Raw genomic sequence first — 48,298 nt, 5'->3', positions numbered from 1 at the left:
ACTCCAATGGGACACCCCAACTGAAAGACTGACCAAACTAATCGATGGTGTTGCACTAGCAAGCTGAAACCGCCGCATCAACATTGGCATTAAGTGTCACTTCGGTGCACAGAAAAACCCCCGCCACCGGAATCCGGTAGCGGGGGCCTTCCTTGCAGTCAGAGACTACTTGCTTGCAACGACCTCGAGGTCGATGACAGCGGAAACGTCCTCGTGCAGGCGAACGTTGGCCTGGTACGAACCGACAGACTTGATGTGGTTCGGCAGTTCAACGTTGCGCTTGTCGATGGCGCCGAGGCCAGCGGCCTCAACAGCAGCAGCGACGTCGGCCGGCTTGACGGTACCGAAGAGACGACCGGACTCGCCGGCCTTCACCTCGAGCTTGACCTTCTTGGAGGACAGAGCCTGGGCCTGTGCCTGTGCAGCTTCAACGGAAGCGTGGGCACGAGCAGCGCGGGCAGCCTTGATGGACTCAACCTGCTTCTCGCCACCCTTCGACCAGGTCAGGGCGAAACCGCGGGGCAGCAGGAAGTTACGTGCGTAACCGTCCTTGACCTCGACAACGTCGCCAGCAGCACCGAGACCGGTTACTTCGTGGGTCAGAATGAGCTTTGCCATGTTAGTTAATCCCTTCCCTTAGCCGCGGCCAGCGCCGGAGTAAGGCAGCAGAGCAACTTCGCGGGCGTTCTTGATTGCCTGGGCGATCTTGCGCTGTTCCTGAACGGTAACGCCAGTAACGCGACGAGCGCGGATCTTTCCGCGGTCGGAGATGAACTTGCGCAGCAGTGCTACGTCCTTGTAGTCGATGACAGTGATGTCAGCGGCCTTCAAGGGGTTGGACTTTGGTTTGGGCTTACGGAGTTCAGCCTTAGCCATCGTGGAGCTCCTTTTCTATGGAGCCCGTGGATATTGATCCACGGGATGGTGGTGTTCGACGGCGGTGATCGCCAAGGTGCCTAGCGGCAGTCCCGGCGGGTGTCCGGCGTCGGACTTTTATTTGGTGTTTAGAAGGGAGGTTCGGAATCCGGGCCGTTGCCCCAGCCGCCAGCGTTGCTGACACCGGGCGTAGCCCAAGGGTCATCCTGCTGTTGTGCGGGCTGGTTGCCGCCCCAGCTTCCACCGGAGTTGCCGCCGCCCTGGTTTCCACCAGGAGCGCCACCTCCAAAGCCACCGGAGTTACCGCCGCCGAAGCCACCCTGTCCACCGCCGGAGCGCTGGGTACGGTTGACCTTGGCATTTGCGTAACGCAGGCTGGGGCCGATTTCGTCGACCTCAAGCTCGATAACGGTGCGCTTTTCGCCTTCTTTTGTTTCGTAGGAACGGCTCTTCAAGCGGCCGGAAACGATCACGCGCATGCCCTTGGTGAGGGACTCGGCTACGTTCTCGGCTGCTTCGCGCCATACCGATGCACGGAGGAACAGGGTTTCCCCGTCCTTCCATTCATTGGACTGGCGGTCAAAGGTCCGGGGAGTAGAAGCGATGGTGAAGTTCGCTACTGCTGAGCCAGACGGGGTGAACCGCAGCTCCGGGTCATTGGTGAGATTACCAATGACCGTAATAGTGGTTTCGCCTGCCATCTACTGCCTCCTTGTTCGTTCCTGCGGTGTAAAGATTTTGAAGGGGCTGATTACTCAGCAACGACCTTCTGGTCTTCGGGGCGGATGATCTTGGTGCGCATGATCGTCTCGTTGAGAGACAGCTGGCGATCAAGTTCCTTGGCGGTAGCCGGTGCAGCGGTGAAGTTCACCACGGCGTAGATACCTTCGGACTTCTTCTTGATGTCGTATGCCAGACGGCGACGGCCCCAGATGTCAACCTTTTCGATGGTTCCACCATCGGTGGTGATGACATTAAGGAACTTCTGAAGCGACGACTCTACGGTACGCTCTTCGACCTCGGGGTCGATGATTACCATCAATTCGTAAGGACGCATATGTGAACCCACCTCCTTTGGGCTAAGCGGTTACGGTATTTCCGTAACAGGAGGTTCATTTGCGATGCTGTGCACCGCTCCCCCGCCGAAGATTCGGAAGGAGGGCGTAACACAGACTTCAATATCTTAGTGCATCTCCTGCACTCAAAGCTATTCGGGCGGATCCCGGCCCGGAACGGGGCACTTGGCGTATGTGGATAAATCCGCCTGGGTCGGCGTCATGCCGCATGGCCCAACGACAAAACCCCTGGAAGATCGTGGATCTTCCAGGGGTTTCTCTGTGCGCGGAGGGGGACTTGAACCCCCACCCCCTTTCGAGGACTAGCACCTCAAGCTAGCGCGTCTGCCATTCCGCCACCCGCGCAAGGTGATCAGGAGAAAGCAACTTTCGTTTTTCTCCTTGACAGCGACAAAGACAGTAACACGAACATGTCCGATTCGTGGATTCCTGGCACCTTGAGGACGTCCCGTTAGAGTGGCGCCATGGATGCCACACCGTTGAACAACCTGGTCCTGACCGTTGTTTTTGCCGCGATAGCCCTCTACGCCCTGTACTTCGTGGTCCGCGCTGGAGTGAGGGACGGCATCCTCCAGGCGAAGAAGATCTCCCAGGACTCCACCTCACGGGAACAACCGTGACCAGCGGCGGGCAAGTGAAAAGCGTCAGGGTCCGACGCAGCAGATTGCGCTTCGTCGCCATGATGGTTGCCGGCGCGTCGACGTTCCTCGCAACGGGGCTGGCAGGGAGCTGGGTGGACGCGCCCGCCGTGGGCTGGGCGACGGCAGCACTGGTCTATGTAGCGTGGGTCTGGCTGGTGATCGCCCGGATGGACCCCGGTCAAACACAGCAGCACGCAACGTCCGAGGACCCCTCGCGCGGAGTCACCGATCTCCTGATCCTCATCGCGAACCTTGCCAGTATTGCCGCGGCCGTGGCGGTGATCGTCAACTCCCACACGGAAGGCACCGGATCACGCCTGTCTTCGGGGGCGCTGGCGCTTGCCTGCGTCGCGCTGTCCTGGATGCTGGTTCAAACCCTCTTCACGCTTCGCTACGCGGAGCTCTATTACAGCCCTGCAGAAGATGCCGGCGGTGAGGTGGGCGGAATCAGCTTCAACCAGGAACGGCCACCCCAGTACACGGACTTTGCTTACCTGGCCACGAGCCTGGGCATGACCTACCAGGTGTCCGACACCAACCTCGGCAACCACCGGATCCGGGCGGAAGCCTTGAAACACAGCCTGCTCTCCTACCTGTTTGGCACGGTGATCCTTGCAGTCACCATCAACCTGGTGATCGGCCTGGCCCAGTAGCCCACGCAGCCGCGTAGCCCAAGCAGCCGCTCATCATGCCGGGCCAAAACGAAACGGGGCAGCCGCCGTCGAACACCGACGGCAACTGCCCCACATCAGAAAGAAACTTACGACGCCGGTCCGGAACCGACCGCGGAAGGTTCGGCTGAAGCGGCATCCTGGTCCGGGCTGCCACCGTTCCTGCGGTAGCGGAACACTCCGATGCCCACCACCACAGCGGCGAGGCCCAGCGACAGGAACAGCGACTCGCGGGTGGACTCGAGGATGACCATGCCGATGATGAGCGCAACGATGCTGCCGATGGCGATCCAGGTGAGGTACGGGAAGAACCACATTTTGAGCTCGAGCTGCTTCGCTGCAGCACCCATGCGCCTGCGCAGGATGAGCTGGGAAGTCGCAATGACCAGCCACACGAACAGGGCGATCGCGCCCGAGGTGTTCACCAGGAAAAGGAACACCGTGTCCGGCGCGATGTAGTTCAAGCCAACCGTGATGAAACCAACCACCGTGGAAGCAAGGACGGCTGCTGCGGGGACACCGCGCTTGGAAATCTTCATCCACGACTTGGGAGCATCGCCGCGCCGGGAGAGCGAGAAGAGCATGCGGCTGGCGGTGTAGAGCCCTGAATTCAGGCAGGACAGCACCGAGGTGAGCACCACGATGTCCATGATGGTGCCGGCGCCCGGGATGCCATAAAGCTCGATGACGGCGACGTAGGGGCTTTTGGCGACGGATGCGTCGTTCCACGGCAGGAGCGTGACAACAATGGCGATGGAGCCGATGTAGAAGATCAGGATGCGCCACACTGTGGACTTCACGGCCTTCTTGACGGCGTCTACGGGGTTCTCGGATTCACCCGCAGCGATGGTCGCGATTTCGGCACCGAAGAAGGAGAAGACCACGACGAGGATGCCCGCCAGCACTGCGCCGGGACCGTTGGGCATGAAGCCGCCCTGGTCCAGCAGGTTGGTGACACCCGGGGCGGATACACCGGGCATGAGACCGAGAATTGCTGCGATGCCTGCAAGGAGGAAGATCACGATCGCCGCAACCTTGATCGAAGCGAACCAGAATTCGAACTCGCCGTAGGACTTGACTGATCCGAGGTTGGTCAGCGTCAGGAGAACCATGAGAACCAACGCCCAGATCCACTGATCGACGCCGGGAACCCAGCGGTGCATGATGGCGGCACCCGCCGTTGCCTCGATGCCGAGGACGATGATCCAAAACCAGGCATAAAGCCAGCCAATACTGAACCCTGCCCAGCGGCCAAGGGCCTTGTCTGCGTATGTGGAAAACGAACCCGTCTCCGGGTTGGCGGCCGCCATCTCACCAAGCATGCGCATGACGAGGATGACAACCAGGCCGGCGGCCAGATAGGCCACCAGGATGCCGGGTCCGGCCTGCTGGATAGCAGCACCGGAGCCAACAAACAGACCTGCTCCGATGACGCCCGCAATGGCGATCATGGAGAGGTGGCGGGGTTTCAGTGACTTTGAAAGCTGTTGGTCAGCGTGCATGGATCGGCGCCGTCCTTTGGGTTTGAGTTGGGCCATGAGTGGTGTGCCACGGGCCACACGACTTTCCCACACTAGCCAGCACCAGAGGGCGGATTGCTGTGCAATTGGACATTTTGACACCTCCAAAAAAGGGAGACTGCACAAAATGTATTTTCAAAGGCAACATAAGTTTCCTTATGAAAACATTCGAAATATGCGCGAAACGAGTGTTTGAGGCTTTCGGCTAGACCGACGTCCGGAAGAACAGTTCCGTCACCGCCGCAAGATGATGCGGATCCTGCACGCCGCACAGCTCACGCGCCGAGTGCATCGACAGCAGCGGGATACCGACGTCCACGGTGCGGATCCCCAGGCGCGTGGCAGTCAACGGGCCGATGGTCGATCCGCAGGGAAGATCGTTGTTGGAGACGTACTCCTGGTAGGGCACGTTCGCCTCGGCGCACATCCTGGCCCACAGCGCAGCTCCCGCGGCATCGGTGGCGTAGCGCTGGTTGGCATTGATCTTCAGGAGGGGACCACCGTTAAGAACCGGCTTGTTCGCCGGGTCATGCTTCTCGGCGTAGTTCGGATGGACAGCGTGGCCGGCGTCCGCGGAAACACAGAACGACGCCGCCACGGCCTGCCGCCGCTGGGTCACCGAGGCTCCCAATCCGTCAGAGATGCGCACCAGCATGTCCTCAAGGATGGGACCGCAAGCGCCCGAGCGCGAATTGGAGCCGATCTCCTCGTGATCGAACGCTGCAAGAACAGCGATCGGGCCGCCCTCCGGGGACGAGGAAGCATGGGCAATCAAAGCCACCAACCCCGCGTGAGTGGAGGAAAGGTTGTCCATGCGGCCGGAGGCGAAGAACTCGCCCTTGGCGCCGAAAACCGCAGGAGCCTGCGTGTCCGCCACGACGACGTCGTATCCGCCGATTTCGGAGGCATCCACCGAGGCGCCCTCGACGCCGGCGGCCAGCAGTCCCAGAAGGTCCTCGCCCACGGGATCGCCCTGGCCAAAGATCGGGTTCATGTGCTGCTGCTTTGACAGGTGCAGACCGTTGTCATTGACGCCCCGGTCAAGGTGGATGGCCAACTGGGGAAAACGCAGCAGCGGCCCTGTTGAGGTGAGGTGCTCGGTGCCGTCGCGCATGACCAGCCGGCCGGCGAGCTGCAGTTCGCGATCCAGCCACGAGTTGAGGAGCGGGCCACCGTAGACCTCGACTCCCGCCTGGAGCCAGCCGAACTTGCCGGTGGTGGGTTTGGGCTTCAATTTGAAGGACGGTGAATCTGTGTGAGCACCCAGGATGTTGAAGCCGGTGGTGGGTCCGGCATTGGTGGGGGTAACCCAGGCGATCAACGCGCCGTCACGAATGACATAGAACTTTCCCGCTCCACCGTCCCACGGCTGCCGCTCGTCCAATCCAGTGAAACCGGCCTCGTCAAGGCGGCGCGCGGCCTCGTGCACTGCGTGGAAACTCGACGGCGACGCCGAGACGTACGCGCCGAGATCCTGGATATGGTCAACTGCTGCGGAAGCGTTTGAAGGCATGCTCCCGAGTCTAGCCGCATGGATTCAACCGCCTGTCCGGACCGCCTTGCACCCTGCCCCGGACAGCTACGGGGTCAGATGGTGACGTTCAGGGCGGCCGTATAGCCGCCGGCAACCGAGCCGGAAATAGTCGCCAACTGGTATATGCCCCCCATCGTCACCAAAGACGTTGTCAGAGGACAGGGTGGTTTTCGGGAAGCTTCGGGCACTGTTTTCGTAACCGGTGGTTGCATACACGGTCTTGCAGGCGCTCTCAGTCAAGGCTATCTGCGACACCGCCAACACCTGGCCCGCGTTGGTGGCGTTGCTCATCGACTCAAATACCTCAAAGTGAATATGAGGCCAGCGGCCCATGTAGGCGCCGGGAAAGACCGTACTGAAAGTGAGTTGGCCATTTTCATCCGATTCCTGGACGCCCCGCAGGTAGTTCTCGTCTTCCAGGCCGGAATCGTAGAGCGAATACTTGCCGTTTTGGTCGCAATGCCAAACATACACAGCCGCGCCCGCCAGGGGAGAGCACCCGTTGGAGTTATCCAGAAGCGTCAAGGTGACAGTGAGCGGCACTCCTGCGGCCTTCGTGCTGGACGCTCCGAAACTGGATCTGATGTCGCGTCGAACAACTCCCGAAGCCTCGAGGACGTTGGGTCCGTTTGAGCCGTCGCCCGGGTAGGGTCCCAGCGTTTCCTCCGGGATTTCCGCTCCGCATTCGGCCAAGGCGCGGGTCACCGTACTGGTGGCCTCCGCCGACGGTGGGGTGGCCGCCGTCGTGCCTTGCGATGGGGTGACGGTACCGGTGGAGGTTCCCGACGGCGTCGCACCGCCGCCTTGCGTCCCCGGCGTGCAGGCGGCGAGGGCGGCAACGGTTCCCGTCCCGAGAAGAACGCCCAAGGTCCTCCGCCGGCTCAGGAGCGTGGAGAGGTCGAACTCCAGTCCCTTGTCGTGGTTCGGGTGCGGCTGTTGAGGAGATGTCATGCCTCCATCAAAGCTGCGATCACTGTGAGTTGTACATGGGGAATCTGTGGCAGGACTGTGACCGGTGAAGACTCCGAAATAGTGACATGCGTGCATAATAAGCATTTCGATATGCTTGTAATGCTCGTCACGTCGTGGCACGATGGCTTGCAACAGCAACTGACGGAAGGTCCACTGCCATGAACATCGAACTGAAACCGGTGCGGAAGCTTCGCATCCACTGGCCCATTTCGGTAGAGACGATGACCCAGCTCGCCGACGGTCAGCTTCAGGCCCTTGAGTCCGACGCCGGTATCGCCTCGTTGCTGGACGCGCTGACATCAACCCCGGAGCTGGGCGGGTTCGGGAACTACCACCATGTCTTCGAATCCTCGGCCGGCTTTGAGGGATTCACAGTGGCAGAAGGAGCCAATCCCACCCTGGGCAGGGTAGGCCAGCGGACCATCTCACCCACTTTTGTCTTCACGACGTACTTTGACGACTCCCTGGACGAGGCCGCCGTCCAACAGCTCGTCCAGACGATCGTCGACATTCACCCATGGGAGGTTCCCGTGATCGAGGTTTCGGGACCCCTCAGCGTCTCAAGCAGTGTTATGGACTCCCGCACCGAAATGCGGGTGGCATCATGAGCGCCTCAGTCTGGGAAGAGGTTGCACCACTCCTCCGCAACAGGACCTTCACGGATCTCACCCACGCCTTCCACCCCGGCCAACCGCACTTTTCGGCCTTTCCCGACGAGACACGGGAAGCCCTTTTCGATATGGAAAAGGGCGACGGATTCACCGCCCACAGGTATTCGATTGTGGGCCAGTGGGGCACGCACGTGGATCCGCCGTCGCATTTTGTCCGGGGAGGCCGGACGCTGGACCAGATACCTGTGGAGGACATGATGCTTCCCCTGGTTGTCCTGGACATCAGCCACCGTGTCCGAACCGATGCGGACGCAACCCCCACCCTTGACGATGTCCGGCAATGGGAAGCACGCAACGGGGCCGTCCCAAACGGGGCGTTCGTTGCCCTTCGGACCGGCTGGAGCAAACACTGGCCGGACGCATCGGCAATGGCCAACAGGGATGACGACGGCATCAGCCACACACCCGGGTGGTCCCAGGAGGTGCTTCGGTATCTGGTCGAGGAGCGCTCCGTTGCTGCCGTAGGCCACGAGCAGACCGACACGGATCCCGGCATGGCTACCTCACGGCAGGACTTCAGCCTGGAAACGTACGTCCTGGCCCAGGACCGCTGGCAGATCGAGCTGCTGGCCAACCTGGATGAACTACCGGAATCCGGCGCCATGCTGATCGCCACGTGGGCAAAGCCCTTGGAGGGCAGCGGTTTTCCGGCACGGGTGTTCGCCATCCACTGACGCCGTACCGGTCCGGCCCCCGGGGCTGACTAGAATCAATCCATGTCAAAGACCTCCAGCATGGGCCGCGGCATGATGGCCTTACTCACCGTTGGGGCGCGTCACGCGGAAGGATTCGACGGCGGTACGGTGGCTGACATTGCAGCCCGCCTGGACAAGGACCGCAGCCAGGTCTCTCGCAGCCTCAAAGGTGCACAACTGGAAGGTTTCCTCACAAGGACCGAGCAGCGCGAGTATTGCCTGGACTGGTCCTTCCTGACGGACGCGCAGCTGGTCACCGAACAGCGGCTCAAGACTGACGGCTTGACCGCATTGGAGGGTCTGGCATCCGAAACCAACGAAGCCTGCTTCCTGGGTGTACTGAGCGGAAACAGTACTGTCACCATCGGCGAGCAGGTGCCTGAAAGCGCCAATCTGGTGGGTTCGTGGCTCGGCCGGCCCTACCCCGCCTACTGCAGCGACGCCGGCCAGGCGCTCTTGTGGGATGCGCCGGACTCAGACGTCCGGAAGATCTTTGACGGAGTCGAGTTCGTGAAGCACGGGCCCAATACGCCTGTGTCCGTTGACGACTTCCTGGAGCGGTTGGCCAAGGCAAGGGAACGCGGCTACTCGATCGTGGACGAGGAAGCCGAACCGGGCCTCTACTCCCTGTCCGCGCCCGTCCGGGACTTCAAAGGCGAAGTCGCCGCTGCATTGCAGATTGTCGGCCCGAAATCACGTCTGGAACCCCAGCGCGAAGCCTTCGCCACGGCTCTTGGTTCGTGGCGGGACTGGCTTGAGTCTTCAGTTGGAGGACAGTCAGGTCAATCCTGAGGTTGGGCCGCGCTGCCGAGCCGGTTGGAAGCGGACTGAAGCGCCGCTGCAATGTGTGGAGCCGCTTTCTCCAGATCAGCGCGGCTTCCCAGGACGCTGAGTGCGGCAACAATGCGGGCTCCGCCTGCCCGGACCGGTACTGCCAGCTCCCAGACGCCGTGCTCGAATTCCTCCGCAGCCAGGACATACCCCTGTGGCTTGTCCTTGTCCATCAGGGTGGCCACCTCCGCTGCGGAATGCGCCGCGGCGGGGCCGCCAACGCCAATGAAGTTGGCCTCGCGGAGCAGACCCTCAAGCTCCTTTGCTGAATGGTCCCACAGCAAGGCCCGGCCGGCGCCCGTGCACCACACAGGGGTCACCATGCCGGGCTTGGCGAAGCCGCCAAGGACAGAGTTGTTGGCGGAAGAACGCAGCAGGAGCACCCGGACCCCGTCGCGCACTGAGAGCCTGGAGCGCAATCCATAAGAGGACACCAACTCCTCAAGCTCGGGTCCGGATTGCTGGACCCAGCCTCCGTTCAGGGAGGCTGCCAGGGTGAAGAACCGCGGCCCTGTGCGGAAAGGACCCCGATCCACGCGTTCCAGCAGCCCAAGATCGCACAGTTCCTGCGCCAATCGTGAGACCCGGCTTTGTTCCATATCCAGCTCCGCAGCCAACTGCGAGACTCCCAGAAGTTGGCGTCCCTGCTTTTCGCGGTCCGTGACCAGCCGGATCAGGCGAAGGCCCTGCGCCAACGACGAAGCCTCTGTTGACACATCCACGAATCAGGCTCCTTCCACCAAGCGCTCACGCCATTCTCACACGTTGGCGCAGACCCTGAGGATCCTGGCATCCTTGGCCCACACCGTGTACAAATCTGCGAGAATTCCGGCGTTGGCTGCTTCAAGCTCTCCCGAAGTGATTTCGGACCGGTCCTGGCGCCCGAACAGGACCACTTCGTCCCCGGGCAGGACCTCCGGAACGGATGTCACATCAACCACCATGGAGTTCATGGAAATCACGTCGACGATGGGCACGCGTCGGCCGCGGACCAGGACATCGCCGCGATGGTCGGCGCTTCGACGGCCAAGTGCCCGTCGGTACCCATCGCCATAGCCCACAGTGACTGTTGCCAAACGGGACTCTGTCGCCAGGGTATGGGTCAGCCCATAGCCCACCTTGCTTCCCGCGGGATAGGTGTTCACCGAGCCGATGCGTGCCTTGAAGGTCAGGCAGCGGCTGAATCCGGGCTGCGCGGGTTCCGTGTCACCGTAGAGGACGGCCCCGGTCCGTACCATGTCCATCCACGACGCCCGGACGTTCAGGGTTGAAAATGAGTTCGCCGCGTGGAGGAGCACTTCACTGCGGGGCACTTGCGCGGCTTGGAGGATAGCTTCGGACTCGGCCCTGAAACGCCGCAGCGATTCTTCTATGTTCTTCACGTCATCGCAGGGAAAATGCGTCATGATGCCGGCGGGTTGAAGCCAAGGCTGGCTCAGTATCCCAACTGCGCAGGCCCTGCCGCGGGAGGAAGACACGTCAAGGCTGTGGCGGCTGATACCCGACGAGTTAATGTCCAGGTGCACCCGTAATTTCCGGCCCGTTTCCTCGGCGATCCGGCTCATCGCCAAGGCACTCTGCGGATCAGAGACGAGTTCTTCGATGGAGTAGTCCATGCCCGCCCTGACTTCCTGCGGGGCCGCTGCTCGAACGCGGAGCAGTTTTCCCTGAAAACCATGTCCCCGCGCCAGCTCTGCTTCGTGATTCGACCCCACCCCTATGTAGGGAACGTCCTGACGAACCAGGAACGGCAGCAACATGTCAGCCCCGTGGCCGTAGGCGTCGGATTTGATCACGGCACACAGCAAGGCCCGGCCCTCCAGGAGTTGCATCATGGATCGGACGTTGCCATCAAAAGCGTCACCGTCAACTTCCAACCAACTGGAAAACTTCCCGGCCGGTTCCGTGGACTGGGTTGTTTGGGCCATCCTGCCCTCCCCCTTTCAAGACAGTCAGGCGGCGGGGCAATATTGCCCTGCCGCCTGACGTGGCAACCTGGATCAGACCGACTGCTTTACTTTCACAGTCCGGCCGTATCGGAAGTGGAAATACAGGTAGCAGGCAGCCACAAAGGGGATACCGAAGTAGAGGGCAGCGACCTGCGCGGGATCTGAAGCAATGCCCACCAGTGAGAGCAGGCACAGTCCGAAGGCCAGGATCGGAACCACAGGGAAGAACGGTGCCTTGTAGGCAAGGTCAGCCACCCGTCCCCCGTTGCGGACAAAGGCCCGGCGATGGAAGAAATGCGAGGCGGTGATCGACATCCATACCCCGACGACGGCGAAGCCGGCTACGGAGACGAGGGCCAGGTACACGGTCTCCGGAGCAGCCACGCTGCTGATCAGGGACGCCAGCCCTCCCACCATGCTGACGGACAGGGCAAGGAGTGGGATGCCCCGGCGGGTGAGGCGCTTGAGCGCCTTGGGAGCGTGCCCCTCGTCTGCAAGGGAGTAGAGCATGCGGGCACAGGAGAACAGGCCGCTGTTTCCGGCGGACAGGAGGGCGGTGATGATGACGAAGTTCATGATGTCCGCCGCGAAGGGAATGCCTACGGACGAGAAAACAGTGACGAACGGGCTCTCATCCAGTCCCACCTGGTCATAAGGAACGGTTGCGGCGATGACGGCGATTGCCCCCACGAAGAAGATCAGGAGGCGGATGACCGTGCTGCGCATGGCCTTGGGGATGTTCCGTGCCGGATCCTTGGTTTCGCCTGCCGCCACGCCAATCAATTCCGAGCCGGAGAAGGCGTAGAAGACGGCCAGGGCTGTCACCAGGACGCCGGAGAAGCCGTTGGGAAACAGGCCGCCTGAGGTATTGAAGTTCTCGAACAGGAACGGGTGGTGGTCGTTGTCCGAGAGTGGATGGAATCCGAAGAGGGCCGCCCCGCCGAACACGATCAGTGCGATGATCGCTCCGACTTTGATGATGGAGAACCAGAATTCAGATTCGCCAAAGAACTTGGACGAGAGCGCATTGAAGCCGAAGAGCATGGCAGCGAACACCAGGCACCACACCCATACCTCGACACCCGGGAACCACCGCTGCATGAGCAGGCCCGAGGCCGTGAACTCCGAACCGATCGCCACCGCCCAGCACAGCCAGTAGAGCCAGGCGGTGGTGAAGCCGGTAGCCGGACCAATTGAACGGGAAGCGTAGATGTGGAAGGCACCCGAGACCGGGTAGGCAATGGCGAGCTCGCCAAGGCAGGCCATCACCAGGTAGACCACGAAGGCTCCCACCAGGTAGGCGATGACTGCGCCCAGGGGGCCTGCCTGGGAGATGGTGTAGCCCGAGCTGAGGAACAAGCCTGAGCCGATGACACCTCCCATGGCAATCATGATGAGGTGACGCGGACCCATGGAACGGCGAAGGCCTGTTTCCAAAGGCGCCGGAGGGGCGTCAGCCGGGTGGTCCAGTTTCAGGGGGGTTGATGATTCCATGACTCGTCTCCGATAAGTGAAAGATGCGATCGGGACGCCTGGGACTTCCTGCGCGGGGGAGCCGGAGGCGCGCTTGTAGTGACGAAGGTAACACAGAATCGGCTCAAATAGTCATTAAAAACATTTATGAATGTCTATAACGCACATCTTGTGAAGAAAGTGGGCCCGGGCCGGGCCCACCGCATCAATAGTCCGGGTTGCTCGGCACCACCAGTCCGGTCTCGTAGGCGTAGACAACCACCTGCACGCGATCCCGCAGCTGCAGCTTGCTCAGGATCCGGCGGACGTGCGTCTTCACAGTGGCCTCGGAGAGGAAGAACTTATGGGCGATCTCCGCATTGGACAGACCCTCGGCGATGGTCGTGAGGATTTCGGTTTCGCGCGGCGTGAGTTCGCCAAGCAAGGGATCCCGGTGGGGTGCGGGCGAATGGCCCGGCACTGCACCGCCCCGGACATACGTCTCCAGGAGCCGCTGCGTTACACGCGGGGCGACGACGGCGTCGCCGCTCGCCACGAGCCGCACCGCATGGACGAGCTCCACGGGCGCAACATCCTTGAGGAGGAAGGCAGAGGCTCCGGCCTGCAAACCGGTGAAGGCGTACTCATCGAGGTCGAACGTGGTCAGGATGATGACCCGCGCTTCCGAACCTGAATCGGAGATACGCCGCGTTGCCTCGATCCCGTCCATGGTGGGCATTCGGACGTCCATCAGCACCACATCAGGTTGCAAGGCTTCGACCTGGCGGACGGCTTCAGCGCCATCGGACGCCTCGCCCACTACATGGAAGTCTTCTTCGCCTTCCAGAATGAGTCGGAAGCCCATCCTGAGCAGCGGCTGGTCGTCCACGAGCAGCACTTTGATGTCATTGGTCATGATTCCCCCTTGTCGCCGTTCCAGTGGAGGTCGGCGTGGACCGCCCAACCGCCTCTTTTGCCTGGACCGGCAGTAACGATTCCAGCATAGATTCCAGCGCGTTCATTCATCCCGGCAATGCCCAGCCCTGTGCCCAGGCTGCCAATCGATTCGCTGCCACCGTCCCTGGTTCCTCGTCCGTCGTCGAGGACATCAATGGTGACCACATCGCCGTCGCGGGCCACCTGGACGTCCACCCGGCTCAACGAGCGTCCGTAACGCAACACATTGGTCAGGGATTCCTGCACGATCCTGTAGACGGTGAGCTCGAACGCCGGGTCGGCCGGCAATGCCGGCCCGGTGTGCGCATAGTGCAGTGGCAGGCCGGCCGTGCGGAAGCCCTCCAGGAGCTTGGCCAGGTTGTACCCGGACTCAAGCGGCGTGAGCGGGGCCGGCCGGCCTGAATCATCACGTAGAACCCCCAGAACACGCCGCATATCCGCCAGGGCGGTGCGTCCGGTCCGCGATAGTTCGCCAAGCACCTCGCCGGCACGTTCCGGATCCTTCTTGACCACAACTGCCGCACCATCCGAAAGACTGATCATGACCGTCAAAGAGTGGGCGACGACGTCGTGCATTTCGCGGGCGATGCGGTTGCGTTCGGTGACCTTGCCCAGCCGCGTGGTCCGGGCGGCCCAGGCAGCGATCTCCGCTTCGTGTTCCCGTCGCTGGCGAACCGAAATGCCAATGCCCGTGGCCAGCAGGTTCGACAACATGATGGTGACCGCCGTGGCGATGTTGTTGATGAGGTGGAAATTCTCCGGGACGTCCTGAAGCGTGTCCATCTGGGCCGGGCTAGTCCACATGAACAGGTAAAGCAGGCTCAGGGGCAGGCTTGCGGCGATAAAGACCGCAAACGTGATCCCGCGCTTCCGGAGGGAAGCCACCGCATAAAGGGCGAACCACAGGCCTGCCGAAACGTTGGAGCCCCAAGGGTTCAGGATGGTCGCCGAGATTTCCAGCAGGGCCACGGCCAGGACCACCTGGAGCGGGAACTGCCTCCTGAAGGCCAATGCCAAGGCAATAAGGAGCAGTATGGCCACCACGAGCCATTTGCCCTCACCGATCGAGGCGACGATGGTGGGCAACGCCAACAACACGTAGCAAAGCACCACCACGGCGTCCATGGCACGGGGACGCGTGAAGAAGTACCGCCGGATCCTGCCCCGGCGGCGTTGGGCAATTTCAGCGAAGGACGCGTCGGCCACGGCGGCCGGCGCGTCCTTCATCTGTGGAGCTTCAGTCATGAATTGAGCCTAGAGGGCACGTCGGCCTAGACGTCGCGCTTCTTGATCACGATCATGGCCGGAATCAGGAAGACCAGCACGTAGCCCAGGAAGATCAACCCACCCTGCCACGGGTCGATGACGCCGTCGGTGTGACCGATGGAAAGGAACCTGCCACCAGCCTCGCTGGGAATGTACTGCGGCACGTACTTCCAGAAGTCGCCCGGCACCAGTGAAAGGAAGCCGGACGCGATCGACAGTACGAAGAACAATGCGACAAGTACGGTCACGCCACCGGCCGAGTTGCGCAGGAGGGTTCCCAACGAAAGACCGATCAAAGCTACGCCGGCAACATACAGGCCACCGGTGAAGATGCTGTACAGGACACCGTCAGTGGACCACGTCAGATCAATATCCAGGCCCTGGAAGACGGGCATGGCGATGAGGAATGTCAATACGGCGGCAATGGTGGTGATGACGTAGGAGAGGACCGCCAGAAGCAGCGCCTTGGCCGCGAAGGCCGGAATGCGCTTGGGAACTGCGTTCATGGTTGAACGGATCATGCCGGTGGCGTACTCGGACGAAATGAAGAGCACGGCCAGCGATCCAAGGACCAAGGTGCCGATCTGGATGCCGGCATTGGGCAGGTTGTAGAGGTCGAATCCGGACCCCGGCGGGAAGGATTTCGTCAGCATCTCGCCGGTGACGGGCTGGCCGGCATCCTTGGCCTGCTTGATCATCTGGTCAAGGAAGGTGAAGCGGATCAAAACGGCAAGGGCACCCACGCCCACTGTGGCAATAAGAGTCACAGCGAGCAGGATCACGGTGGACGTCAGTGAGCGGAGCTTGATCCACTCCGACTTGACTACTCCCCCAAAAGTAACGCCGCGGACCCCGGCCGATGCGTGGGCCGGTGCTTTGGTGCGGTTTTCAGTCATGGTGCTCATTGTCCTTACTTTCCTTCCGGGGCGGCAGAGACAGGCTCACCGGACATATGGGATTGGTACTCCACTTCGTCCTTGGTGAGATTGAAGTAGGCATCTTCCAGCGAGGAAACCTGCGGCGTCAGTTCGTAGACCAGCACGTTGTTGTCCAGGGCAACCTGGGCGATCTCACGCGGTTGCAGACCCACCACTTCCAGGGTCTCCGTCTGGCTCTGGTCCACCCGGACACCGTCTCCCACAAGCAAGGCCGACAGCTGGCTGGCAGCTGAGGTACGAACCAACGTTTTGGCCTGCTGGGCTCCGGCGATGATGTCCTGCACAGGAGCATCCGCGATGATCCTGCCCCGGCCGATCACAATCAGGTGGTCGGCGGTCTGCGCCATTTCGCTCATCAAGTGCGACGAAAGGAAAACGGTCTTGCCCTGGCTGGCCAGGTACTTGACCAGATTGCGCACCCACAGCACGCCTTCAGGATCGAGTCCGTTGACGGGCTCGTCGAGGATGAGGGTCTGAGGGTCACCGAGGAGTGCGGCCGCAATGCCGAGGCGCTGGCCCATACCCAGCGAGAACCCCCCGGCCTTCTTCTTCGCCACGGCGCCGAGCCCGGTCATCTCAATGACCTCGTGAACGCGGGCGGTAGGAATGCTGTGCGTTGCAGCCATGGCCAGCAGGTGGTTGTAGGCACTGCGGCTGGTGTGGACAGCCTTGGCATCCAGCAAGGCACCTACCTGGTGCAGGGGAGCCTTGTGCTGCGCATAATGCAGGCCGTTGACCGTGACGTCGCCCGATGTGGGAGAGTCAAGCCCCATGATCATGCGCATCGTGGTGGACTTGCCGGCACCGTTCGGGCCCAGGAAGCCCGTCACCCGTCCAGCCTGGACAGTGAAGCTGACACCGCCGACGGCAGTTTTCTGGCCGTAGACCTTAGTCAGGCCCTTTGCTTCGATCATGGAAGCGTTCCCCTCCTCGGAGCACATAAATGTGCAGGTGAGTTTTGAATGTACTCACCACGCTACTCAGGGAGGCCGCCCAAATCGCCTGTCTCAGGGATGATTCAGGGTTCAGTCAGGGTAGTCCTACCGGATGACCCCGGTCAGTCCGCTTCAGTCAGCCACCGGAAGCGACGAGTACACGCGCAGGACGCGAGGCTTCACCGTGAAGGTAGCCGAGCGGACTCCAGGCGTAGGTTCACCGTCGACGGCCAGCACCAACGGCTGCCCAATGGCTTCGACGATAATCTCTGTAGCCTCGGTAAGGTGGGTGACCTTCGAGGCCGACACGGTGCCGGTAACGACGGCCCACAGCAAACGCGCACGTGCGAATGGTTCGTCCGCCGTGATCATGCGGAGGTCGAACACACCATCATCCAGCACAGGACGGCGGATGGGTGCATGGTCGCTGGGATAGAACCTTCCCCTGCCCATGTAGAGAATCCAGAGCTTGTGCTTTTGTCCGTTCACCGTGAGCGTGGTGGGGGAATTCACGCCGAAGGTCCGGAGCGATGCCACCACACTGGCGAGCGGCTTGCCCATGGCCGGCTGAAGGCGCTCACGCCGCCTGACCAGATTGGGGTACACGCCCACACTCGCCGTATTCAGCATGGCCAGCTCCGAGGTCTCCGGCTTCTCAACGAGGCCGCGTTGGACAACAACATGCCCCAGGTCCACGGACGCTGCGAAACCATTGGTCAAGGCGTCCAGGACGTCCTCGATCGAGCGGGCGCCGAGATCGCGCGCGAAGTGATTCAGCGTCCCTCCCGGCAGAACCGCCAGAGGCAGTGAATGTTCGACGGCGGCAGCAGCAGCCGCCCCCACGGTTCCGTCGCCGCCCCACACACCCAGCGCTACGGTTCCGGGCCGGGTTGCTGCGGCCTTGACCTCTTCGACGACATCCTCCCCTTCGGAAATCTCACGTATATAAGCCTTGGGGAATATACGACGCAGCAGTTCTCCGGTTTCGGGGGAGTACGACCCGCCCAGGACGTTGACCGCGATACTCAGCCCCTCGCCGTCGTGAATTGCCGGAACCTCAGCGGGGGTGCGGCGGGGAGTCGGCTCCGCCGGGCGGCCAGGCCACCACTTACGCGTGAGAAATGCGGCGCCGGCACCCAAAGCCGAGCCAAAGACGACGTCGGATGGCCAGTGGGCACCCGTGTGCACCCGCGAGTAGGCCACCCCCACGGCGATGGGCGCCAATGCAACCCCTATCGCAGGCGAGACGATTCCTGCGCCCACCGCGAAGGCCACAGCGGACGCAGAGTGGCCGGATGGCATCGAAGAGCTTGTGGGCTGCGGATTCACGAACCGGAACAACGGCAGATGTTCAGGAAGCGGCCGCCTGCGGGGCAAAGCCCGCTTGAAAATGACGTTGGTAACGCCGGAAGCAACACCCAGTGCGAGCAAGCCATGGAGCGCCGCCCTGCGGGGTTTCCCTGGAACCGTCGCCATGATCCCGGCAATGCCGAACCACAGCTTGCCTTTGGTCGCCGCGGACGAAAGCCGCCGGAAGAAGACGTCATGGTCGCCCTGCGGTTGCCGGGAAACAGCCCGCACCAGGAAGTGGTCGAGTTTGACAACACGTTTGGGACCTTTGCCCACGAAGCCTCGCATCCCTTCACAGTATCGCCTGCCGGTACTGCAGGGCCGCCATAGCTACGATGAGTTGATGATTCGCGTCCTGACTCCCCGAAGGCAACCGGACTGGAAGCTGCTTGCCCCTGGAATATTGCTGCTGTGTGCGTTTGTGGTTCCGGGAGTCATGATCCTGGCAGGACAGGGCCAACCTGCCTTCAACAGCGTAGACACCTGGTGGCAGGCCTTCTCCTTTACGTTGCACTCTCCCTTCTGGGATGGCGTCAACGGGATTCTCAACTGGGTGGGCTACGTGGGGATGCTGTCGGCCCAGGGAGTGCTGGCCCTCGCCTTGGTGGCTTGGAAACGTCCGGTGACGGCGTTATTCGTTGCGGGCTCCGGAATAGCCACACTGGCGCTCACCCAGCTGGCCAAAGTCGTAGTAGGCCGGGAAAGGCCTGTGGGGGCCAAGGTCCTCACGGATACCGGTTCATACCCTTCCGGGCATGTATCCGCCACCACCGCCTTCCTGGTGGTTCTGGCTGTCCTCGCCGGCCGTTGGTGGATGACGACATTGGCCGCGTTGGGCATCATCGCCATGATGATCAGCCGGACGTACCTCTCCGCGCACTGGCTGAGCGATGTCCTGGGCGGTGCCTGCCTGGCCGCCGGCTTGGTGCTCTTGGCATGGTGGCGACTCCGGGACGTATGCATTCGGGAGAATGCTTTGACGGATGGCAGGACTATTTGGGCGGCAAGGGCTTCGCGACACCGGCGAGCAGGAGAGCCAGCAGAATAGGCGCCCCAATGGCCAGCAAGGCCAGGTGGATTCCTGTTTGGTCTCCCAAGTAGCCCAGCAGCGGCGGTCCTGCCAGGAAGGCAATGTAGCCGATGGTGGAAACTACGGAGACCCTGGCAGCGGCGTGTTTGGGATCATCGGCAGCCGCAGACATACCCATGGGGAAGGCCAGCGCCGCCCCAATGCCCCAGAGAGCCGCGCCGACTCCGGCCAAAACCACGTTGCCCGCGAATACGAACAGGGCCAGGCCCAAGGCGGCTGCGGCCATGCTGGCGCGGAGAACGGCTACCCGGCCAAACTTGTCGATCGCCTTACCGCCAAGGAACCGCATGATGGTCATGGCCAGTACAAACAGGGCGAACAGCAAAGCGCCGGTGGACTCTGAAGCACCCAGCCCGTCCACCGCTGCCTTGGCGATCCAGTCATTGCCCGCACCCTCGGTGAGCGTGGCACCCAGGACCACGACGCCGATCAGCAGCGTCCTGCCATCCCGCCAAGCCGCGGGACCCTTGGCGGCCGACCCGCCGCCGTCGTGAATTTCCACCGCTTCATGCGGCAAAAAGTACTTGGGGACGGTCACGGCCAACGCGACAGCGACGGCGGCGATGACCAGCAAGTGCTCGGGCAGGCCGACTCCCAGCTGGGACAACCCCGCACCGATCAGCGCGCCGAGGAAGGCCCCGCCGCTGAATGCCGCGTGGAACTGCGGCATGATGGTCCGCTCGAGCCGGTGTTCGACGTCGGCGCCTTCAATGTTCTGGGCTACGTCCCACAGGCCAATGCCGATGCCGAAGAAGAAGAGCGCTATGGCTGTGGCCGGCACGGACGCGGCCATCAGGGAGAACGCAATTGCCGCACCCGCGGCTCCTGCCACGATGCCGGCCAACCGAACCGTGTTCGCCGTGCCGATCCGGCCCACCACCCAACCCGCAGAAGGCAACGCCAGCAACGAGCCAACCGCGGTGCAGAGCAATAGCGTGCCCATCTGGCCGGACGTGAGGCTGAGCGCTTCGGTCACTGCCGGAATGCGGGCTGCCCAACTGGCGAAGACCAGACCGTTCATGCCGAAGATCAGGAACGTCGCCACTGCGGCGGCCCTGACGTTGGTGGTGCTTCTGGTGTTGGTGGTCATGCAATCACAACTTCCACGGAGAGTTTGTTGAGCTGGGCAAGGTCTTCGGGGGATGGTTCCAGGTCCGTCACGATGACGTCCACGCTGTCCATCGCGGCAACCAGGGCCCTGGCGCCGGCATTCCATTTGCTTCCCGCGGCCGCGACGATCACGCGCGACGCCGACTCCAGACCGGCACGCTTCACGGCGGCGTCATCGAGGTCGTGAGCCAGCAGGCCGTCTTTGAGGTTGAGCGCGCAAGGGGTTACGACGGCGGTGTCGAACCTAAGCGAGCGGACGTTGGCTTCCGCCATGGGTCCCCTGAAAGACTGCTCACCCGGGGTGAACCGGCCACCTGGGAGGATGAGTTCAGGAGCCCGGCCCTCCGAGGATTGCGTGAGGGCTTGGACGCCGTGCAAGGACATCGGCATGACCGTGAGCTCTCGTGTGCTGAGCCGGCGTGCGATTTCCGTGGCAGTGGATCCGCTGTCCAGCCACACGTGTTCGCGATCCCTGATGAGTCCATCCACGGCTTTGGCTATGCGGGCTTTGGCCTCGTGGTCCTCGAGTTCGCGCTGCCCGTAGCCGGGGTTCTCTCCACGGGCCAGGAGGCTGCGGGCACCCCCGTGCACTCGCTTGAGCACACCGTTGGCTGCCAGGATCTCGAGGTCGCGGCGGATGGTCGCCCCGGAAGCTCCGGTGGTTGAGACCAGTTCGTCGACGGTTACTTCTTCTTGTCCGCGCAGCAGTTCGGCGATGAGCCTGTGGCGGTCAGTGGTTCCCATGCCTCCACGGTAGCAGGGGTGTGCTCACTTAATCATGTGATGTGATCATTTGCGCACAAACCTTCGCTCACATCCCACACCCTTCAACCCAACCCTCGCTCACACCCCGAGCCCTTCAACCCAACCCTCGCTCACACCCCGAGCCCTTCAACCCAACCCTCGCTCAGTGACCACCCGTTGGTGATCGGGTAGCGGCCAACTAGGAAGCCAGCTCAAGCTCTCGCGCCGGGACCTGAGCGAGCGTCCGCCCGAAAGGCGCGGAACGTGAGCAAGCGTCCCCCCGAAACGCTCGGAACGTGAGCAAGCGTCCACCCGAAAGGCCTGTTACGTGAGCAAGCGTCCACCCGAAAGGCGCGGAACGCGAGCAAGCGTCCACCCGAAGGGCCTGTTACGTGAACAAGCGTCCACCCGAAAGGCGCGGGACGTGAGCAAGCGTCCGGTGTCAGCGGGCGCGCTCTACCCGCTTTTCGTCCCACACGGGCTCTTCGGATTCGTACACCTTGCCGTCGGACCCGAAGATCAGGAAGCGGTCAAACGACTTGGCAAACCAGCGGTCGTGCGTGACGGCCAGGACGGTTCCCTCGAACGCGTCGATGGCACGCTCCAGGGCTTCGCCTGAGTGGAGGTCCAGGTTGTCCGTGGGCTCATCCAGCAGAAGGAGCGTGGCACCGGACAGCTGGAGCAGCAGGATCTGGAAACGTGCCTGCTGGCCACCGGACAAGGACTCGTATTTCTGCTCCGACTGACCCGCCAGGCCATAGGAATCCAAGGCTCCTGCCGCAGCTTCACGCGGAAGGCCCGAACGGTGTTCATCGCCACGGTGCAGAATTTCCAGCAACGTCCGGCCCAGCAGATCCGGACGGACATGCGTCTGGGCGAAGAACCCGGGCCGGATGCGTGCCCCCAGTTTCACCGACCCTTCGTGCGGGACTTCCGCGATGACGACGTCGGACACCGGCAGGTGCTCGCGCTCCGGGTCGGTACCGCCGGTCGCGAGAAGACGCAGGAAGTGGCTCTTGCCCGAACCGTTGGAGCCCAGGACGCCCACCCGGTCCCCGAACCAGATCTCCGTGGAGAACGGCTTCATGAGCCCGGTCAGTTCCAGCTTCTCTGCAACGACGGCCCGCTTGGCGGTGCGGCCACCCTTGAGCCGCATCTTCACGTTCTGCTCGATGGGCAGGGCCTCCGGCGGCCCGGCCTCCAGGAACTTCGCAAGGCGGGTCTGCGCTGCCTGGTACCTGTTGGCCATGTCGGAGCGGAAAGCCGCCTTGTTCTTGTACATGTTGACGAGTTCCTTGAGCTTGATGTGCTCCTCGTCCCAGCGTTTGCGGAGTTCCTCGAACCGGGCGTTACGGTCTGCGCGCGCTTCGACGTAGGAGCCGAAACCTCCACCGTGGATCCAAGCGCCGGCACCGTTGATGCCCGGCTCCAGTGTCACGATACGGCCGGCGGCGTTGTTGAGAAGCTCGCGGTCGTGGCTGATGAAGAGCACAGTCTTCTTGGACTCGTTGAGCTTGCCTTCCAGCCATCGCTTGCCGGGCACGTCAAGGTAGTTGTCCGGTTCGTCCAGGAGCAGGAGCTCGTCCGGCCCGGCGAAGAGCGCTTCCAACACCAGGCGCTTCTGCTCGCCGCCCGACAGCGTGGAAGCACGGCGGAACTGGGCTTTGTCGAAGGAAATCCCCAAAGCGGCCATGCACACTTCGTCCCAGACGGTCTCGACGTCGTATCCGCCGGCATCGCCCCAGTCCACGATCGCCTGCGCGTACTTCATCTGCGTGGGTTCGTCGTCGTGCTCCATCATGGCCAACTCGGCTTCTTCCACCGCCTTGGCTGCTGCTGCGAGCCCGGCCTGCGCAGTGGAAACCAGGAGGTCGCGGACGGTGGATTCGTCGCGGACCTGGCCCACGAACTGCCGCATGATGCCCATGTTGCCCGAGCGGCCCACGGCACCTTCATCAGGAGTGAGGTCTCCGGCGATGATCTTGAACAGTGTGGTCTTGCCTGTTCCGTTGGGTCCGATCAGCGCCGTTTTGGTGCCGTCGGGGACCTTGAAGGTCACACCGTTAAGCAGCTGGGTGCCGTCGGAGAGGAAGTAGTCGATGCCGGAAACGTCAATATGGGCCACGTTTCAATCCTCCCACGCCGGGGTATTAACGCCCGACGGCGGCAATTGGCTTGGGCGTCGACGCAGCGCTACGGCTTTCGCCTGGCAAAGTCCGGAGCATGCTCGGGGCGCGGTCCAAAGGCGATCATGCGGGCGGGAAGCTTGGGAAAACCGCGCAGGTGCCGGGCCATCAGGACCAGGATCCTGGGTGGCTTGGGCTGTTTGCCGGCCATCACCCGGGCAAAGATGGCGCGATGCAGCACCCGCTGGAACGTCTGGACAATCACGGTGGGCAGCCAACGCCGCTTCTGGACGGCGGCGAGGTGGCCGTCGTCGAGTGTTCCACTGAGCAGCGGTGACGCAATAGAGCGCGCTGCCGCCACGGCGTCCTGCACCGCGAGGTTGATTCCCACGCCTCCGGCCGGGGACATGGCATGCGCGGCGTCGCCAATCAAGAGCAGGCCCGGCTGATGCCAGCGGGCCAAGCGGTTGAGCTTCACATCCAGCAGGTGAAGCTCGTCGACAGACCTGATGGTGTCTACGCGGTCGGCGAGATCCGGCCGCAGCCGCGCAACCCTGGCCCGGAAGGCTTCCACGCCCTCAGCCCGGAGCTGGGGATCCAAGCCCTTCGCGGCCAGATAGGCGATCTGGTGGTAGTCCTTGCGGGTGAGGCTCAGCAGGACGTCGGAGCTGCCGAAACGCGGCGCTATGGATGCCACTGGCTCATCCTCGTCGGCCGTGCGGGGGAGCCGGAACCACCAGGTGTCGAACGGCACCGGGTATTCGTGGGGAGCCAGTCCGGCCCGCTGCCGCAGCACCGAACCCCGGCCATCGCACGCCACAGTCAGGGTGGCCATCAGTTCGCCGCTGTCCAGCGGGGAGCCGGTCAGCGGGTCCCTGGTCCGGTACGCCACACCCGTCACTGCCCCCGAAGAGTCCCGCAGCAGGTCCGTGACCTCGGTATTCATCCGCAGCGTAAAGGTGGGTTCCTGCCCGGCAGCTGCCACCAGGAAATTAAGCAGGTCCCACTGGGGAACCATCGCCACATAGTTGTAGGGCTCTTTAAGGAGTCCGAAATCGGCCAGCACCACCGAGCGACCCCCGGCAACAGGCAACCGGAAGTTCTCCAGCCGGCTCTGCGGCAGGGCCCTGAAGCCTTCTCCCAAACCCAACTCGTCCAGGAGCCGGACGGTGGACGCATGGACCGTGTCGCCCCTGAAATCCCGGAGGAAGTCGGCGTGTTTTTCCAAGACAGTGACCTGCACACCGGCCCGGGCAAGCAGCAGCCCCAGCATTATCCCGGCCGGACCTCCGCCGACCACCACACACTGGGTACTGCCTGTCATGGGTTCTCCTCCGGATCAGCCCGCCGCGGTCAGGAACGTTTTCAGCAACGGCCCACTGGTGGTGGCACCCAGTCCGCCGTCTTCAACAAACACGGCAACCGCCAGGTCCCCGTGGGTGGCAACAATCCACGCGTGGGTCTTGGGCGGGTTGTCATTACCGAATTCGGCGGTGCCCGTCTTTGCCCCGACCGGTGCACCCGGCACTGCGGCAAGGAAACCGGCGTGGCCCGAGGTTACTACCGCCCGCATCATGTCGGACAGGGCAGCCGATTCCTCCTTGGTGATCGGCTTGGTGGATGCCGGCGAGGCAGGCAGCGCGCTTGCCGTCGCGGAGTCCGGCGACGGCGTGGCGGAGCTGCTTTCCGTGGGAGCGGCAGTGGAGGTGGTGGCCGGCACGGCGTCGGCATTGAGCACCAGTTGCGGTGAGACGGGGGCACCGTTGGCCACCGAAGCTGCCATGACAGCGGCCGAGAGGGGCGAGAAGAGCACCTTGCCCTGGCCAATCATGGAAGCGGCATGCTCCGTACCCTCAGCAGCACCGGGAACGGAACCCAGGAACGCGTCAGCACCGAGTTTGGGGGCTTCAACAGCCACACCAAGAGCCTGGGCCGCGGATTCCAACTGGTCCTGGCTGACGGTGTCACGGGCGTTGATGAAGGCAGTGTTGCAGGAGTGGGCAAACGCATCCCTCAGGGCAACTGAACCCAGCGAGCTTTCCGGATACCCCTCCGCGTTCTTGAAGGTCCGACCGTCAACAGTCAGCGTCGGCGGGCACTCGACCTTGGAATCGGGGGTTGCGCCGTTCCGGAACATCGCCAGGGAGTCAACAATCTTGAAGGTGGATCCTGGCGCGTACTGGCCCAGCATTGCAGTGTTGTAGCCGTTGCTCCCCGGCCCGGAGGCGGCGGCGAGCACGGCGCCTGTGGAGGGTCGGAGGGCAACTATGGCCGACGCCGGGCCAACGCCAGCAAGGGTTTCCTCGGCCAGTTGCTGCAGTTTCAGGTCAAGGGTTGTCTTGAGGGTGGTGCCGGGAGCGGGGAGGGAGGAAAAGAACACCTTGGTTCCGGGCGTTTCCCCTTCAGCTTTGGCCTCGGTGCTCGCAATGACCTCAACACCGTCCTTGCCGCGGAGCAGGGTGTCGTACTTCTGCTGCAGGCCGCCGGTTCCCGTGGTGTCACCGGCACGCAAGGCGCCGTTGGACTTTTCAATCTGCTCCGCGCTGGCCTGGCCAACGCTTCCGAGCAGTGCACGTGCAAAGGTCCGCGTTGGTGCGAGGGCCATCGAATCCAGGATGCTGGCACCACCGGGAATGGCCTTGATCTTGGCCTCCGTGATATCCGTCGTGTAAGCCCTGAGAACCAGTCCTTCCACAAATGCCTGCGGGCCGGACGCAGCAACCTGCTTGGCGTATTCCTCAACGTCCAAGCCCAGCAGGGCAGCCATCGCACGCGCTGAAGCATCCGCTTGTTCCGCTGGAATCTTGGTCTTGTCGATGCCGACCCGGAAGACGGGCCGGTCCTCCACAATAGGGGCATCCCCGGCGCCCAGGATCTGGCCGCGCTGGGCAGGAACGGTCTTGACGGAAAGAGTTTCGCCATCGGAAAGCTCCGGTGCCAGCAGGGCGGGGCTCCATTGAACCGCCCACTTGTCACCGGACTTCTTCAAGGTGGCCTCGGAACTGTACTCCCACTTGGCCGAGCCGATGTTCCAGCTGTAGTTAAGAGGGAAAGTGGCGGTGTCGCCGTCGAGCTTGACGTCACCGGACTGCACCGACGGCTTGGCGTCGAGTCCTTCGAAAACTGCCTTGAGCTGGTCGTTGGCCGCGGCAGCATCCTTGCCCTCAACGGCGAGCTGGCCGACGTCGAGCGCTGACAGCGAGGAGGCGAGCTGCTTGGCGGCTCCCTCAGCGCCCGAACGGCCGTCGTCGCAAGCGGTCAGCGAGCCTGCCAGCACAATCGTGGCCAGACCAAGAATCAAAGTACGTGTTTTCCCCATTTGCCACATTATGCCCGGTTCCCCCGACACTTTCTTGTCATGGCCGGCAGCCGGACGGCCGCCGCCTGCCACCCCGGGGAGGTGCGGCAAGCGACGGCCGTCTGTTTGCAACGTCAGGCTAGGGAGCGCAGGTGAACTTTGCATCACCCCAGACACCATGTGCTCCATTGATGGAACCGGACGGGTCAACGACCAGCTCCACGTAAGCCGCGCCCGTCAGGTCAACGGACACCGATTCCGGAGCGAATCCCGGCGTATACGTGCGCGACTGGTACTTGTTCACCCCGTCGGCGTTGACCTTGAAGATGATGTTGCCGCCGAAGCCGCTTTCAAGGCCCACTTGGGACGTAAATGAAGTGCACTTGCCACCCAGGTAATAGGTGATCTTGGAGGCAGCGTGGACGCCCAGGCCCTTGGAGAAAACGGGTTGCTGACCGGTGGCGGGATCGGTGTAGTTGATGGCCAGCGACTTGTCCGGGGACGACGCGGAGTCCTTGTTGGCCACGTTCTTGCCGATCACCCCGTAGCCGTTGAGTGCCTGGACCCACGGCGTTTCCGAGGCGTACACCGCTCCATGCGGTACGTCCGGCAACGGCTGCGAGGTGACTTTCCAGTCGAAGAACTTCACCCGGGTGTCGGTGGGCAAGGTGACGGAGGCCAGTTCCTTGGTGGGGTTGAGCCGGACCGTGTTGGAGAATGCCTGGTACTTGTATTGTGTGTACTCCGGCGACGGACCGTTGGCGTTGTTGCGGCCTTGTTCGGAAACTGCGAGCAAGGCGCCGTTCAGTACTGAGGGCTGCAGCCAGTTCGGGAAGAAGATGGACTGTTTCTCCGTGGATCCGTCAGCGTACGTCAAGGTCAACGTGGGGCTGGTGCCATTGCCCACCGCAGCCGAACCGAGGACAGCCAAGTGCGTTCCCTTGCCCTTCACGGCGATGGTCTGCGCGGACAGCGCCACCGAGTTGGGAACATCGGGTCCCACGGCCGGCCAGGTGTAATCGACCTGCGTCGGCTTCCCGGCATCCACCGTCACGGTGCTGCCCGGCCGGACTCCGCCTGCCGGAACCGTAGCGGCAGCCAGCTGCTCGGCAGCGAAGGTGGCCCCTCCGCCGTCGAAGTTCCCGAGTGCCTTGCCGGCCACCGTGGTGATGGAGACGGTGTTGTAGGCCGCGGCCAAGGACCCGTAGGCGACGTAGATCTGGTTGCCGCCGGTCACCGATTGATTCGAGCCGGAAGCAGTGTACGACGCCGATACCCGCACAGTCTGTTGCCCCGCCTTCGCGCTGGGGCCGGGTTTGATGACGAAAGTGGCCGTGGTTGTAGCGCCGCCTTCAACCTTGGCCGCCGTCGCGCCGGAGGACGAGACAACAGTCCAACCCTCGGGAAGAACCGGGGTGAGGACCACATTGGTCTTGGCCTTGGTTCCGGTGTTCACGAATGCCGCGGTGACAGTGGTTTCCTGGTCCTGGAAGACCTGCTGGCCGGTGGTCACGCGGACTTCCGCAGCGGTGTCTTCCTGGCTCTTGCCGCCCAGCGGGCCGGCCTGCTGGAGTTGAACCGTTGCGGACTGGTTGGAAGCGATGGAGCCCGTCTTCACCCAAATGGTGCCGTTGTTGGCTTCATCGAAGTACCAGCCAGTTGTAGCAGCCGCGTAAGCAGCCTGGGTGATGTGCTGGGTGAGTTTGGTGCCACCGATCTTGACGTCCTTGGGAGCAGCACCGGCGTGGACCTTCAGTTCGTAGGGGCGGGCTGCGGCCTTGCCGGTGTATTCGCCCTTGCGTTCACCGATGGACACCTTGACGCTGCTGTTGCCGGTACCGGGAGCATCCACGGAGAAGAGCTGGCTGGAGGACTTGCCGTTCTTGAATTCGCGGGTGACCTTGTCATCCTCATAGAGCGTGAAGGTGTCCTGGCCCTTGGCATAGACATCCAGGGTGATCATGGAGTCTTCCGGGACCAAGGACGCGTTGCGGGCCACGATACCTTGCGGGATCACTGCTCCGGCACGAACGAACACCGGCAGCTTATCCAGGGGTGCGTTGTGGCCGTTGAGGATCTGGCCACCTTGGTAGAGCTTGCCGGTCCAGTAATCCACCCACTGCTGGCCGGCCGGGAGGAAGATGCCGTTGCGTACGTCGGTCTGCGTAAAGACGGGTGCTACCAGGAAGTCGGAGCCCAGCATGAACTGGTTGTTCGCTTCGGCACCGTAGGACCACTGCTGGTCAGGGAATTCGAGGGCCATGGACCTCATCATCGAAACGCCGGTGGTGGAGGATTCCTGCGCGAGCGAGTAGATGAAGGGCATGAGCTGCTGGCGGAGCTGCAGGTATTGGCGGTTGATGGCTGTTGCCTCGTCGCCGTAGAGCCACGGACGCTTGTCCGTCGCGGCCCAGCCGGACATGGAGTACAGCGCCGGAGCGAAGGCTTTCCACTGAAGGTCGCGGACGTAGGACTCGGCGGACCCGCCAAAGATGCCGTCAACGTCGCCGGTGGTGAATGCCAGGCCCGAGTTGCCGGCGCCGGTGAGGGCCGAGACCTGCCAGCGGACGGCGTCGAGGTTTCCTGAATGGTCACCGGTCCACTGCATCCCGCAGCGCTGGGAGCCGGCCCAGCCTTCCACCATCAGCGAGGTGCCGCGGGCGTTCGAGTACTGCTCGATGCCCCCGTGGGCAGCTTCGCAGCCCGTGAGTGCCTGGCGGTAGCCTTGGCCAACCCATGCGACGTCCAGCTTGCGGAGCCGGACGCCGGCCTCGCCTACTTCGTATTCCTGGTTGGTGAGGGAGCGTTGCGTCCAGAGGCCGACCTTGAGGGCGGTTTCGTCCTCGATGTTGCTCACGGTTTCCGGGAGTTGCTGGTACTCGCAGCCGTAGCCGTCGTTGACCAGCATCCAGCCTGCGGGCATGTCGTTCTCAACGAACTTCCGTGCGGTCTTGATGGCGTCGGGAGTTTTCTGCTTGGCGCCGTCGGGATCGCCGTATCCGGAGGACGAATAGCCCGGATTTGAGCGGTTGTAGCAGTCAGCGTCGCCGTATTCCAGGGCGTACACCGGGGGCATCATCGGCTTGCCGGTCAGCGTGGTGTACGCGCCCAGCGACTGCTTGTAATCGCCCACGAAGTAGTAGGCGTCAAAGCGCTTTTCCTCATGCGTCGTGGTTGGTTCGCCCGCGAAATTGTAGGAGCCGCGGGCGAACGTGTCACGCAGGACGCCGTAGCCCATGGAGGACATGTAGTACGGGACGGCGTTGGGGTAGCCGTCGTCGTCCCAGTCGAAGTTCTTGGCGATGTTGATCAGTGCGCCGGTGTGGACTGAGCGGCCGTTCTGCATGCCGCCGCCGATGAATTGCTCACCGTCGTGCTGGGCGAGGTGCTGGGTGGCCGAATTCGCACCGAACGTGATGGGTGCGGACTCTTCCAGGACCAGCGAGCCGTCGGCCCTTACAACACGGAGCAGGGTGGTCGCTTTGTTGATCTCGACGCTGATTTTGGCAGTTTTCAGGACCAGCCAGTCGCCGTCGATGACCGTGGGCGTGGTGCCGGGGAACTTGTCCTTGCCCACCACGATGTTGGCTGTCCTGGCCGGGTCGCCCTGGTCGGTGTTCGCAGGGTCGGTGAACTTTCCGCTGGGATCGGCTTCCAGGCGGAAGTTGCCGTCGTCCAGGAAGGTGACGCGGATGGCGCCCTTTTCGGTGGAGAGGTCGACGACGTTACCGGACTGGGTAAAGCCGGTCACCGCCCCGAGGGGTACTCCAGCTGCGTCGACGGGTACTTCCGGGGTGACGGTCTTGATGACCGCGGGGTCGCCGGGAGCGGCATTGGCAGCGGCGGCGAAGGTGAGGGCCGGGATGGTTCCTGCGAGGAGGAGTGAGGCGAGACCGAGGGACGCGGCCTTCCTAGCGAATGAGCCTTTTCTGATGCGTCCGGAGCTGTTGGGGGCAGCTCCGGACAGACCCAAGGAGGGTGCGGACATGTGAGCCAACTTTCGACGAGTGACAGTTTGTGATCTAACTCATAGCGAAACGTGCACTAATCGTCACTGTTGAAAGGCAAAAGGTCAACCGTTTCACCAAAACTGCTTTCCTCACCAGAGGAGTGCCGGGTGCGTGCCTGGCGCCGGAAGTCAGTGCCCGCGGATGATCCGGCGCTGCGTTGCCGTCGCGATGGCTGCCGTCCGGTTGTCCACACCCAACTTGGAATAGATGTGGACCAAGTGTGTCTTCACAGTGGCCTCGGAAATAAAGAGTTGCTTGGCGATGGCCCTGTTGCTCATGCCGGTGGCGAGCAATTCCAACAGTTGGACTTCCCTGCCGCTCAGCACGGGTGAGGGATTCCTGATCCGCCCCATCAATCGCGCCGCCACTTCCGGTGCCAGTGCGGTCTGGCCGGCAGCGGCCGAAAGCACGGCCTGCCGGATCTGTTCCGGCGGCGCATCCTTCAACATGTAACCACTGGCGCCTGCCTCCACAGCGGCGAGGATGTCGGCGTCGGTGTCGTAAGTGGTCAAAATCAGCACGGGCGGCGGGGGAGACCCGGCTTCACCGGCTTTGATCTTTTCCGTGGCCGTCACCCCGTCCATGCCACTGCCCATTTGCAGGTCCATGAGCACCAGGTCCACCGGCTCGCCGAGGGTGTGTAGCTTGCTCAACTCCGCCAGTGCGGCGTCACCGTCTGCGGCCTCCGCCACCACGCTCACCCCTGGGAAGTCGCTCAGCATGGCCCGAAGTCCGGCCCTGACCACTGGGTGGTCATCCACCAACAACACCCGGATTCCGGTCACGCCGCCCCCTCCCCGGTTGGCAAAGGTACGCGGATGGCCACCACCGTGCCTTCACCCGGGGCCGACTCCAGGTCCAGCCTGCCATCGAGCGCCGCCAGCCGTTCGCGCAGGCTCAGAAGCCCGACGCCGGTACCGTCGCCGCGCGCGGTGCCGGTCGCCGTCGTGGGTTCGAAACCGACGCCGTCGTCGAAGATGTCCAGCGTCACTTCGGAACCCGGGAAGGAGAGAGTGACGACGGCGGCACGCGCCTTCGCATGCGCCCAGACGTTCGCGAGGGAGGCCTGGGCGGCCCGAAGCAGGGTGGTCTGGTAGGTGTTGGGAAGCTCGACGGGCGTGCCCACCAGTTCAAAGCGGCAGCGCAAGGCTGTTCCCCTTGCCGCCGCCTCGGTCTCGGTCTTTTCGCAGAGGCGGCGCAGGGTATCCACCAAGCCTGAGTGCTCCAGGTCCGGCGACCGCAGCCCCCGCACGAAACTGCGCGCCTCCGCCAGGTTGGCCGAAGCTGTCTCCTGGACAATCCTCAACTGTTCCTTCGCCGTCTCGGTGTTTCCGCCGTCCAGGGCCTTCTCGGCGGACCGCCCCATGAGGACGATGCTGGAGAAGCCCTGCGCCAGGGTGTCGTGGATTTCGCGGGCCAGTCGTTCGCGCTCGGCCAGCATCCCGGCGTCGTGCTGTGTTTGTGCCAGTGCGTCGCGGGTCCGGCGCAGTTCCTCGGCGACTAGACGCTGGTCTTCCGCCTCCAGGAACAATGCCCGGTATGCCAGGCCGGTCACGACGGCGAAAGCCGCACCGAACACGGGACCCAACACCATGGCCAGCTGCAGGCCGCCGTCCGCGGAGCCCCTGCCGTGGAACCACAAAGCACCCACCAATAGCGCGGTGCTCAGCCCGATCGCGGGCAGTGCCAGGCGCCGCGGAAGCAGGTGGAGCTGCAGGAAGAACAGCGGGAAGGCCACCCAGGCGAAGTCCGCACTGACCAGCAGCAAGAGCAGCCACAGCATCATGACGGCGGCCAGCCACCAGAGAGCGTAGGGCGTTGGGTTGAACCTGGAGGGGTCACTGGCGTGCCGTTTCTCCAGCACTGTCCCCGCGAGGTACACCAAGGCCAGCAAAGCCGAAAGCCCCAAACCGGCGGTCACTGCGAGGGGTGATGGCGCACCGGCAGAGCCCAGGCCGCCCAGCAGCCGGACGATTGCCACGAGCAAGAGCACGGCGAAACCAACGTGAAGGCACACTCGCAGGACCCGGAGGATCGTGGTGGCGCCGGTGGGGGACTGCATGCCTTCCAGCGTATCCCCGCCCCTCGCCCGGCCAGCCCGATATTCCGTCCAGGACATACAAATCAACCTTTCGGTTGACTCCCGGTTCAACCTCCCGGCGCCAGCCAATCCATCCGGCTCACGATGTCCGCGGGGCCCATCGCCGGAAGAGTTGAAGGCAACGGAACAAGCCCGCAACAACAGAAGGAATCCGATGTTTCTCGCCATCCGCGACATTCGTTTCGCCAAAGGCCGGTTCGCCCTCATGGGCAGCGTGGTTGCCCTCATCACGCTGCTGCTCGTCATGCTGTCCGGCCTGACCGCGGGATTGGGCAACCAGTCCACGTCAGCCATAGCGGCCCTACCCGCACAGCAGATCGTTTTCGGCGCACCGGCAGGCGGCGAACCGAAAGCGTCTTACACGGAATCGGAAGTTTCCACCGCCCAGCTTCAGACCTGGCGTGACCAGCAGGGCGTGAAATCCGCACAGGCGCTGGGCATCAGCCAGTCGCGGGTCCAATCCCTGGCCAACGGCGGCAGCCCCAGTGGCACGGCGAACGTGGCCGTCTTCGGTGGTTCGGAAGCTCCATCCGCTGTGGAGGACGGGACCGTAGTCGTGGGCAAGACATTGGCGAAGGAGCTCAACCTGACGAAGGGCAGCCGGCTCCGTCTGGGCGGCACCGACCTGACGGTCTCCGACATTGTGGAGGACCAGTGGTACTCGCACACCGGCGTCGTCTGGACCACGCTCGATACCTGGCGCGCTGTCGCCCACGCCGCACCTGGGACGGCAACTGTCCTGACAGTGACGTTCGACGACGACGCTTCCGTCAGCGTCGATGCCGCCAATTCGGCCGCCGGTACGGTCAGCTCCGACCCCACCGCTTCCTTCCAGGCCTTGGCATCGTACAAGAGCGAAAACGGCTCGCTGCTCCTCATGCAGGCGTTCCTCTACGGCATCTCAGCCCTCGTGATCGTGGCCTTTCTGACGGTGTGGACAGTGCAGCGCACCAGGGACATTGCCGTGCTCAAGGCCTTGGGTGCATCCTCCGGCTACGTCCTGCGGGATGCCCTGGCGCAGGCAGCGCTCGTGTTGCTGGCAGGGGCAGCTGTCGGAGGCTCAGTTGGCCTGGCCGGTGGAATCCTGGCCGCCCAGGCAGCACCGTTCCTTGTCACCCCGCTCACCACGTTGCTGCCGGTGGCAGGGATCGTCGTCCTCGGGCTCGCCGGTGCCGTCCTGGCTGTCCGCAAGGTCACCACCGTGGATCCTTTGCTGGCCCTCGGCGGCAACTAACACATTCTTCGAAAGGCATACATCATGAATTCCGCACTGACCCTCGTGAACGTTTCGCTCGAATACCCGGACGGCGGCTCCACCCTCAAAGCGCTGGATAGCGTGGATTTGGGCGTCGGCAGGGGTGAATTCCTGTCCCTCGTGGGGCCGTCAGGCTCGGGCAAGTCCTCACTCCTGGCTGTTGCCGCAACATTGGTCAAGCCCACCGCCGGCCTGGTGGTCATCGACGGTCAGGATGTCTCCGGCTTGAAGGATTCGGAGCGCACAGAACTCCGCCGGGACAAAGTGGGTATCATCTTCCAGCAACCCAACCTGCTCCCGGCGCTGACCGCCGTCGAGCAGTTGCTCATCCGCGAGCATCTGCGCGGCAACGCCGTGAAGGAGGCCCGCCGCGCGGCGGAGGAGCTCCTGGATGTGGTGGGCCTGTCAGCAGCGATGCATAAAAGGCCGCACCAGTTGTCCGGCGGCCAGCGTCAACGGGTGAATATCGCGAGGGCGCTGATGGGGAGTCCCACGGTGCTGCTGGTAGATGAGCCCACGGCTGCGCTTGACCACGAACGGAGCGAGTCAATCGTCCGGCTCCTGCGCCGTGTTACTGACGATTTCCGGACGGCGACGGTCATGGTCACTCACGACACCGAGTTCCTGCCCCTGACCGACGCAGTTGCCACCATGCGGGACGGCCGGATCAGCCGCGCATCGGTTCCGTCGACCCAACCCAACTAGGGACAACAAACGTCCCAACAGGGCCTCATTGGATCAAGTGCTGTCCCCTAGTTGGGGGAGCCGAGGAGGGCCTGGTCCTGTGCGTCGTCGTATGCCTCCCGGGCTTCCATGATGGTGGGGACATGGCTCTCGGCCCACTCACGCAGGAGCGACAACGGCTGCAGGAGGGACTCACCCATGGGCGTGAGCTGGTAGTCCACGCGCGGCGGCACCTGAGCGTAGACCGTCCTGGTGATGAGGCCGTCGCGTTCCAAGGCGCGCAGCGTTTGGGTCAGTACCTTGGGCGTCACCACATTCACCATCTTGCGCAGTTCCGAAAAACGCACGGGACCGTCGCCGAGCACCTGGATCACCAGCGAGGCCCATTTGTCTCCGATGCGCTGAAAGATCACACGCGACGGGCAATTGGGATCCAGGATGTTCGCGGGTAGGTCTTTAGTATCCATGAGGTAACTGAGTTCCTTTGAAGCTATCGGTATCAAATAGATACCTTTGTCTTATTGCAAGGATACCAACCTCAAGGAGAGCTATGAAAATCGCAGTCTACGGCGCAACGGGCATGGTCGGCAGCCAGATCGTCAACGAATCCATCACCCGTGGCCACGAGGTCACCGCTATCTCCCGCAAGGGCTCAGAGGTTCCCGGCGCTTCCGCCCGGGCCGCGGACCAGGCCGACGGCCAGACGTTCGCATCCATCGCGAAGGACCACGACGTCGTTGTGCTGGCGACAGGTCCCAGCCGCACCGGCGGCGACCATGCAGAATGGTTGGACGCCATGGCTACTGCTTACAGCAATGTCGAAGGCACCCGTTTGATGATCGTGGGCGGCGCCGGCACCCTGGAAGTCGATGGCGTCCGCCTCCTCGACTCCCCGGATTTCCCGGAAGCCTACAAGGCTGAAGCCACCACCGCAGCCAAGGCCCTTGAGGCCGTGAAGCAGTCCCCTGAATCCCTCGACTGGACCGTTCTGGCACCGGCACCGGTTATCCAGCCGGGTGAGCGTACGGGCGAATACACCGTGGCCAAGGACTCCCCGGCCGGCAACACCATCTCCACCCAGGACTACGCCGTGGCCATGCTGGACGAGATCGAAAGCCCGGCACACCGCCGCGCCCGTTTCACGGCCGCCAACTAACCCGCCTAGAGCCCCAGGCCCAGCCCGGGTACCCGTGCATTGAATATGTCCTTGAGGGCATGTTTCGCGGCGTGGTACCCGGGCATACCTGTGACTCCGGGGCCGGGAGGCGTGGAGGACGAACACAGGTACACACCGGGCATGGGGGTTCTCCAGGGCACAGGAGAGACCACGGGCCTCTGCACCAAGCCACGCAAGTCCAGCATTCCGGCGCTGAAGTCCCCACCCACATAGTTCTCGTTGTACGCGGACAGTTCCGCCGCCGTCGTGGTTTTCGATGCCACCACCACGTCACGGAACCCGGGCGCGTACCGCTCTATGCGGGCGATAACGGCTTCTGCCATGTCCACCGTGGAGTTCTTGGGGACATGGCAGTAAGTCCACAGAATCTGACGCCCTTCAGGGGCACGCGAAGCATCCACCAGTGACGGTTGGGAGACCAGCACATAGGGCTCAGCGGGGTGTTTGCCCATGTCCACGAGGTTTTCGGATTCGGCCATGGCCCGCCGCGAACCGCCCACATGGACTGTTCCGGCCTTGGCCAATTCCGGAGAGCGCCAGGGAACGGGACCCGAAAGGATGAAGTCCACCTTGCAGGCAGCATTCCCAAAGCGGAATGCTTCCAGGGCGCGTCGGTAGCGATCGGGCACTTCAGATCCACCCAAGCGCGCCAGCGTCGGTGGCGCAACGTCCAGCAGGATGGCTTTCGCGGGCCGCACCTGGTCCAGGGAATCCACGCGCTCACCCACGCGGATGGTTCCGCCATGGGAGGTCAGGTCATCCGCCATGGCCCTGGCGATGGACATGGAACCACCAACCGGCACCGCCCAGCCGCCAGCATGGGCCAGGACACTTAGCAACAATCCAGCGCCCGTGGAACTGAGTGCCGGCTGGGATCCGAGGGCATGCGACATGACCCCCGTCAGGAGCGCCGGAGCTGCTTCCTCCCGGAAACGGCGGCCCCACAGCGGGGTGCCTTGGTCGAGGGTGGCCAGTCCGAACAGCAGCGCCGCAAGGGGGTCTTTCGGCAGGCGGAGCAACTGGTTCGACGTGAATTCCACGACGCCATCAACCCGTGCCAGCAGGGGACCGAGAAGTCGCCCGTAGGCCGGACCATCCACGCCCAACTCTGCGACGGTCCGTTCCAGGGACTGGTACGCCACCGCCGCCCCGCCTGTGTCCAGCGGTGTACCGTGCTGGACCTCGGGAATGCGCAGATCCACGCGACGGGATAATTCGAACTCCCGGAAGAACGGCGAGGCCAGGGCCATCGGATGCACCGCCGAACAGACGTCATGCAGGAAGCCGGGTTCGATCAGCTCGGTGGTGCGCGAGCCACCTCCAATGTCATCGGCGGCCTCGTACAACGTCACGTCCAGTCCCGCGCGGGCCATGACCACGGCAGCGGCCAGACCATTCGGACCGGCCCCGACGACGGCGACATCAACCATCGCTGCTCACCTCCGATTGCTGGGCTGCTGTGGAACTGCTGTCGCGCCGGGGGCTCCACGGGAACACAGATCGCGAAGGCCGGAAAAGGTCGACGCGCAACCAATCCCGGGCTCCGTCGAAGGGCCCGCCATGGGGATCGTCTTCGCCGTCGATCCGCAGGGGATCCTGGGCAGGATCCCAGATATCCATGATGATCCGTGCCATCAGGTATGCGGTGACCACCATGTGCAGGCCCACCGCCAGGACGTAGTAGGACATGTCCAGGTTGTGCTGGACGGACCCTCCGCTGGTGGCCTGTCCAAGGTACATCCAGATCGCCGCCCAGTGGAGCCCCTCTGCTGCCTGCCAGATGAGGAAGTCGCGCCAACGCGGCCGTGCCAGGGCCAGCAGGGGGATAAGCCAGATGACGAATTGCGGGGAGTAGACCTTGTTGGTGAGGATGAAGGCGGCCACGATCAGGAAGGCCAGCTGGGCGATGCGCGGACGCTGTGGCGCGCACAAAGCCAGGATTCCAATCAGGGCACACGCCGCAATAAACAGGTAGAGGGCCAGCGTGTTGATGGTTGCAGCGTTCATCTGCATCCATTGCAGGCGGTCCGCCACCAGGTTGTAAGCGAACCAGGGCGAGCTGTAGCCGGCAGGTCGGGATTGCGTGAACTCGAAGAAGTAGCGCCATCCGGCTGGGTTCAGTGCCGCGAGGGGCAGGTTCACAGCGAGCCAGGACGCCAAGGCGGCTCCGGCAGTGACGAAGAAGGCCCGGAACTTTCCACTGCGCAAGGAAAGGACCAGAACGGCACCGAGGATCAACAATGGATAGAGCTTGGTGGCTGTGCCAAGGCCTATGAACACGCCGGCAAGGATCAACTTGTCCCGGGCGAAGAAGTACATGCCCAAGGCCAGCAAACCTACGGCCCACATGTCCCAGTTGATAAAGCCGGCAAGAATGATCCCGGGGGCTACGGCCACCATGGCGGCATCCCACGGGCGACGCTTGTTGATCCGGGCAGTGAGGATGACTGTGACCATCCAGACCGCCACAATCAGCGTCGCATTGACGTCGAAATACCCCAGGATCCGCTCGCTTCCCACCCCCTGACCGGGAACCATGAGCGCGGTGACCCCGGCAATGATCCCCATGAGCACCGGGTACTCAAACAGGCTGCCCTGGGTGAAGAACGGAAACACGCCATCGCCCAGGCCGCGGTTCTTGAAGAGCTCGGGGAAGTCCGAGTAGCAGGTGGCGTAGAACTGGCCGGGCGTTTCCCAGCCATTGACCCGGCAGTAGTCCTTTGCGAGCACGGCCAAAAGAGCCGCGATCACAGTGAGGACGATGAGTACCCGTTCAACAGTGAACGGGCGCGCGGAAACCTCTCCGGGAGACGAGCGTTTGCCCAATGGACCGCCCACCAGCTCCGTGAAGTTTCGAAGCAGGGAGTCACTGCGGCTGGGAACAACAAAGCGGGCACGTTTTCGTTGCCGGTGCGGCTTCGTCTCCTGCATGAATCGAGCTTACAGTCATGGCCGAACCCGACCCAGTTACGCCGGACCAGACCCAGTTAAAAGGGGGGAGCCCACGCGTAGCCGCGTGGGCTCCTTGAGGTTCAGCATGGATATCCGGCATCTGAACTCCTTCGTGGCCGGCTCAGGGGAATCAACGGATGAGTCCCATCTGGTGCAGGACAACGAAAACGTCTTCGCGGCGCTGGTCGAGCAGCTGGCCGTTGAACAGTGTGCGGTCCTTGGGAGCATCGCTGCTCTTGTAGAAACGCATCTCTTCGGGGCGCTTTGGCATGGTTCACCTCCTTTCACAAAGAATTACCCGGCATTTAGGCACAACAATTAGAGCTATTTATTTCGAAGGAAATAACAGCCAAAAGGACACAAATAGCCGAAGCCAATGAGGGGATTTTGCGGACCGAATCAGGAGAACCCGAATCGTCGTGCATAAAAGCGCGTGCTTCCTGCAGTCGACCCAACAAGAAGCTGGTTCCGAACTTTGGGGAAACTGCGCACCCGCGTCATGCTGCGTGGGTCCGCGCCTACAACTGACTACTCAGAACGCCAACCACGGAGAGTGGTGGCCATGAACACCGCCGACGTCAGGCCGGTCCGGTGAATCAGGAGTGGGTCAGAGAGCAAAAACGGCGCGCGTCATCAGCAGAGGCCGGGGTAGCAGTGACGGTCAACTTCCGTCCGCTAGTCAAAGTAATCATTTTTCCCAACCTCCTTTTCTGGCCGTAACAGCCTGCTGTGGCATTGTCCCGGCTGACTAACCGGTGAATGCGCGCCTGGTTCCCGGCGGGTCGCTCTGGGAACAAGATATAAGCTACCCCATGAACACGGAGTTTTACCAGCACAATTGGCTAATTTGCCAAAAGTTTTCAAAATTAATGGTTTAGAGGCCCCAGCGGACAATTGCTGGCGTCCGCTTATCCCAACCAAGCGTGCACACCTTCGCGGTTCCGAGAATGAAGTGCCGGCCTTCGCGGGCGTCCATTTCGAGCCAACGCGCTGTGAGGATCCGGGAGAAATGTCCGTGTGCCACAACCAGGACATTGTCCATGCCCGATTCCAGGACACGCCCAATGATCTTGTCGGCCCGGGCAGCTACTTCATCCAGCGTCTCTCCGTTGGGCACTCCGTCGGTCCAGATGAGGTACTCCGGGTTGTCCTTGCGGATGAGATCGGAGCTGATGCCTTCGTAGTCGCCGTAGTTCCATTCCACGGCGAGTGGCTCGTGGACGGCGTCCGGATAGCCGGCGAGTTCCGCTGTCCTCCGGGCACGTCGCAGCGGCGAGGTCAGGACGAGGTCGAAGTCGATGCCTTCCAGCACCTTCCGCGCCTCCACGGCCTGCTGCTCGCCCTCGACAGTGAGGGGGAGATCCGTCAGTCCCGTGTATTGACCGCTCTTGGACCACTCCGTTTCACCGTGGCGAAGGATCCAAAGTTGCGGACGCGGGGAAGTCACAGCGTTCATGAGGGCTCCTCAGTTTCGGTCGAAGGCTCGACGACGGCGGCGGACTCGGGTTGTTCTTCCCACCATGCCAGGAGCTTCTGCTCAGCTTCCTCCGGTGAGAGCGGCCCGTGTTCCATCCGCTCTTCGAGGAGGAACTTGTAGGCGCGTCCCACCACGGGTCCGGGCTTCAGTCCCAGCAGTGCCATGATCTGCGCTCCGTCCAGGTCGGGCCGGACAGCTGCCAGCGACTCCTGCTCCAAGAGCGCCGTGATGCGGTGCTCAAGGTCATCGTAAGCGAAGGACAAACGGTCGGCCTTGCGCTGGTTACGCGTGGTGACATCTGAACGGGTGAGCCGGTGCAGGCGTTCCAGCAGGGGGCCGGCGTCGGTCACGTAACGGCGGACCGCGGAGTCGCTCCAGCCGGCGTCACCGTAGCCGTAGAACCGCATGTGCAGTTCAACCAGGCGGGAAACAGCTTTGATGGACTCGTTGTCGAACCGCAGTGCCTTCATCCGCTTGGCCGTCAGTTTGGCGCCCACGACGTCGTGGTGGCGGAAGCTCACCGCACCGCCCGGTTCGAATCGGCGCGTGGCCGGCTTGCCGACGTCGTGCATCAACGCAGCGAACCTCAACACGAAGTCGGGGCCGGGAACCGGACCGTCAGGACCGGTTTCCAGCGCAGCAGCCTGTTCCAGGACCTGCAGCGAGTGCTGGTACACATCCTTGTGCCGGTGGTGCTCGTCGGATTCCAGGCGCAGGGCGGAGACCTCGGGCAGTACGAATTCGGCGAGCCCAGTGTCCACCAGAAGGTCGATGCCTACGCGCGGGTGCGCGCCGTTAATCAGCTTGACCAGCTCTTCGCGGACGCGCTCGGCCGAGATGATCTTGATGCGATCGGCCATGTTGGACATGGCCAGGCGCACGTCGTCATGGACCGACACGCCCAGCTGGGATGCGAAACGGGCAGCGCGCATCATGCGCAGGGGGTCGTCCGAGAAGGACGACTCAGGTGCGCCGGGTGTGGCGAGCTCGGAAGCGTGCAGATCGCGGACGCCGCCGAAGGGGTCTACCAGCTCCAGGCTCGGCAGGCGCAGTGCCATGGCGTTGATGGTGAAGTCCCGGCGCAGCAGGTCGTCGGTCAGGGAGTTGCCGAACGCGACCACCGGCTTGCGGGAATCGGGGTCGTACGCCTCGGCCCGGTAGGTGGTGATTTCAATCTGGAAGCCGCTCTTCCGCATCCCGATGGTGCCGAAGGCGCGCCCGATTTCCCAGAAGTTGTCCGCCCACTTCTTGATGACGGTGATGGTCTGGTCCGGCGTGGCGTCGGTGGTGAAATCGAGGTCCGGAGAGGTCCGGCCCAGAAAGAGGTCACGCACGGGGCCACCCACCAAGGACAGCTCGAATCCGGCATCGACAAAGCGCTGCCCGAGGTCGAGCACCACCGGATCAATGGTGAAGTTAACAGAAGAGCTGTCCAATACGTGCGCCATAGTTCCTTAAGCTTGGCAGATTTTTGCGCTGCATTGGGCCACTGTTCCATGCGAAATCAGGCATGCGTCCGCCGGGCATCTCCTGCAGTCCATCTTGTGGCCATGTCCCGGTCATCACTCCGGGGCAAGAGTCGTTAGAGTGGACCACATGGCCAACCCGATTCCGAGCGCTCCTGGCAGGAGGACAAACGCACCGTTGCCGTCGGCAATCGGTGCCCACGTCGCGCCTGCCCCGCAGCACCCGGTGCAGGCCTCGCTTCCGACGGTTGAGGAAGTGTCCGCCGGTGGTGTCGTAGTTGACACGTCCGACGGCGAACTCCGGGTTGCGATCATCGCCCGCCTTAACAGGGGTGGCCGTCTCGAGTGGTGCCTGCCGAAGGGCCATCCGGAAGGCCGGGAGAACAACGAGGAAGCTGCTGTACGCGAGATCGCCGAGGAAACCGGGATCGAAGGCAGCATCCTGGCACCGCTTGGCAGCATCGACTACTGGTTCACTGTGAGCGGCCACCGCGTCCACAAAACGGTGCACCACTTCCTGCTCAGGGCAACCGGTGGCGAGCTGACCATCGAGAATGATCCGGACCAGGAAGCCGTGGATGCTGCGTGGGTTCCCATCCAGGAATTGGCCCGAAAGTTGTCCTTCCCGAACGAACGCCGCATCGCCGACCTGGCACGGGAAGTGCTGCCCGAACACCTCTGACCCGGGTACATGGGACGATAAAGGCGATGTCTGAAGCCAAAACAACCCAGTCCGTTCAATCCGGAGAAGCACGTTCCAGCGCCATCATGGCCGCAGGGACGCTCGTTTCCCGGTTCCTTGGTTTCGCCAAAACCTGGATGCTCGGTGCCGCCCTCGGCCTGGGTTCCACGGTCAATGACACGTTCATTAACGCGAACAACCTGCCAAACCTGATCTTCCTGCTGGTGGCAGGCGGCGTGTTCAACGCCGTCCTGGTTCCGCAGATCATCAAGGCCAGCAAGGCTCCGGACAGGGGCGCGGATTACATCAGCAGGCTCCTGACGCTGGCTGTGCTGGTGCTACTGGCACTCACGGCCTTGGTGACCCTCGCGGCGCCGCTCGTCATCGACCTCACCACCCAGGGATACTCCGAGCAGCAGAAGGCCCTGGCGGTCACCTTCGCCCTCTGGTGCCTGCCCCAGATCTTCTTCTACGGGCTGTATGCCCTGCTCACGCAGGTCCTCAACGCCCACGGGGCTTTTGGGCCCGCCATGTGGGCCCCCATCCTCAACAACCTCGTGGCCATTGCCGGCCTGGGACTGTTCATTTGGATCCTCGGCGCCAACATCGATAACCCCCACACTCTGGACAACTGGGGGCCAACCCAAACGTTCCTCCTCGCCGGCTTCTCCACCTTCGGCGTGGTGGCCCAAACCGCCATCCTGCTGATCCCGGTCTTCAAGCTGCGCCTTGGCCTGCGTCCCCGCTTTGGTTGGCGCGGCGTTGGACTCGGCCAGGCAGCCAAGCTGAGCGTTTGGACACTGGCGACTGCCGCCGTCGGGCAGCTGGCGTTCCTGTACGTCATGAGGATCGCCACGATCCCCGGCGCCGAGCGCCTCCGCTTGGACAACGCCGGAGACCGGGCGGCTGCCGCTGTCCTGCCAGGCAACGCCGTCCTGGAGGTGGCCAGCCAGCTGTACCTGCTGCCGCACTCGATCATCGCTTTGTCCTTGGCCACGGTCCTCTTCAACCGCATGACACGCGCTTCGCAGGACGGCAACAAAGCCGAGCTTCGCGACGCCCTCTCGCATGGCCTCCGCACCATGGCTGTTGCCACGGTCTTCGGCGCCCTGGCGCTGTTCGCATTGGCGGGGCCGCTGGGCATGTTCTTCTCCGGTGGTGAAAGGCAAGACGGCGTGATGCTGGCGCAGACACTCACCATCCTTGCCCTGAGCACCCCGTTCCTGAGCGCAAACTTCATGATGTCCCGCGTGTTCTACGCCAACGAGGACGCCCGTACGCCCCTGTATGTCCAGTTGTGGCTGGCCGTCATCTACGTTGTGGGTGCCTTCTTCATCCAGTTCCTCCCCGTCGGCCAGATCATCTACGCGATCGCCATCCTGTACATGCTGGGCAACATCCTGTCCGTCGTGATCAGCGTGGTGTTCCTGCGCCGCCTGCTGGGGCACCTGGACGGTCCCCGGATCGCCAATTCGTACATCCGCATGGGCTACGCGGGGCTGGGCTCCGCCCTGGCCGGCGCCCTCGCACTGTGGCTGCTTGGCAGTTACCGTTCTGACGGTTTCGCGTGGAGCAGCCGCCCGGCCGCCTTGGTGACGGTGGCCGTCGTCGGACCCGTCATGCTGTTGGCCTACCTTGTCCTGCTTCGCGTCTTCCACGTCACCGAACTTCGTGACCTCCTGCGTCCGCTGATGAGCCGGCTGGGCCGCGGCACGCCAGCGCCTGCTGGCGCCCCCGCAGAACCCACGACGGCGGCGCGCGCCACGGTCTCGGATGATACCGGCTTGATCCCGCGTATCTCCGGCGAGTTCGACGCCGCGTCCTTCCGCGCCGGACCCGCAGTGGCTCCCCAGCGCGCCGCCGAACCTGCACCGGACCAGCCGGATGCACCCAAGGTGTATCTTCCGGAGGAAGACGAACCGAGCACAGCGCAGGGTGGCAGGTTCCGCCCATCGGTACCGCTTCCGGGCCGCCGGACATACCAAGGCGAGGCCGGACGCAATCCGTACTTCCCTGTTCCGCGAAACCGCAGGAAGTGAGCCGGTGCCGCCAACATGGGCGGCGGCACTGAATCCGCTAGGCTAGAAACGAATATAGGTAGTTGCAAAAGCGGTGGAACCGGCTAGCCGGGCCGGCCGTATGCAGGACCCGCAGCTCCCGGACAGCCTAGGAGGAACACGTGTCCCACCCGATCGACGTCGGATCAGTACTTGGCGGCCGCTACAAGGTCACGGCCAATGTGTTGACCTCGCATGACCAAGATCAGGTGCTCGACGGCGTGGACCAGGTCCTCAACCGTCCCGTGAGCATCCTTGTTGCCGGTCCCGGAAACGCCGAACAGGTTGCGCAGAGCGCCCGCGAAGTGGCCACAGGGGAGCGCCCCGGGCACGTCCAGATCCTGGACCTCGGCATCAGCGAAAACACCACGTACCTGATCACCAACCACAGCACCGCACCGGATCTGCTGGACCTGGTGGTGGCTACCAACCCGCCCTACATCGAACCGTTCTTCACAGAGACTCTGGGCAGTGAGATCTTCGGCCAGGCGCGCACCTATGAGCCGGAAACCTACGACGGCCTTTACGAGGACGACGAGCACGAGGCCGAGTACATCCAGTACGACGAAAACGGCTATGCCATCACCCCCGAGTCGGATGATGAACCTGAGCCTGCCGCACCCGCACGCAGCGCACCCCACGTGCCGCCCATGCCGGCGTCCAATCCGTCGTCCGCCAAGAGCGGGATCGCGGGAAAGCTCGCAGCTGCCGCCGCCGGGGCCGGTGCAGCAGGTGTTGCCGCCGCGTCCGCGCTGAAGAAGAACGCCGGTTCAAAGAACAACAACGACGCCGGTGCTGCCGCCGGATCTTCGGCAGCTGCTACACCCGCTCCGGCCGCTGAGACGCCCACGCAGGCTGTTTCGTCGGAGGCTGTTTCGTCGCAGGCAGCTCCCGGCCGCGAACAGGCCCGCGAACCCAAGGTGTCCCTCTGGTCAGAGGAAGACTACGGCTACGCGGAGAGTGGCGCCGCGGCCGGTGGCGCGTCTGCTGCGGGCACCGCGGCTTCCAACCGAAGCGGCGAATCAGGCTACGACCGGGCGGCAAGCAGCTTCCCGGCGTCGTCGGCTGTCACAGAGGATTACTCAGACGAAGACGACGTTTATGAGGAAGAGGCTCCCGAAAAGGAGCCTCGGTCGCTGCGCTGGCTCGTGGGCGGCCTCCTTGCCGCCGTCTTGATCGTGGGTCTTGTCCTCGCGGTCACCAATTTGGGAAGTCTCCTGCCCAGCGGCCAGCCTGCTGCCACGCAGAGCAGCTCCACGCCGCAGCCCTCGGAGTCCACCAGCGAGGAGCCCCCGCCCACGGAGACTGCTCCGCCTGCGGCTCCGCCGGCCATCGAGGAGATCACCCGCCTCGGCAACTTCCCGTTCGCAGCGACGTTCGATAAGGACCTCGGCAAGGCTTTCGATGGCAACGCAGCCAGCTACTGGTCTGACATGGAGTTTGCCTCGGCCAACTGGGGCGGCCTGTCAGAAGAGGTGCCGCTCATGATCAAGCTGAAGGAACCGGCGGATATCAAGTCCGTGGTCCTCAACCAGCTGGGCGGTTCCGGTGGAAACATCAGCGTGTTCACCAACGATCGGCCGGCCATGGATGGCGCCAAGCTCGTAGGCACCAACAGCTTCACATCCCCGGAACTGACCATTCCGCTGGCAAGCCCCACAAAGGCCCAGTACGTCATTGTTGTCATCAAGGCGCTGCCCAAGCTGGCCGCACCCAAGACGCAGTACAACTTCGGGCTCCGGCTCGCTGAAGTTTCCGTTCAGTAGTCACATCCGGGGAGTTATCAGAGGGGCCGTTTCGATTCGTCGGGGCGGCCCTTACTGCTGTCTCTGCCAGCGTCACCGCTTCGATAAGGCAGGTGTCCAGACGGTACCCTGAATGTTGGTGGCTTTTAGGGTCCCCAACTCCAACGGAATATTTGGAACACATAAGGGGTTGAGTCAGGTGGCTGCCCCGAAAGCCGCAGCATCGACTAAGGAAGAGGTTCACGCCACGTGAGCATTGCAGAAAACAGCGCATCGCAGGTGCGTGACGTCATCATCGTAGGTTCAGGCCCCGCCGGCTACACAGCCGCTGTTTACACCGCCCGTGCCAACATGAAGCCTCTGCTCATTGCCGGTTCGGTCACTGCCGGTGGCGAACTGATGAACACCACGGACGTTGAGAACTACCCGGGATTCCCTGATGGCATCATGGGCCCGGACCTTATGGAGAACTTCGAGAAGCAGGCTGCCCGATTCGGCACTGAAATTCAGTTCGAGGACGTCACCGAGCTGGATCTCGACGGCGACATCAAGACCGTCACCATCGGCACGGGGGAGACCTTCCAGGCGAAGGCCATTATCCTGTCCACCGGTTCGGCGTACCGCGAGCTCGGTCTGCCCAACGAGAAGCGACTCTCAGGCCACGGCGTTAGCTGGTGTGCAACCTGCGACGGTTTCTTCTTCAAGGATCAGGACATCGCAGTGATCGGTGGTGGCGACTCCGCGATGGAAGAAGCACTCTTCCTCACCAAGTTCGCCAAGTCGGTCACCGTTGTCCACCGCCGCGACACCCTGAAGGCTTCCAAGATCATGGGTGACCGCGCCCAGGCTCACGAGAAGATCAAGTTCGTCTGGAACACGGCTGTTGAAGACGTCCTCGGTGAGGATAAGGTCACTGGCCTGAAGCTGAAGAACCTGGTGGACGGAACCGAGTCCGAGCTCGCAGTCACGGGTGTTTTCGTGGCTATCGGCAACGATCCACGTACGGATCTGGTCAAAGGCAAAGTCGAACTGACTCCCGAGGGAACCATCGCCGTTGAGGGTCGTAGTTCGCGGACCAACATCAAGGGTGTGTTTGCTGCGGGCGACGTCATCGATCCGACTTACCGCCAGGCCATCACGGCTTCGGGTTCCGGTTGTGTCGCTGCCCTCGACGTCGAACACTACCTCGCAGACCTGCACTCCTAAGCTGCATCCAAGCAACCATACGAAGGGAAAAGTTATGAGCAACGCAAAAGACGTAACTGACGCAAGCTTCAGCACGGATGTCCTGGCTTCCGAGAAGCCGGTCATCGTGGACTTCTGGGCAGAGTGGTGCGGCCCCTGCCGCAAACTCGGTCCCATCCTCGACGAGATCTCCGTTGAGTACAGCGAGAAGGTTGACGTCGTAAAGCTGAACGTCGATGACAACCCGGCAATCGCTGCCGAGTACGGCATCACCTCCATCCCGGCTGTGTACCTGTTCAGCGGGGGAGAAGTGAAGAGCACCGTGATCGGCGCCAAGCCGAAGCAGTTCTTCGAAAAGGAATTCGCGGACGTCCTGTCGTAAGGATTACGCCTTAACCGGATTCCTTAAGCCGGCGGTTCAGCTCCCAAGGGAGCGGAGCCGCCGGTTTTTATGTTGTTTGTAAAGATCAGCCTCTAGCAGTCTCATACCTGCCAGTGCGTCGACTGGAAGCGTTCTGTTGCATGCGACGGTGAATTAGCGCCTTTCCCTACCTGGGGTAGGGGCAAATCGCACATCCCGCCACCTTCCCACCCGACCCTCCTCCACACCCCGCCACCTTCCCACCCGACCCTCCTCCACACCCCGCCACCTTCCCACCCGCCCCTCCTCCACACCCCGCCACCTTCCCACCCGACCCTCCTCCACACCCCAACCCCTTCCCACCCGCCCCTCCTCCACACCCCAACCCCTTCCCACCCGCCCCTCCTCCACACCCCAACCCCTTCCCACCCGCCCCTCCTCCAC

General features: G+C 63.0%; 42 protein-coding genes, 1 tRNA gene and 1 pseudogene. 14 read left to right on the top strand and 30 right to left on the bottom strand.

What is annotated here, in order from left to right; translation table 11 throughout:
* Positions 1-165: 165 nt before the first annotated feature.
* From rplI to PV760_RS19495, 5 genes are all read right to left on the bottom strand, one after another.
* On the bottom strand, positions 166-618 hold the full coding sequence (gene rplI / locus PV760_RS19515) for a 50S ribosomal protein L9 (RefSeq protein ID WP_018778531.1): 453 nt from the start codon (positions 616-618) through the stop codon (positions 166-168).
* A gap of 18 nt (positions 619-636) precedes the next feature.
* Entirely contained in the window at positions 637-876 is a 240-nt protein-coding gene (rpsR, locus tag PV760_RS19510) for a 30S ribosomal protein S18 (protein ID WP_003800144.1), read from the bottom strand.
* A gap of 128 nt (positions 877-1,004) precedes the next feature.
* Positions 1,005-1,577: a single-stranded DNA-binding protein gene (locus PV760_RS19505; RefSeq protein ID WP_018778530.1), complete on the bottom strand. Its 573-nt coding sequence runs from the start codon at positions 1,575-1,577 to the stop codon at positions 1,005-1,007.
* Between the two features lie 50 nt (positions 1,578-1,627).
* Positions 1,628-1,933, bottom strand: coding sequence for a 30S ribosomal protein S6 (gene rpsF / locus PV760_RS19500; protein ID WP_011776755.1), 306 nt, complete (start codon positions 1,931-1,933; stop codon positions 1,628-1,630).
* Between the two features lie 281 nt (positions 1,934-2,214).
* Positions 2,215-2,297 (bottom strand) — tRNA-Leu (locus PV760_RS19495).
* Positions 2,298-2,416: 119 nt separating this feature from the next.
* Between PV760_RS19495 and PV760_RS19490 the strand changes: the two genes are divergently transcribed.
* Positions 2,417-2,572, top strand: coding sequence for a DUF6019 family protein (locus PV760_RS19490; RefSeq protein ID WP_179128458.1), 156 nt, complete (start codon positions 2,417-2,419; stop codon positions 2,570-2,572).
* Complete coding sequence (locus tag PV760_RS19485; RefSeq protein ID WP_227453616.1) at positions 2,569-3,246, top strand: DUF1345 domain-containing protein; 678 nt, start codon at positions 2,569-2,571, stop codon at positions 3,244-3,246. The genes PV760_RS19490 and PV760_RS19485 overlap by 4 nt, the downstream gene beginning before the upstream one ends.
* A 107-nt stretch (positions 3,247-3,353) precedes the next feature.
* Here PV760_RS19485 and PV760_RS19480 read toward each other — a convergent pair whose 3' ends face one another.
* From PV760_RS19480 to PV760_RS19470, 3 genes and pseudogenes are all read right to left on the bottom strand, one after another.
* The gene (locus tag PV760_RS19480; RefSeq protein WP_079582536.1) at positions 3,354-4,766 is read right to left on the bottom strand and encodes an amino acid permease; all 1,413 of its coding nucleotides are present in this window, start codon (positions 4,764-4,766) and stop codon (positions 3,354-3,356) included.
* A 223-nt stretch (positions 4,767-4,989) separates the two neighbouring features.
* Positions 4,990-6,297, bottom strand: coding sequence for a M18 family aminopeptidase (locus tag PV760_RS19475; protein WP_079582537.1), 1,308 nt, complete (start codon positions 6,295-6,297; stop codon positions 4,990-4,992).
* Positions 6,298-6,371: 74 nt separating this feature from the next.
* Positions 6,372-7,269, bottom strand: a pseudogene (locus PV760_RS19470) (dioxygenase family protein).
* 179 nt (positions 7,270-7,448) lie between these two features.
* Here PV760_RS19470 and PV760_RS19465 point away from each other — a divergent pair.
* Genes PV760_RS19465 through PV760_RS19455 form a run of 3 tightly spaced genes read left to right on the top strand, consistent with a single transcriptional unit; the run spans position 7,449 to position 9,448 of the window.
* The gene (locus PV760_RS19465) at positions 7,449-7,898 is read left to right on the top strand and encodes a YqfO family protein (RefSeq protein WP_079582539.1); all 450 of its coding nucleotides are present in this window, start codon (positions 7,449-7,451) and stop codon (positions 7,896-7,898) included.
* On the top strand, positions 7,895-8,635 hold the full coding sequence (locus PV760_RS19460) for a cyclase family protein (protein ID WP_018778523.1): 741 nt from the start codon (positions 7,895-7,897) through the stop codon (positions 8,633-8,635). The genes PV760_RS19465 and PV760_RS19460 overlap by 4 nt, the downstream gene beginning before the upstream one ends.
* A 42-nt stretch (positions 8,636-8,677) precedes the next feature.
* Positions 8,678-9,448 (top strand): IclR family transcriptional regulator, encoded by a 771-nt coding sequence (locus PV760_RS19455; protein ID WP_079582540.1) that lies wholly within the window; start codon positions 8,678-8,680, stop codon positions 9,446-9,448.
* Here PV760_RS19455 and PV760_RS19450 read toward each other — a convergent pair.
* From PV760_RS19450 to PV760_RS19415, 8 genes are all read right to left on the bottom strand, one after another.
* Positions 9,439-10,209 (bottom strand): IclR family transcriptional regulator, encoded by a 771-nt coding sequence (locus tag PV760_RS19450; RefSeq protein WP_018778521.1) that lies wholly within the window; start codon positions 10,207-10,209, stop codon positions 9,439-9,441. The two genes, PV760_RS19455 and PV760_RS19450, sit on opposite strands and share 10 nt — an antisense overlap.
* Positions 10,210-10,245: 36 nt before the next feature.
* Positions 10,246-11,415, bottom strand: a complete 1,170-nt coding sequence (alr, locus tag PV760_RS19445) for an alanine racemase (protein ID WP_079582541.1) — start codon at positions 11,413-11,415, stop codon at positions 10,246-10,248.
* Positions 11,416-11,487: 72 nt separating this feature from the next.
* Positions 11,488-12,930, bottom strand: coding sequence for an amino acid permease (locus PV760_RS19440; protein WP_039243531.1), 1,443 nt, complete (start codon positions 12,928-12,930; stop codon positions 11,488-11,490).
* Between the two features lie 184 nt (positions 12,931-13,114).
* On the bottom strand, positions 13,115-13,804 hold the full coding sequence (locus PV760_RS19435; protein WP_018778518.1) for a response regulator: 690 nt from the start codon (positions 13,802-13,804) through the stop codon (positions 13,115-13,117).
* The gene (locus PV760_RS19430; protein ID WP_354628483.1) at positions 13,801-15,090 is read right to left on the bottom strand and encodes a sensor histidine kinase; all 1,290 of its coding nucleotides are present in this window, start codon (positions 15,088-15,090) and stop codon (positions 13,801-13,803) included. Before PV760_RS19430 ends, PV760_RS19435 begins: the two co-directional genes overlap by 4 nt.
* Positions 15,091-15,116: 26 nt before the next feature.
* Positions 15,117-16,016 (bottom strand): DUF2705 family protein, encoded by a 900-nt coding sequence (locus PV760_RS19425; RefSeq protein ID WP_354628482.1) that lies wholly within the window; start codon positions 16,014-16,016, stop codon positions 15,117-15,119.
* Between the two features lie 5 nt (positions 16,017-16,021).
* A complete protein-coding gene (locus tag PV760_RS19420) occupies positions 16,022-16,963 on the bottom strand; it encodes an ABC transporter ATP-binding protein (protein ID WP_018778515.1) in 942 nt (313 codons plus the stop codon).
* 153 nt (positions 16,964-17,116) lie between these two features.
* Positions 17,117-18,622, bottom strand: coding sequence for a bifunctional phosphatase PAP2/diacylglycerol kinase family protein (locus PV760_RS19415; RefSeq protein ID WP_354628481.1), 1,506 nt, complete (start codon positions 18,620-18,622; stop codon positions 17,117-17,119).
* A gap of 55 nt (positions 18,623-18,677) precedes the next feature.
* Between PV760_RS19415 and PV760_RS19410 the strand changes: the two genes are divergently transcribed.
* Positions 18,678-19,382, top strand: coding sequence for a phosphatase PAP2 family protein (locus PV760_RS19410; protein WP_354628480.1), 705 nt, complete (start codon positions 18,678-18,680; stop codon positions 19,380-19,382).
* On the opposite strand, the gene PV760_RS19405 is transcribed toward PV760_RS19410, so the two are convergent.
* From PV760_RS19405 to PV760_RS19370, 8 genes are all read right to left on the bottom strand, one after another.
* The gene (locus tag PV760_RS19405; RefSeq protein WP_354628479.1) at positions 19,327-20,514 is read right to left on the bottom strand and encodes an MFS transporter; all 1,188 of its coding nucleotides are present in this window, start codon (positions 20,512-20,514) and stop codon (positions 19,327-19,329) included. The genes PV760_RS19410 and PV760_RS19405 overlap by 56 nt on opposite strands.
* Positions 20,511-21,278: a DeoR/GlpR family DNA-binding transcription regulator gene (locus tag PV760_RS19400; RefSeq protein ID WP_079582545.1), complete on the bottom strand. Its 768-nt coding sequence runs from the start codon at positions 21,276-21,278 to the stop codon at positions 20,511-20,513. The genes PV760_RS19405 and PV760_RS19400 overlap by 4 nt, the downstream gene beginning before the upstream one ends.
* A gap of 442 nt (positions 21,279-21,720) precedes the next feature.
* Complete coding sequence (locus tag PV760_RS19395; RefSeq protein WP_055976759.1) at positions 21,721-23,403, bottom strand: ABC-F family ATP-binding cassette domain-containing protein; 1,683 nt, start codon at positions 23,401-23,403, stop codon at positions 21,721-21,723.
* Between the two features lie 68 nt (positions 23,404-23,471).
* Positions 23,472-24,728 (bottom strand): FAD-dependent oxidoreductase, encoded by a 1,257-nt coding sequence (locus PV760_RS19390; protein ID WP_354628478.1) that lies wholly within the window; start codon positions 24,726-24,728, stop codon positions 23,472-23,474.
* Between the two features lie 15 nt (positions 24,729-24,743).
* Positions 24,744-26,723: a penicillin-binding transpeptidase domain-containing protein gene (locus PV760_RS19385; RefSeq protein ID WP_055976754.1), complete on the bottom strand. Its 1,980-nt coding sequence runs from the start codon at positions 26,721-26,723 to the stop codon at positions 24,744-24,746.
* Positions 26,724-26,841: 118 nt separating this feature from the next.
* On the bottom strand, positions 26,842-30,690 hold the full coding sequence (locus PV760_RS19380) for an NPCBM/NEW2 domain-containing protein (RefSeq protein WP_354628477.1): 3,849 nt from the start codon (positions 30,688-30,690) through the stop codon (positions 26,842-26,844).
* 150 nt (positions 30,691-30,840) lie between these two features.
* On the bottom strand, positions 30,841-31,497 hold the full coding sequence (locus PV760_RS19375; protein WP_039243541.1) for a response regulator: 657 nt from the start codon (positions 31,495-31,497) through the stop codon (positions 30,841-30,843).
* Entirely contained in the window at positions 31,494-32,774 is a 1,281-nt protein-coding gene (locus PV760_RS19370; RefSeq protein WP_064722361.1) for a sensor histidine kinase, read from the bottom strand. Before PV760_RS19370 ends, PV760_RS19375 begins: the two co-directional genes overlap by 4 nt.
* 193 nt (positions 32,775-32,967) lie before the next feature.
* Between PV760_RS19370 and PV760_RS19365 the strand changes: the two genes are divergently transcribed.
* Both PV760_RS19365 and PV760_RS19360 read left to right on the top strand, forming a co-directional pair.
* Entirely contained in the window at positions 32,968-34,047 is a 1,080-nt protein-coding gene (locus tag PV760_RS19365) for an ABC transporter permease (RefSeq protein ID WP_354628476.1), read from the top strand.
* Positions 34,048-34,071: 24 nt separating this feature from the next.
* Positions 34,072-34,773 carry an ABC transporter ATP-binding protein gene (locus PV760_RS19360; protein ID WP_018778502.1) on the top strand — a complete coding sequence of 234 codons (702 nt, stop codon included), beginning with the start codon at positions 34,072-34,074 and terminating at the stop codon, positions 34,771-34,773.
* Positions 34,774-34,820: 47 nt separating this feature from the next.
* On the opposite strand, the gene PV760_RS19355 is transcribed toward PV760_RS19360, so the two are convergent.
* A complete protein-coding gene (locus PV760_RS19355; protein ID WP_055976736.1) occupies positions 34,821-35,219 on the bottom strand; it encodes a winged helix-turn-helix transcriptional regulator in 399 nt (132 codons plus the stop codon).
* Positions 35,220-35,302: 83 nt separating this feature from the next.
* Here PV760_RS19355 and PV760_RS19350 point away from each other — a divergent pair, with 83 nt between their 5' ends.
* The gene (locus tag PV760_RS19350) at positions 35,303-35,908 is read left to right on the top strand and encodes an NAD(P)-dependent oxidoreductase (RefSeq protein WP_354628475.1); all 606 of its coding nucleotides are present in this window, start codon (positions 35,303-35,305) and stop codon (positions 35,906-35,908) included.
* Positions 35,909-35,913: 5 nt separating this feature from the next.
* Here the strand turns inward: PV760_RS19350 and PV760_RS19345 are convergent, their stop codons facing one another.
* From PV760_RS19345 to PV760_RS19325, 5 genes are all read right to left on the bottom strand, one after another.
* Entirely contained in the window at positions 35,914-37,359 is a 1,446-nt protein-coding gene (locus PV760_RS19345; RefSeq protein WP_110504796.1) for a phytoene desaturase family protein, read from the bottom strand.
* On the bottom strand, positions 37,352-38,860 hold the full coding sequence (locus tag PV760_RS19340) for a glycosyltransferase family 87 protein (protein WP_018778498.1): 1,509 nt from the start codon (positions 38,858-38,860) through the stop codon (positions 37,352-37,354). The genes PV760_RS19345 and PV760_RS19340 overlap by 8 nt, the downstream gene beginning before the upstream one ends.
* A 151-nt stretch (positions 38,861-39,011) precedes the next feature.
* Entirely contained in the window at positions 39,012-39,152 is a 141-nt protein-coding gene (locus PV760_RS19335) for a hypothetical protein (protein WP_354628474.1), read from the bottom strand.
* 603 nt (positions 39,153-39,755) lie between these two features.
* Positions 39,756-40,337, bottom strand: coding sequence for a histidine phosphatase family protein (locus tag PV760_RS19330; protein ID WP_018778496.1), 582 nt, complete (start codon positions 40,335-40,337; stop codon positions 39,756-39,758).
* Entirely contained in the window at positions 40,334-41,806 is a 1,473-nt protein-coding gene (locus tag PV760_RS19325) for a CCA tRNA nucleotidyltransferase (RefSeq protein WP_018778495.1), read from the bottom strand. Before PV760_RS19325 ends, PV760_RS19330 begins: the two co-directional genes overlap by 4 nt.
* A gap of 196 nt (positions 41,807-42,002) precedes the next feature.
* On the opposite strand from PV760_RS19325, the gene PV760_RS19320 reads away from it, so the two are divergent.
* The 5 genes from PV760_RS19320 to trxA all read left to right on the top strand — a co-directional run bounded on the left by PV760_RS19320 (position 42,003) and on the right by trxA (position 47,875).
* Positions 42,003-42,506 (top strand): NUDIX hydrolase, encoded by a 504-nt coding sequence (locus PV760_RS19320; RefSeq protein WP_018778494.1) that lies wholly within the window; start codon positions 42,003-42,005, stop codon positions 42,504-42,506.
* Between the two features lie 26 nt (positions 42,507-42,532).
* Positions 42,533-44,545, top strand: a complete 2,013-nt coding sequence (murJ, locus tag PV760_RS19315; protein WP_039243546.1) for a murein biosynthesis integral membrane protein MurJ — start codon at positions 42,533-42,535, stop codon at positions 44,543-44,545.
* A 140-nt stretch (positions 44,546-44,685) separates the two neighbouring features.
* Positions 44,686-46,329 (top strand): ABC transporter substrate-binding protein, encoded by a 1,644-nt coding sequence (locus tag PV760_RS19310; protein WP_354628473.1) that lies wholly within the window; start codon positions 44,686-44,688, stop codon positions 46,327-46,329.
* Positions 46,330-46,557: 228 nt separating this feature from the next.
* Complete coding sequence (trxB, locus tag PV760_RS19305) at positions 46,558-47,514, top strand: thioredoxin-disulfide reductase (protein WP_018778491.1); 957 nt, start codon at positions 46,558-46,560, stop codon at positions 47,512-47,514.
* Positions 47,515-47,548: 34 nt separating this feature from the next.
* Positions 47,549-47,875 carry a thioredoxin gene (gene trxA / locus PV760_RS19300; RefSeq protein WP_014923339.1) on the top strand — a complete coding sequence of 109 codons (327 nt, stop codon included), beginning with the start codon at positions 47,549-47,551 and terminating at the stop codon, positions 47,873-47,875.
* Positions 47,876-48,298 lie beyond the last annotated feature (423 nt).

Origin of the sequence: Paenarthrobacter sp. CC6, from assembly GCF_040560085.1 — a bacterium.
Classification (GTDB): domain Bacteria; phylum Actinomycetota; class Actinomycetes; order Actinomycetales; family Micrococcaceae; genus Arthrobacter; species Arthrobacter nicotinovorans.
This window is presented reverse-complemented; position numbering and strand designations above follow the sequence as displayed.

What these genes read in the sequence shown, in the direction of transcription:
- PV760_RS19345 (WP_110504796.1), bottom strand. Translation starts at nt 37,359, where the DNA reads ATGGTTGATGTCGCCGTCGTCGGGGCCGGTCCGAATGGTCTGGCCGCT.
- PV760_RS19355 (WP_055976736.1), bottom strand. Translation starts at nt 35,219, where the DNA reads ATGGATACTAAAGACCTACCCGCGAACATCCTGGATCCCAATTGCCCG.
- trxA (WP_014923339.1), top strand. Translation starts at nt 47,549, where the DNA reads ATGAGCAACGCAAAAGACGTAACTGACGCAAGCTTCAGCACGGATGTC.
- alr (WP_079582541.1), bottom strand. Translation starts at nt 11,415, where the DNA reads ATGGCCCAAACAACCCAGTCCACGGAACCGGCCGGGAAGTTTTCCAGT.
- PV760_RS19390 (WP_354628478.1), bottom strand. Translation starts at nt 24,728, where the DNA reads ATGACAGGCAGTACCCAGTGTGTGGTGGTCGGCGGAGGTCCGGCCGGG.
- PV760_RS19430 (WP_354628483.1), bottom strand. Translation starts at nt 15,090, where the DNA reads ATGACTGAAGCTCCACAGATGAAGGACGCGCCGGCCGCCGTGGCCGAC.
- rplI (WP_018778531.1), bottom strand. Translation starts at nt 618, where the DNA reads ATGGCAAAGCTCATTCTGACCCACGAAGTAACCGGTCTCGGTGCTGCT.
- PV760_RS19385 (WP_055976754.1), bottom strand. Translation starts at nt 26,723, where the DNA reads ATGGGGAAAACACGTACTTTGATTCTTGGTCTGGCCACGATTGTGCTG.
- rpsF (WP_011776755.1), bottom strand. Translation starts at nt 1,933, where the DNA reads ATGCGTCCTTACGAATTGATGGTAATCATCGACCCCGAGGTCGAAGAG.
- PV760_RS19335 (WP_354628474.1), bottom strand. Translation starts at nt 39,152, where the DNA reads ATGCCAAAGCGCCCCGAAGAGATGCGTTTCTACAAGAGCAGCGATGCT.
- PV760_RS19490 (WP_179128458.1), top strand. Translation starts at nt 2,417, where the DNA reads ATGGATGCCACACCGTTGAACAACCTGGTCCTGACCGTTGTTTTTGCC.
- PV760_RS19455 (WP_079582540.1), top strand. Translation starts at nt 8,678, where the DNA reads ATGTCAAAGACCTCCAGCATGGGCCGCGGCATGATGGCCTTACTCACC.
- PV760_RS19325 (WP_018778495.1), bottom strand. Translation starts at nt 41,806, where the DNA reads ATGGCGCACGTATTGGACAGCTCTTCTGTTAACTTCACCATTGATCCG.
- PV760_RS19360 (WP_018778502.1), top strand. Translation starts at nt 34,072, where the DNA reads ATGAATTCCGCACTGACCCTCGTGAACGTTTCGCTCGAATACCCGGAC.
- PV760_RS19505 (WP_018778530.1), bottom strand. Translation starts at nt 1,577, where the DNA reads ATGGCAGGCGAAACCACTATTACGGTCATTGGTAATCTCACCAATGAC.
- PV760_RS19480 (WP_079582536.1), bottom strand. Translation starts at nt 4,766, where the DNA reads ATGCACGCTGACCAACAGCTTTCAAAGTCACTGAAACCCCGCCACCTC.
- PV760_RS19365 (WP_354628476.1), top strand. Translation starts at nt 32,968, where the DNA reads ATGTTTCTCGCCATCCGCGACATTCGTTTCGCCAAAGGCCGGTTCGCC.
- PV760_RS19475 (WP_079582537.1), bottom strand. Translation starts at nt 6,297, where the DNA reads ATGCCTTCAAACGCTTCCGCAGCAGTTGACCATATCCAGGATCTCGGC.
- rpsR (WP_003800144.1), bottom strand. Translation starts at nt 876, where the DNA reads ATGGCTAAGGCTGAACTCCGTAAGCCCAAACCAAAGTCCAACCCCTTG.
- murJ (WP_039243546.1), top strand. Translation starts at nt 42,533, where the DNA reads ATGTCTGAAGCCAAAACAACCCAGTCCGTTCAATCCGGAGAAGCACGT.
- PV760_RS19405 (WP_354628479.1), bottom strand. Translation starts at nt 20,514, where the DNA reads ATGACCACCAACACCAGAAGCACCACCAACGTCAGGGCCGCCGCAGTG.
- PV760_RS19415 (WP_354628481.1), bottom strand. Translation starts at nt 18,622, where the DNA reads ATGCGAGGCTTCGTGGGCAAAGGTCCCAAACGTGTTGTCAAACTCGAC.
- PV760_RS19465 (WP_079582539.1), top strand. Translation starts at nt 7,449, where the DNA reads ATGAACATCGAACTGAAACCGGTGCGGAAGCTTCGCATCCACTGGCCC.
- PV760_RS19420 (WP_018778515.1), bottom strand. Translation starts at nt 16,963, where the DNA reads ATGATCGAAGCAAAGGGCCTGACTAAGGTCTACGGCCAGAAAACTGCC.
- PV760_RS19340 (WP_018778498.1), bottom strand. Translation starts at nt 38,860, where the DNA reads ATGCAGGAGACGAAGCCGCACCGGCAACGAAAACGTGCCCGCTTTGTT.
- PV760_RS19460 (WP_018778523.1), top strand. Translation starts at nt 7,895, where the DNA reads ATGAGCGCCTCAGTCTGGGAAGAGGTTGCACCACTCCTCCGCAACAGG.
- PV760_RS19435 (WP_018778518.1), bottom strand. Translation starts at nt 13,804, where the DNA reads ATGACCAATGACATCAAAGTGCTGCTCGTGGACGACCAGCCGCTGCTC.
- PV760_RS19400 (WP_079582545.1), bottom strand. Translation starts at nt 21,278, where the DNA reads ATGGGAACCACTGACCGCCACAGGCTCATCGCCGAACTGCTGCGCGGA.
- PV760_RS19425 (WP_354628482.1), bottom strand. Translation starts at nt 16,016, where the DNA reads ATGAGCACCATGACTGAAAACCGCACCAAAGCACCGGCCCACGCATCG.
- PV760_RS19410 (WP_354628480.1), top strand. Translation starts at nt 18,678, where the DNA reads ATGATTCGCGTCCTGACTCCCCGAAGGCAACCGGACTGGAAGCTGCTT.
- PV760_RS19370 (WP_064722361.1), bottom strand. Translation starts at nt 32,774, where the DNA reads ATGCAGTCCCCCACCGGCGCCACCACGATCCTCCGGGTCCTGCGAGTG.
- PV760_RS19350 (WP_354628475.1), top strand. Translation starts at nt 35,303, where the DNA reads ATGAAAATCGCAGTCTACGGCGCAACGGGCATGGTCGGCAGCCAGATC.
- PV760_RS19440 (WP_039243531.1), bottom strand. Translation starts at nt 12,930, where the DNA reads ATGGAATCATCAACCCCCCTGAAACTGGACCACCCGGCTGACGCCCCT.
- PV760_RS19380 (WP_354628477.1), bottom strand. Translation starts at nt 30,690, where the DNA reads ATGTCCGCACCCTCCTTGGGTCTGTCCGGAGCTGCCCCCAACAGCTCC.
- PV760_RS19330 (WP_018778496.1), bottom strand. Translation starts at nt 40,337, where the DNA reads ATGAACGCTGTGACTTCCCCGCGTCCGCAACTTTGGATCCTTCGCCAC.